This window comes from Devosia sp. 1635 (assembly GCF_013185955.1).
In the GTDB taxonomy this organism is placed as follows: Bacteria; Pseudomonadota; Alphaproteobacteria; order Rhizobiales; family Devosiaceae; genus Devosia.
On record NZ_JABAOM010000002.1, the window covers coordinates 1,026,074 to 1,082,879 of the forward strand.

At 63.0% G+C, this 56,806-nt stretch carries 54 protein-coding genes (2 of these 54 cut by a window edge); 22 read left to right on the forward strand and 32 right to left on the reverse strand.

The window, feature by feature from the left end:
- The 15 genes from HRU92_RS11725 to HRU92_RS11795 all read right to left on the reverse strand — a co-directional run.
- Positions 1-902, reverse strand: the 5' portion of a protein-coding gene (locus tag HRU92_RS11725; RefSeq protein WP_172124519.1) for a divergent polysaccharide deacetylase family protein. Its footprint begins 211 nt before the window's first position; 902 of the gene's 1,113 nt are visible here — the first part of the coding sequence; the start codon lies at positions 900-902; the stop codon falls past the left edge of the window.
- A 73-nt stretch (positions 903-975) separates the two neighbouring features.
- Positions 976-2,439 (reverse strand): S41 family peptidase, encoded by a 1,464-nt coding sequence (locus HRU92_RS11730; protein ID WP_172124521.1) that lies wholly within the window; start codon positions 2,437-2,439, stop codon positions 976-978.
- A 7-nt stretch (positions 2,440-2,446) separates the two neighbouring features.
- Positions 2,447-3,919: a peptidoglycan DD-metalloendopeptidase family protein gene (locus tag HRU92_RS20760; RefSeq protein WP_172124523.1), complete on the reverse strand. Its 1,473-nt coding sequence runs from the start codon at positions 3,917-3,919 to the stop codon at positions 2,447-2,449.
- A 100-nt stretch (positions 3,920-4,019) separates the two neighbouring features.
- Entirely contained in the window at positions 4,020-4,502 is a 483-nt protein-coding gene (rlmH, locus tag HRU92_RS11740) for a 23S rRNA (pseudouridine(1915)-N(3))-methyltransferase RlmH (protein WP_172124525.1), read from the reverse strand.
- A 246-nt stretch (positions 4,503-4,748) separates the two neighbouring features.
- Positions 4,749-5,141, reverse strand: coding sequence for a ribosome silencing factor (rsfS, locus tag HRU92_RS11745; RefSeq protein WP_172124527.1), 393 nt, complete (start codon positions 5,139-5,141; stop codon positions 4,749-4,751).
- A gap of 182 nt (positions 5,142-5,323) precedes the next feature.
- Positions 5,324-5,962, reverse strand: coding sequence for a nicotinate-nucleotide adenylyltransferase (locus tag HRU92_RS11750; RefSeq protein WP_349236721.1), 639 nt, complete (start codon positions 5,960-5,962; stop codon positions 5,324-5,326).
- 157 nt (positions 5,963-6,119) lie between these two features.
- Positions 6,120-7,400, reverse strand: a complete 1,281-nt coding sequence (locus HRU92_RS11755) for a glutamate-5-semialdehyde dehydrogenase (protein ID WP_172124531.1) — start codon at positions 7,398-7,400, stop codon at positions 6,120-6,122.
- Positions 7,387-8,529, reverse strand: a complete 1,143-nt coding sequence (proB, locus tag HRU92_RS11760; RefSeq protein WP_248307073.1) for a glutamate 5-kinase — start codon at positions 8,527-8,529, stop codon at positions 7,387-7,389. The genes HRU92_RS11755 and proB overlap by 14 nt, the downstream gene beginning before the upstream one ends.
- Before the next feature lie 102 nt (positions 8,530-8,631).
- Entirely contained in the window at positions 8,632-9,675 is a 1,044-nt protein-coding gene (gene obgE, locus HRU92_RS11765; protein ID WP_172124535.1) for a GTPase ObgE, read from the reverse strand.
- The gene (locus HRU92_RS11770) at positions 9,672-10,208 is read right to left on the reverse strand and encodes a GNAT family N-acetyltransferase (RefSeq protein WP_172124537.1); all 537 of its coding nucleotides are present in this window, start codon (positions 10,206-10,208) and stop codon (positions 9,672-9,674) included. The genes obgE and HRU92_RS11770 overlap by 4 nt, the downstream gene beginning before the upstream one ends.
- 28 nt (positions 10,209-10,236) lie before the next feature.
- Entirely contained in the window at positions 10,237-10,764 is a 528-nt protein-coding gene (locus HRU92_RS11775; protein WP_172124539.1) for a GNAT family N-acetyltransferase, read from the reverse strand.
- A gap of 116 nt (positions 10,765-10,880) precedes the next feature.
- Positions 10,881-11,147, reverse strand: a complete 267-nt coding sequence (gene rpmA / locus HRU92_RS11780) for a 50S ribosomal protein L27 (RefSeq protein ID WP_127754225.1) — start codon at positions 11,145-11,147, stop codon at positions 10,881-10,883.
- A 12-nt stretch (positions 11,148-11,159) separates the two neighbouring features.
- Positions 11,160-11,723, reverse strand: a complete 564-nt coding sequence (rplU, locus tag HRU92_RS11785) for a 50S ribosomal protein L21 (protein ID WP_127754226.1) — start codon at positions 11,721-11,723, stop codon at positions 11,160-11,162.
- 235 nt (positions 11,724-11,958) lie between these two features.
- Complete coding sequence (locus HRU92_RS11790; protein ID WP_172124541.1) at positions 11,959-12,747, reverse strand: MBL fold metallo-hydrolase; 789 nt, start codon at positions 12,745-12,747, stop codon at positions 11,959-11,961.
- A 117-nt stretch (positions 12,748-12,864) separates the two neighbouring features.
- Complete coding sequence (locus HRU92_RS11795) at positions 12,865-14,493, reverse strand: Na+/H+ antiporter (RefSeq protein ID WP_172124543.1); 1,629 nt, start codon at positions 14,491-14,493, stop codon at positions 12,865-12,867.
- A gap of 267 nt (positions 14,494-14,760) precedes the next feature.
- On the opposite strand from HRU92_RS11795, the gene HRU92_RS11800 reads away from it, so the two are divergent.
- The 3 genes from HRU92_RS11800 to HRU92_RS11810 all read left to right on the forward strand — a co-directional run bounded on the left by HRU92_RS11800 (position 14,761) and on the right by HRU92_RS11810 (position 18,365).
- Positions 14,761-15,705, forward strand: a complete 945-nt coding sequence (locus HRU92_RS11800) for a substrate-binding domain-containing protein (RefSeq protein WP_127754229.1) — start codon at positions 14,761-14,763, stop codon at positions 15,703-15,705.
- A gap of 72 nt (positions 15,706-15,777) precedes the next feature.
- Entirely contained in the window at positions 15,778-17,352 is a 1,575-nt protein-coding gene (locus tag HRU92_RS11805; protein ID WP_172124545.1) for a sugar ABC transporter ATP-binding protein, read from the forward strand.
- Positions 17,349-18,365, forward strand: coding sequence for an ABC transporter permease (locus tag HRU92_RS11810; RefSeq protein ID WP_172124547.1), 1,017 nt, complete (start codon positions 17,349-17,351; stop codon positions 18,363-18,365). The genes HRU92_RS11805 and HRU92_RS11810 overlap by 4 nt, the downstream gene beginning before the upstream one ends.
- A gap of 6 nt (positions 18,366-18,371) precedes the next feature.
- On the opposite strand, the gene dinB is transcribed toward HRU92_RS11810, so the two are convergent.
- From dinB to HRU92_RS11825, 3 genes are all read right to left on the reverse strand, one after another.
- Entirely contained in the window at positions 18,372-19,451 is a 1,080-nt protein-coding gene (gene dinB / locus HRU92_RS11815) for a DNA polymerase IV (RefSeq protein WP_349236868.1), read from the reverse strand.
- 71 nt (positions 19,452-19,522) lie between these two features.
- Positions 19,523-21,592: an ATP-dependent helicase gene (locus HRU92_RS11820; protein WP_349236723.1), complete on the reverse strand. Its 2,070-nt coding sequence runs from the start codon at positions 21,590-21,592 to the stop codon at positions 19,523-19,525.
- Positions 21,593-21,689: 97 nt separating this feature from the next.
- Complete coding sequence (locus HRU92_RS11825; protein WP_172124551.1) at positions 21,690-22,094, reverse strand: DUF3224 domain-containing protein; 405 nt, start codon at positions 22,092-22,094, stop codon at positions 21,690-21,692.
- A 229-nt stretch (positions 22,095-22,323) separates the two neighbouring features.
- On the opposite strand from HRU92_RS11825, the gene HRU92_RS11830 reads away from it, so the two are divergent.
- The gene (locus HRU92_RS11830; protein WP_173088191.1) at positions 22,324-24,621 is read left to right on the forward strand and encodes a Tex family protein; all 2,298 of its coding nucleotides are present in this window, start codon (positions 22,324-22,326) and stop codon (positions 24,619-24,621) included.
- 28 nt (positions 24,622-24,649) lie between these two features.
- On the opposite strand, the gene HRU92_RS11835 is transcribed toward HRU92_RS11830, so the two are convergent.
- The 6 genes from HRU92_RS11835 to HRU92_RS11860 all read right to left on the reverse strand — a co-directional run bounded on the left by HRU92_RS11835 (position 24,650) and on the right by HRU92_RS11860 (position 29,845).
- A complete protein-coding gene (locus HRU92_RS11835; protein ID WP_172124555.1) occupies positions 24,650-24,871 on the reverse strand; it encodes a hypothetical protein in 222 nt (73 codons plus the stop codon).
- Between the two features lie 59 nt (positions 24,872-24,930).
- The gene (locus HRU92_RS11840) at positions 24,931-25,824 is read right to left on the reverse strand and encodes an SDR family oxidoreductase (protein ID WP_172124557.1); all 894 of its coding nucleotides are present in this window, start codon (positions 25,822-25,824) and stop codon (positions 24,931-24,933) included.
- A 143-nt stretch (positions 25,825-25,967) separates the two neighbouring features.
- On the reverse strand, positions 25,968-26,909 hold the full coding sequence (locus tag HRU92_RS11845) for an ABC transporter substrate-binding protein (protein WP_172124559.1): 942 nt from the start codon (positions 26,907-26,909) through the stop codon (positions 25,968-25,970).
- A 73-nt stretch (positions 26,910-26,982) separates the two neighbouring features.
- Entirely contained in the window at positions 26,983-28,014 is a 1,032-nt protein-coding gene (locus tag HRU92_RS11850; RefSeq protein WP_172124561.1) for a zinc-binding alcohol dehydrogenase family protein, read from the reverse strand.
- On the reverse strand, positions 28,011-28,784 hold the full coding sequence (locus HRU92_RS11855; protein WP_210258569.1) for an ATP-binding cassette domain-containing protein: 774 nt from the start codon (positions 28,782-28,784) through the stop codon (positions 28,011-28,013). Before HRU92_RS11855 ends, HRU92_RS11850 begins: the two co-directional genes overlap by 4 nt.
- Before the next feature lie 41 nt (positions 28,785-28,825).
- Positions 28,826-29,845: an ABC transporter permease gene (locus HRU92_RS11860; RefSeq protein ID WP_172124563.1), complete on the reverse strand. Its 1,020-nt coding sequence runs from the start codon at positions 29,843-29,845 to the stop codon at positions 28,826-28,828.
- Positions 29,846-29,955: 110 nt separating this feature from the next.
- Between HRU92_RS11860 and HRU92_RS11865 the strand changes: the two genes are divergently transcribed.
- Complete coding sequence (locus HRU92_RS11865) at positions 29,956-30,858, forward strand: GntR family transcriptional regulator (RefSeq protein ID WP_173088193.1); 903 nt, start codon at positions 29,956-29,958, stop codon at positions 30,856-30,858.
- A gap of 17 nt (positions 30,859-30,875) precedes the next feature.
- On the opposite strand, the gene HRU92_RS11870 is transcribed toward HRU92_RS11865, so the two are convergent.
- Both HRU92_RS11870 and ugpC (HRU92_RS11875) read right to left on the reverse strand, forming a co-directional pair.
- Complete coding sequence (locus tag HRU92_RS11870) at positions 30,876-31,844, reverse strand: sugar-binding transcriptional regulator (RefSeq protein WP_172124567.1); 969 nt, start codon at positions 31,842-31,844, stop codon at positions 30,876-30,878.
- Positions 31,845-31,952: 108 nt separating this feature from the next.
- Complete coding sequence (ugpC, locus tag HRU92_RS11875) at positions 31,953-33,002, reverse strand: sn-glycerol-3-phosphate ABC transporter ATP-binding protein UgpC (protein ID WP_172124568.1); 1,050 nt, start codon at positions 33,000-33,002, stop codon at positions 31,953-31,955.
- Between the two features lie 234 nt (positions 33,003-33,236).
- Here ugpC (HRU92_RS11875) and HRU92_RS11880 point away from each other — a divergent pair, with 234 nt between their 5' ends.
- Genes HRU92_RS11880 through HRU92_RS11900 form a run of 5 tightly spaced genes read left to right on the forward strand, consistent with a single transcriptional unit; the run spans position 33,237 to position 37,929 of the window.
- On the forward strand, positions 33,237-34,490 hold the full coding sequence (locus HRU92_RS11880) for an extracellular solute-binding protein (protein WP_248307128.1): 1,254 nt from the start codon (positions 33,237-33,239) through the stop codon (positions 34,488-34,490).
- Positions 34,491-34,548: 58 nt separating this feature from the next.
- A complete protein-coding gene (locus HRU92_RS11885; protein ID WP_172125138.1) occupies positions 34,549-35,469 on the forward strand; it encodes an ABC transporter permease subunit in 921 nt (306 codons plus the stop codon).
- Positions 35,470-35,471: 2 nt separating this feature from the next.
- Positions 35,472-36,389 carry an ABC transporter permease subunit gene (locus HRU92_RS11890; RefSeq protein ID WP_172124573.1) on the forward strand — a complete coding sequence of 306 codons (918 nt, stop codon included), beginning with the start codon at positions 35,472-35,474 and terminating at the stop codon, positions 36,387-36,389.
- A gap of 24 nt (positions 36,390-36,413) precedes the next feature.
- Positions 36,414-37,157 (forward strand): glycerophosphodiester phosphodiesterase family protein, encoded by a 744-nt coding sequence (locus tag HRU92_RS11895; protein ID WP_172124575.1) that lies wholly within the window; start codon positions 36,414-36,416, stop codon positions 37,155-37,157.
- Positions 37,150-37,929 carry an HAD family hydrolase gene (locus HRU92_RS11900; protein ID WP_349236724.1) on the forward strand — a complete coding sequence of 260 codons (780 nt, stop codon included), beginning with the start codon at positions 37,150-37,152 and terminating at the stop codon, positions 37,927-37,929. Before HRU92_RS11895 ends, HRU92_RS11900 begins: the two co-directional genes overlap by 8 nt.
- A gap of 61 nt (positions 37,930-37,990) precedes the next feature.
- Here the strand turns inward: HRU92_RS11900 and HRU92_RS11905 are convergent, their stop codons facing one another.
- Positions 37,991-38,224 carry a hypothetical protein gene (locus tag HRU92_RS11905; RefSeq protein WP_172124577.1) on the reverse strand — a complete coding sequence of 78 codons (234 nt, stop codon included), beginning with the start codon at positions 38,222-38,224 and terminating at the stop codon, positions 37,991-37,993.
- A gap of 169 nt (positions 38,225-38,393) precedes the next feature.
- Here HRU92_RS11905 and HRU92_RS11910 point away from each other — a divergent pair, with 169 nt between their 5' ends.
- From HRU92_RS11910 to ugpC (HRU92_RS11940), 7 genes are all read left to right on the forward strand, one after another.
- Positions 38,394-39,200, forward strand: a complete 807-nt coding sequence (locus HRU92_RS11910) for an aspartate dehydrogenase domain-containing protein (RefSeq protein ID WP_172124579.1) — start codon at positions 38,394-38,396, stop codon at positions 39,198-39,200.
- 116 nt (positions 39,201-39,316) lie between these two features.
- Positions 39,317-40,534, forward strand: a complete 1,218-nt coding sequence (locus tag HRU92_RS11915; protein ID WP_172124581.1) for a pyridoxal phosphate-dependent aminotransferase — start codon at positions 39,317-39,319, stop codon at positions 40,532-40,534.
- A 176-nt stretch (positions 40,535-40,710) separates the two neighbouring features.
- Positions 40,711-41,973: an ABC transporter substrate-binding protein gene (locus HRU92_RS11920; RefSeq protein WP_172124583.1), complete on the forward strand. Its 1,263-nt coding sequence runs from the start codon at positions 40,711-40,713 to the stop codon at positions 41,971-41,973.
- 80 nt (positions 41,974-42,053) lie between these two features.
- Entirely contained in the window at positions 42,054-43,001 is a 948-nt protein-coding gene (locus tag HRU92_RS11925; RefSeq protein WP_172124585.1) for a sugar ABC transporter permease, read from the forward strand.
- Positions 43,001-43,840 carry a carbohydrate ABC transporter permease gene (locus HRU92_RS11930; RefSeq protein ID WP_172124587.1) on the forward strand — a complete coding sequence of 280 codons (840 nt, stop codon included), beginning with the start codon at positions 43,001-43,003 and terminating at the stop codon, positions 43,838-43,840. Before HRU92_RS11925 ends, HRU92_RS11930 begins: the two co-directional genes overlap by 1 nt.
- The gene (locus tag HRU92_RS11935; protein ID WP_172124589.1) at positions 43,837-44,892 is read left to right on the forward strand and encodes a Gfo/Idh/MocA family oxidoreductase; all 1,056 of its coding nucleotides are present in this window, start codon (positions 43,837-43,839) and stop codon (positions 44,890-44,892) included. The genes HRU92_RS11930 and HRU92_RS11935 overlap by 4 nt, the downstream gene beginning before the upstream one ends.
- An 8-nt stretch (positions 44,893-44,900) precedes the next feature.
- Positions 44,901-45,914 carry a sn-glycerol-3-phosphate ABC transporter ATP-binding protein UgpC gene (gene ugpC, locus HRU92_RS11940; protein WP_172124591.1) on the forward strand — a complete coding sequence of 338 codons (1,014 nt, stop codon included), beginning with the start codon at positions 44,901-44,903 and terminating at the stop codon, positions 45,912-45,914.
- Positions 45,915-45,917: 3 nt separating this feature from the next.
- Here ugpC (HRU92_RS11940) and HRU92_RS11945 read toward each other — a convergent pair whose 3' ends face one another.
- The 5 genes from HRU92_RS11945 to HRU92_RS11965 all read right to left on the reverse strand — a co-directional run bounded on the left by HRU92_RS11945 (position 45,918) and on the right by HRU92_RS11965 (position 51,309).
- Positions 45,918-47,426 (reverse strand): tripartite tricarboxylate transporter permease, encoded by a 1,509-nt coding sequence (locus tag HRU92_RS11945; RefSeq protein ID WP_172124593.1) that lies wholly within the window; start codon positions 47,424-47,426, stop codon positions 45,918-45,920.
- A gap of 9 nt (positions 47,427-47,435) precedes the next feature.
- On the reverse strand, positions 47,436-47,963 hold the full coding sequence (locus tag HRU92_RS11950; protein WP_172124595.1) for a tripartite tricarboxylate transporter TctB family protein: 528 nt from the start codon (positions 47,961-47,963) through the stop codon (positions 47,436-47,438).
- A 66-nt stretch (positions 47,964-48,029) separates the two neighbouring features.
- A complete protein-coding gene (locus tag HRU92_RS11955) occupies positions 48,030-49,067 on the reverse strand; it encodes a tripartite tricarboxylate transporter substrate binding protein (protein WP_248305136.1) in 1,038 nt (345 codons plus the stop codon).
- A gap of 155 nt (positions 49,068-49,222) precedes the next feature.
- Positions 49,223-50,437: a bifunctional phosphopantothenoylcysteine decarboxylase/phosphopantothenate--cysteine ligase CoaBC gene (gene coaBC / locus HRU92_RS11960; protein ID WP_172124597.1), complete on the reverse strand. Its 1,215-nt coding sequence runs from the start codon at positions 50,435-50,437 to the stop codon at positions 49,223-49,225.
- Positions 50,434-51,309, reverse strand: a complete 876-nt coding sequence (locus tag HRU92_RS11965; RefSeq protein ID WP_172124599.1) for a carbon-nitrogen hydrolase family protein — start codon at positions 51,307-51,309, stop codon at positions 50,434-50,436. Before HRU92_RS11965 ends, coaBC begins: the two co-directional genes overlap by 4 nt.
- 358 nt (positions 51,310-51,667) lie before the next feature.
- On the opposite strand from HRU92_RS11965, the gene HRU92_RS11970 reads away from it, so the two are divergent.
- From HRU92_RS11970 to ugpC (HRU92_RS11990), 5 genes are all read left to right on the forward strand, one after another.
- Positions 51,668-52,822: a Gfo/Idh/MocA family oxidoreductase gene (locus tag HRU92_RS11970; protein ID WP_173088197.1), complete on the forward strand. Its 1,155-nt coding sequence runs from the start codon at positions 51,668-51,670 to the stop codon at positions 52,820-52,822.
- A gap of 12 nt (positions 52,823-52,834) precedes the next feature.
- Positions 52,835-53,722: a sugar ABC transporter permease gene (locus tag HRU92_RS11975; protein WP_172124603.1), complete on the forward strand. Its 888-nt coding sequence runs from the start codon at positions 52,835-52,837 to the stop codon at positions 53,720-53,722.
- 92 nt (positions 53,723-53,814) lie between these two features.
- Entirely contained in the window at positions 53,815-54,657 is an 843-nt protein-coding gene (locus HRU92_RS11980) for a carbohydrate ABC transporter permease (protein WP_172125142.1), read from the forward strand.
- 163 nt (positions 54,658-54,820) lie between these two features.
- Complete coding sequence (locus HRU92_RS11985) at positions 54,821-55,975, forward strand: extracellular solute-binding protein (RefSeq protein ID WP_248307129.1); 1,155 nt, start codon at positions 54,821-54,823, stop codon at positions 55,973-55,975.
- Between the two features lie 64 nt (positions 55,976-56,039).
- Positions 56,040-56,806, forward strand: partial view of a sn-glycerol-3-phosphate ABC transporter ATP-binding protein UgpC gene (gene ugpC / locus HRU92_RS11990; RefSeq protein WP_172124607.1) — the 5' portion only. It continues 310 nt past the right edge of the window; only the first 767 of its 1,077 coding nucleotides appear in the window; the start codon lies at positions 56,040-56,042; its stop codon lies beyond the right edge, outside the window.

Sequence of the window (56,806 nt, forward strand, 5' to 3'; positions counted from 1 at the left end):
AAGGGTACCTTGTTGCTGCCCGCCAACTGGGGGGCGAGTGAGCGATTGGAGGAGCCGTCATCCAGATAGCCCAGGCCACGCGCGCCCAGTTCCTCGACAACGGGGGCGAAGTCGGCGCCCGAGGCGGTAAAGCGCGCGCCCATATTGTTGAGCACCCCGGCATAACAACCAAAGCGCGCCATCAGCCAGAACAGGCGATCAAGGTTGGACTGGGTGGTTTCGCCGGTGAGAAGGGTGTGGGGACCCGGATCGTTCTGGGGGAAGTCAAAGGGCTCGAGCGGGATTTCAAGGAGCACTTCATGGCCCGCAGCGCGGGCGGCGGCGACGGTGCTTTGCAGCGTCTTGCCATAAGGAGCAAAACCGAGGGTGACCTCGTCGGGCAATTGCTCGATGGCCTGGAGCGAGCCCTGCTCGTTGATGCCAAGGCCCGTGACCACGAGCGCAATCCTGGGCTTGCCGCCCACCAGCGCACGGTCGACGGGGCGGGCATAGGCCTGGAACGGGGTTTGGCCGGTCGCTGAAATGCGCGGGATCGGACCTTCGGCGGTTTCTTCGCTGAGATCGGGCAGCACGCCGGCTGCACCAGGCGCGGCGGCGGTGGCGGGTGTTGGACTGGCGGGGGGCGCAGCGCCGGCGGCGAATTGTTCGGGATCGGCGGTGATGGTCACTGGACCCTGGGAGACCGAACTCGCGATGTCGTTGCCGGCGCGGGTATTGGTGATCGCCACTTCGCGGCTGGGGCGACCGCCCTCAGGATCATCAACCAGCAAAAGCCGGGCGCCAATGCCTCCCGCCGCCAGCAGCAGCACGCCAAACAGCACCCGTGCCACGGGAAAACCGGGCCTTGCGGCTCCTGCGCGGCGCTTGCGGCCGGTCAGCGGCGTGCTGAGATCATTGGCCATTAGGAGGGTCCGGATGGAAAGGGAGGCGGCAAGCGACGGGGCCAGGTGCCCCGCCATTCACCCGAGTTGACGTTTATTCGGCACGCGGCGGATAGGCTTCGTTGGTTTCCTCGCCATTGATCAGGCGCAGCGCGAATTGCAGTTGCGCATCCTCGGCCTTGTCCTGGGGCACATAGACCGAGGAGCCGACCGTGGTTTCTTCCTGGCCTTCGACGGTGATGTGACCAGCAAGGCCGGCTTCACCAATGATCTCGTCGCGGCCCTGCAGTTCCTCGGGAACTACCTGGCGCACTTCGATATCGGGGGTGATGCCCAGCGCCTGGATGGAGCGGTTATTGGGCGTGTAGTAGCGAGCCGTGGTCAGCCGCATCGCGCCATCGGGCCCGAGCGAAATGATCGACTGCACCGAGCCCTTGCCGAAGGAGCGCGTCCCCACAAGGGTTGCACGCTTATGGTCCTGCAGCGCACCGGCCACGATCTCGGAAGCCGAGGCCGAACCGCCATTGATCAGCACCACAAGCGGTACATCGGCGATCTGGGCGTCCAGCGGATCAGGCTTGGCGTCGTAGCGCGCGCTTTCCTGTGGCAGGCGACCACGGGTCATCACCACGGCACCCTGCTTGAGGAAGGCGTCGGCGACATAAACCGACTGATCGACGAGGCCACCTGGGTTGTTGCGCAGGTCAAGGATGATGCCCTTGGGCGCCACGCCATCGCGTTCGGCATAGATATCCTTGACCGCATTTTCGATGCCGACAAAGGCCTGTTCGGAGAAGCGCGACAGGCGCACCACGCCAATATCGCCTTCCAGCGACCAGCGCACGGCGCGCATAGCGATCACGGCGCGGGTCAACTCGAACTCGAGCGGCTCGTCGATGCCTTCACGCACAACGGTGATCTTGGTTGCGGTGCCGATCGGGCCGCGCATCTTGCCCACGGCTTCGTCAAGGCTGAGGCCCTGAACATCGGTGCCATCGATACGGACAATAAGGTCATTGGCCATGATGCCGGCCTGGGCCGCGGGCGTATCATCGATGGGGGACACCACCTTGATCACGTCTTCTTCCATGGTGACTTCGATGCCCAGACCCCCGAACTCGCCCGAGGTATCCTCGCGCATCTCGTCATAATCGGCTGGCGGCAGATAGCCCGAATGGGGATCAAGCGATGTCAGCATGCCCTGAATGGCGGCGCGGATCAGCTCCTGCTCATCGGGGGCATCGACATATTCAGAGCGGATGCGATCAAAGATCTCCCCGAAGAGATTGAGATCGGCATAAACCTCGAGCGGATCGCGCGGCGCGGCCTTTTGCTCTTCCGGCGTGGGCTCGGGCTCTTCCCCGCTGGGGGCAGGCTCGGCGTCTGGCGCCTGCTCAGGCGACTGATCGGGAGCGGGAACAGCGGGAGCCTCTTCAGCCGGGGCCGCGGGCGTTTGCTCGGCCGGAGGCGGCACCGGTGTTTCCTGCGCCTGAAGCGTCGAAGCAGGCAGCAGCAGCGCCAGCGTCAGGGCAGCGGCGCGATAGGTCGAAAGGCGCATGGGGGTTTCATCCACTTTGTGTCGGGTTTGCCCACCAGCCGGTGGGATCGAGAGGTTCGCTGTTGTGTCGCAGTTCAATATAAAGCGTCGGCTGGGCGTTGCCAGCACTCGTGGTCACCGTTCGTCCAATTGTGCGTGATCCCATTGTGCCCACCGGCTCGCCCATCAGGACGAACTGGCCAATGGAAACGGTCACCGTTTCCAAACCTGCCAAGAGGATCGTATAGCCCTGCCCGCTATTGAGAATGACGATTTGGCCGTAATTGAGGTAGGGGCCGGTATAGAGCACCCAGCCATCGGCAGGCGCCACCACCTGCGCTTCGGCCCGCGTCATCAGCGAAACGCCCTGCGAGATGCCGCCAAACCCGTCGCCCGCCCCGTAATCGACGACCTTGACCCCGTTGGCGGGCAAGGTCAGGAACCCCTTGGCACTGGCAAAAGGCACCGCCGGCTCGGTGCGGGCCGTGTTGGCAAGCGCGGTCTGGACCGCTTCGGGAGTCAGCACCGCATCCTCTCCCTCGACCTGGGGTGGTGTCGGGCCTTCCTCGATGCGGGCCGAAAGCTGGTCGATCAGTTCGCGTAGCGTTGTCGCGCGGGCGGCCAGCGCCATGGCTTCCTGTTCGGTCGCCTCAAGATCGGCCGACACAGCAGCAATGCCCTGGCTGCGCGCGGCAATCAGCGTCGCGATGCGCAATTGCTCTTCTTCGAGCACGGAATAATTGGCGCGCAGCGCCGCTTCTTCGGCGAGCGCCGCTTCCTTGATCTTGGTGAGTTCCTGCAGATCAGCGGTGACCGCGTCGGCCTTGGCGCGCAACTGGGGCACGATCGCGGCGATGAGAATGGCCGATCGCGCGGAGCCCAGGGCATCGGCGGGATCGACGATCAGCGCGGGCGGCGGGTTGAGCGAGATGCGTTCGAGTGCCGCCAGCACATTGGCCATTTCGGCATCGGCACCATCGAGCCGGCCGCGCACTTCGAGCTCCTGCACAATCAGGCCCGACAAGCGCTCCTCGATATCGGCCACTTCGATTTCGGCCAGCTTGACGCGCTGGGCTGCGGCGATGAGCGCGGCATTTTGCTGGGTGCGATCCCCCTGCATGGCGGCGATTTCGGCGCGCAACTCGTCGGCGCGCTCCTTGCTCATGGTGATCGAGGCTTCGAGCTTGGCGAGTTCGGCCTGAGTGGTCACCGGATCAGGAGGCAGCTCGGCAGGCGGCGGCGGCACGGCGGCGGGATCAACACCCAGCTCCGGCGTGGTTGGCGCGGCACGAAGGGCCCCGTCGGGCGCAGCTGGGGGGACCGGCGGGGCTGCGCCGGGCGCAATATCGGTGGGGGCAGCCGGAGGGGCGTCGGTGGGCAGCGCCGGGGCAAGCTCGCCCTGGGGCGCCGGGCCCTGCGCCAGCAGCGACGGGGCCGGGGCCAGTGCTGCGGCAACAACTGCCAGCACCACACCCCATCTCGCGCCGGAGGAAACCGACATTGACTCTCCTAGCTCGCTTGCCCCTGGGGCGAATCACTTGGCTGCACCATAGCAAGCTCGACAAAAAACGCAGGTTAACACTGCTTAAGGAATGCGGGTCTCAGTCGCCGCGGTGATAGGGGTGGCCCGACAGGATGGTGGTGACCCGATAAAGCTGCTCGGCCAGCATGATGCGCACCAATTGATGCGGCCAGGTCAGCGGCGAAAAGCTCAGCACCAGATCGGCAGATTTGACGAAATCAGGATCCAGGCCATCGGCGCCACCCACCACAAAGCTGACGGCGGGGCGGCCCTCATCGCGCCAGCGCCCGACCAGGGCGGCAAAGGCTTCCGAGCCAATGGATTTGCCGCGCTCGTCCAGCGCAACCACGACGCCAGCGGGAATGGCGGCGCGGAGGGCGCGGGCTTCTTCGCCTTTGCGGGTGGCGGCGGCTGATGCGCGGGATTCTGTCAGCTCGGTCACGTCAAAGCCCGTCAGCGCCAGGGGCTTGCCGCTACCGACGGCGCGATCAAGATAACGGCTGACCATTTCGCGCTCAGGCCCCGCCTTCATCCGCCCCACGGCGGCGATGCTCACGCGCATGGGGCCATTCCGCCAGGCAAGGCGGGCAGATGCGAAGGAGCGAGCGGGGGAAGTGGCCGAGGCATAGAGAAGTCCATTGAGGCATTGGGGCGGTCAATGGACCAGTACCAAGGCGGGGTAATGGCAGCGTGATGGAAATTCGCTCGGCCAGCGCTGGCGGCTGCGCGGCAAAGCCACGCACCGCCCGGGCAAGCCGAACTGGGCTGGCCGAGCGATCTCGGCCAGCATGAGCGGGATTGGTCCGGCTTAGTGAGCGTCGGCCGCGAAATCGGCCTGCCACATCTTCTCGATGTTGTAGAACTCGCGCACTTCGGGGCGGAAGATATGAACGATCACATCCCCAGCATCCACCAGCACCCAATCGCAATGGGGCAGGCCTTCGATGCGCGGCTTGCCATAGCCAGCTTCGCGCAAGGCGGTAACCAGCTGATCGGCCACGGCGCCCACATGGCGTTGGGAGCGACCCGAGGTGACCACCATATGGTCGGCCAGGGATGACTTGCCGGTGATATCGACGGCGATGGTTTCCTCGGCCTTGGCATCGTCAAGGCATTCCAGCACGACATCGATCAACGCGCGCGTTGGCGCGGTTGGCGGCGTGGTCTGGGACGGGGAAAAGGTATTGGGCAGCGTGGCCATCAGCAATGGCCTCCCGCCCATGCTCGCAGGGCATGGGTCATGCGTTGGGTCAGCATCCTTGGTTGTTGATCGGAATGTGCACGCGTCTTTGCAAACGACAAGCAATCGTTCCTGTTCTTGGGTGATCTATATCACACCGGCCTAATATGCGCTTTTGCAGCCCTGGGTGCAAGGTGGGGTGTTTATTTTGGCGTTTCACACCCTCGCGCGCGCAATTGCGAGGAAGAAAGCGTGGATTGCTTGCCATGCAAATAAACCCAGGCCGGTGGCGGGCGCAGGGCCAAGGTGCCCGCCTGGCTTTCGGGAATGCGGAAGGGCTGCAGCGCAAGGGCAGCGCGCGAAGCTGGCGCCACCCGATCGGCGCCGGGGCGCACATAAACGGCAATGGGCATGGTGGCGGCAATTTCCGTCCAGCGCTCCCAGCGATGGAACTGGGCGAGATTGTCGGCACCCATGATCCAGACGAAGTGCCGATCCGGCAGGGTTCGGGACAAAAAGCGCACGGTCTGCCAGGAATAAGCAAAGCCGAGCGCCGCCTCAAAGCCGGTGACCCGGACGCGCGGATGAGCCAGCACCTGGCGGGCGGCTTCCACCCGGTCGCGGAGGGGCGCGAGTTCAGCATGGTTCTTGAGCGGATTGCCGGGGGTGACCAGCACCCAAAGCGCATCGAGCCGCAGCCGCACCAGCATCTGCTGCATCACGAGACGATGGCCGGCATGCACGGGATTGAAGCTGCCGCCGAACAAACCAATGCGCATGCCGCGCGCGGACGGCGGAATTTCGGTGACGCCGGCGATGCGGAGGGGCGGTCGGTGGGTCAATCGACACCGCACCATCGGCCTGGGGCTCCCTCCCCCTTGAGGGGAGGGTTGGGGAGGGGGCGGTGCAGTGGATCACTGATGGCCCCCCTCCCCCGGCCCCTCCCCTCAAGGGGAAGGGGAGCAACAAGCTCCGAGGATGGTGCCAAGATCAGAAAGTTCACGGCCGCAGCTGGCCGTTGCCGCGGACGCGGTATTGAAAGCTCGTGAGTTGCTCGACGCCGACGGGGCCGCGGGCATGCATCTTGCCGGTGGCGATGCCGATTTCGCCGCCAAAGCCGAACTCGCCGCCGTCGGCGAACTGGGTAGAGGCATTGTGCATGAGGATGGCGGAATCGATGCTGTTGAAGAACAGCTCCACCGCCTCTGGGTCTTCGGCAATGATCGCCTCGGTGTGGTGGCTGGAATAATGCTCGATATGGGCGATGGCCGCCTCGATGCTGTCCACCACTTTAACCGAGATGATGGCGTCCTCGTATTCGGTGCGCCAATCGCTCTCGGTAGCAGGCTTGGCCTCGGGTATCAGGGCGCAAACCGTTGCGTCGCCCCGGATTTCGCAGCCGGCGCCCTGCAGCGCAGCGATGATCGGGCGCAGATGGGTGTCAACCACGTCGCGATGAACGAGCAGCGTTTCGGCGGCGCCGCAAATGCCGGTGCGGCGCATCTTGGCGTTGAGGGTAATTGCAACGGCCTTGTCGAGATCGGCTGAGCGGTCGATATAGACGTGCACCAGCCCTTCGAGATGGGAAAATACCGGCACCCGGGCTTCCGCCTGCACGCGGGCAACGAGGGTCTTGCCGCCGCGGGGCACGATCACATCGATATTGCCCTCAAGGCCCGCGAGCATCTCGCCCACCGCAGCGCGGTCGGTGGTGGGGACGAGCTGGATCGCCTCGACCGGCAGGCCGGCCAGGTGCAGCCCGTCGAGGAGGCAATCCACGATCGCCTGGGAGGAGTAAAAGCTGTCCGAGCCACCGCGCAGGATGACGGCATTGCCGGCCTTGAGGCAGAGCGCGCCCGCATCGGCGGTGACATTGGGACGCGATTCAAAGATGACGCCAATCACGCCCAAAGGGGTGCGGACGCGCTGGATATGCAGGCCATTGGGCCGGTCCCATTCGGCAATGACGCTGCCCACGGGATCGGGTAGCTCGGCAATGGTGCGAACGGCCTCGATCATGGCGTCGATACGCGCATCGGTCAGCAGCAGACGATCGAGAAAGGCCTTGGAAATGCCCTTGGCCTGGGCGGCTTCCATGTCGCGGGCATTGGCCTTGAGGATCTTGGCGCGATGGGCGTTGATGGCGCCGGCAGCGGTGTGGAGCGCGGTGCGCTTTCGCGCAGGCGTGGCGCTGGCCAGCACCCGGGCGGCGGCGCGGGCATTGCGGCCGAGCTCGGCCATGACGGCGGCGGTGTCGCCCTTAACTTCAGCCAGGCTCATTGACGGCTTCCTCCTTGGCGCCCACCAGCACGAGATTGTCGCGATGCACCAGTTCGGCGCGGTGGCCGATGCCGAGCAGTTCCACCACGGTGTCGCTGCGTTTGCCCATCACCAGCCGGGCTTCGTCGCTGTCGAGCCCCGCAAGGCCGCGCGCGATCTCAACGCCAGCGGGATCGGTGACGGCAATGGCATCGCCGCGCTCAAAGCTGCCGCTGATCTTAGTCACGCCAATAGGAAGCAGCGAGCGGCCGGTGCGCAGCGCGCGCACGGCACCGGCATCCACCTGGAGCGTGCCCGCGACATGCAAGGTGCCCATGATCCAGCGCTTGCGCGCCTGGCCCCGGCTCTGCACAGGGGCGAAAAGCGTGTGGCGCGCGCCTTGCGAAAGGGCGCGCAGCGGATGGGGCTCGGTGCCCTTGGCGATGATCATAGCGGTGCCCGCCTGGGTCGCGATCCTGCCGGCTTCCACCTTGGTGGTCATACCGCCGCGCGAAAGGTGGCTGGCGGCGCCCCCAGCCATGGCTTCGATGGCCGGTGTGATGCTGGGAACGATCGGCAGATGGGTAGCACTCGGATCCTTGGCCGGCGGGGCGGTGTATAGCCCGTCGACATCCGATAGGAGCGCCAGGCACTCGGCTTCGATCATGGTGGCAACGCGCGCCGACAGGCGATCATTGTCGCCATAGCGGATTTCGGCGGTGGCCACGCTGTCGTTTTCGTTGATGATCGGCACGGCGCCCAGGGTCAGGAGAGTGGTGATCGTGGTGCGGGCATTGAGGTAGTAGCGCCGCTCTTCGGTGATATTGGGGGTGATCAGGATCTGCCCCGTGACGATGCCATGGCGCCCAAGCGCTTCGGCCCAGGCCTGTGACAGGGCGATCTGGCCGGCGCTGGCGGCGGCCTGGGATTGCTCGAGGGTTAGAACCGGCGCTTCGAGGCCCAGCAGGCCCCGCCCCAAGGCAATAGCGCCCGAGGACACGATGACGATCTCGGTGCCGGCAGATTTAAGCTCGGCGAGATCATCGGCGAGACTCGCGAGCCACTCCGAGCGTAGTTGGCCTGTTTTGTCGACCAAGAGGGCCGAGCCGATCTTGACGGTGAGGCGCCTGAAGGGGGCAAGGGGGTTCATCGTGCGACGCCCTCGTGGCTCGAGGCTCGCCATGGGGCTCGCACCTCACCATGAGGGCTACCGGAGCAACTCGCAAACACCAGCGCCCTCCTCACCGTCATTTTAGGGGGCCCAATGGGGTTCTGCCTTGCGCCGGGCGGCTTCCGCCTTGGCAGCTTTTTCTTCGTCTAGCACCCCGATGACGCGATAAAGCACGGTGTCGACGCCCTGCCCCGTCACGCCCGAGACCTGGAGCACCTCGGCTTGGCTCAGCTTTTTCAACAGCTTGACCTTTTCCTTGAGGTCTTCGGGCTCGATCGCATCGACCTTGTTGAGCACGACGATTTCGGGCTTGTCCCCCAGCAGTTCGTCATAAGCGGCCAGTTCGGTGCGAATGGTCGTATAGGCGGTCTTGATGTCGTCCTGGGTGCCATCGATCAGGTGGATCAGAACGCCACAGCGCTCGATATGGCCAAGGAAGCGGTCACCGATCCCCGCCCCTTCACTGGCCCCTTCGATGAGGCCAGGAATATCGGCCAGAACGAAATCGCGCTCACCGATCGAGACCACGCCCAGATTGGGGTGGAGTGTGGTGAAGGGATAATCGGCGATCTTGGGCTTGGCGGCGGAGACGGCGGCGAGGAAGGTCGACTTGCCGGCATTGGGCAAGCCCACGAGACCCGCATCGGCAATGAGCTTCAAGCGCAGCCAGATCCACTTTTCCGTGCCTTCCTGGCCCGGATTGGCGCGGCGGGGCGCCTGGTTGGACGAGGTCTTGAAATGGGCATTACCAAAGCCACCATTACCGCCCGACAGCAGCACGACGCGCTGGCCGACCTCGGTCATGTCAGCTATGAGGGTTTCGTTGTCGTCTTCAAAGATCTGCGTACCGACGGGAACGCGCAGGATCGTATCCTCGCCATCGGCGCCGGTGCGCTGCTTGCCCATGCCATGGGTGCCGGTCTTGGCCTTGAAGTGCTGCTGGTAGCGATAATCGATCAGGGTGTTGAGCCCGTCGACGCATTCGATGATCACATCGCCGCCGCGCCCGCCATTGCCGCCATTGGGGCCGCCGAATTCAACGAACTTTTCGCGCAGAAACGATACGGCCCCCGCGCCACCATCGCCCGAGCGAACATAAACCTTGGCTTGATCAAGAAACTTCATGGCTTGTGCGCCTTCCAGACGCCCTGCGTCAATTGAGTGTCGATATGCTCCACCTCGGCCTTGCGTGCAAGACATAGGAGGCGGGAACGGCCAATCTCGGTAAAGCCGAGCTTGCGCTGGATCGCCAGCGAGGCCGCGTTGAAATGAAACACGCCCGAATACACAACCGGCGCGTTGGTCGCAGGAAAGAACCAGTCAAGGCTCGCCCGCACTGCCTCGGTCATGATGCCCTGCCCCCAAAAGGGGCGTCCGAGCCAGTACCCTATAATGGGGCCTTTGGGGCCAAGATGAAAGCCCACATGCCCCGCCAAACCAAATTCGGGCAGGTCGATGGAGAAATTGGTGTCCTCCAGCGGCATCACCGGACGGCGCGTGCGCAGCCACGCCTTGGCATCGCCGACGCGATACGGGTATGGCACCCGCGCGAGATTACCTGACACCGCGAAATCGTTGAGATAGCGCGCAATCAACTCGGCATCTTCAGGCACGGGCTGGCGCAGCGTAAAGCGCGCGGTTTGCAGGGTAAGGGTCATTGGGCCATGCCCGAAAAATGATCGTGCATCATTGCGGCAAGTCCTGGCCGAGGAGCACGACGGGTTGACCCACGAGCGTGCCCGTTTCTTCGAACGCCTGCCCCAGTTTAACAAAGCCGACCTTGCGCAACACCGCGAGTGAGGCGCTGTTGCTGACGAGAGCCCGGGAGCGCAGCGCGGTAAAGCCGGCCTGCTGGGCGGTCTGCACCACTGCCCGCGCCGCTTCCGTGCCATAGCCTTGTCCCCAGAAGGGCTCGCCCAGCCAATACCCCAGTGCGGGGGGTTGTCCGTCCAGCAGATGCAGCCCGATCGTGCCGATGAACCGACCCTCGAGCTCGATCGCCCAAGCCCATTCTTCAGCACTACGGGCAAGCTCCTCGACAAAAAAGACCGCGTCGCTTTCCCCGTACGGATTGGGAAGGCGGGTCGACACAGCAAGAAGGCGAGGGTTGTTGGCCAGTTCTGCAATGGCGGGCACATGCGCGAGCGCAGGCGTGGTCAGCACCAGCCGGGTGGTGGCGAGGGTCGCCGGAAGACGCTGACGTGGGCTGTCCATGTTGGGCTCCGAAAAAGCAAAAAGGGGAACCGGCGGACCGGTTCCCCTGTGCTTAGCTGTTGCGGCAGCGCCGAGGGGACCTGTCCCCCGGCAGCTTGCGTGCAAACGGCCGGTTCTTACTCGGCGGCCAGCGCCGGCTCGACCGACACGAACACCTGCGACTTGGCGCGGGTGCGGAAGGCCACCTTGCCGTCAACCAGAGCATAGATCGTGTGATCCTTGCCCAAGCCAACACCAGTGCCGGGGTGCCACTTGGTGCCGCGCTGACGAATGATGATGTTGCCGGCGATCACTTCTTCGCCGCCAAACTTCTTGACGCCAAGACGGCGTCCGGCGGTATCACGACCATTGCGGGATGAACCGCCTGCTTTCTTGTGTGCCATGGTGCTTGGTCCTTATTCCTGATCGGCCTTGGGAGCGGCCTTTTTGGCCGCAGTCTTGCGGGCCGGCTTTGCGGTTTCGCCAGCGGCGTCGTCGGCAGCAGGGGCTGCGGCGGCCTTGCGCGAGCTCTTCTTGGCGGGCGCGGCGGCCTCGGCCTCAAAGGTCTCGACAGCCGGGATGCCAGCCTGGTTCTGCTCGCCAGCCGGTGCGGCTTCGCTCACGCTGGGTGTTGCCGTTTCGGTACGGGCCGGAGCTGTCAGGTTCGGCTGGGCGCCACCGGTCAGGATCTCGGTGATGCGCACGGTCGAGAGCAGCTGGCGGTGGCCGTTGCGGCGACGGTAATTGTGGCGACGGTTCTTCTTGAAGATGATGACCGTCTTCTGCTTGCGCGTTTCCAGCAGTTCGGCAGCAACAATTGCGCCTTCCACCAGCGGAGCGCCAACTTCGCCATCAACCATCAGCACCTGGTCAAAGGTCACGATGGTGCCGGCTTCGGCATCGAGCTTTTCAATCTTCAATACGTCATTGGCGGCAACTTTGTACTGCTTGCCACCGGTTTTGATCACTGCGAACGTCATTCATCAACCGGGTGCGTCAAACATCCCGGTCCCTGTTGTCGCGCTTTGCGGCGCCGCGACTATTCCCCTGGGCGTTACACCCGGTGTCGCGGTCTTCATGCATGCCGGCGATCAAACCGGCGGGGAGCCTTAAGCAGCGTTTTCAAACCAAAGCAGCGCACCGGTTTGAGCCGGCGCGCATCGGGTTGTGCTTATCATTGCAAATAACGGCAGAGTCAAGGCTTGCGGGGCGGCCTCACGCCGCCTCTTCCCCTTCGGGATACCAATTGGCCCGGCGCACTTCGACGCCTTCCCCCACCGCCGCTTCAAAGGCATCCAGATCGCTGCCGCGGTGGTGATAGGGATACACAATGCCCGGCTTGAAGGTGTTAACGGCCTCGGCGGCCTGCTCGGGCGTCATGGTATAGGGCAGGTTCATCGGCAGGAAGGCGACGGCGACGTTTTCGAGCGCCAGCATTTCGGGCGTGGGCTCGGTGTCGCCGGCGACATACACGATGTCGTCTCCAAACTTGATAAGGTAGCCGTTGCCGACGCCTTGCGGGTGGTACTGCAGCCGGTCGGGCGAGGTGTTGTAGGCCGGGATGGCCGCCACGGGCAGACCGTTGAGCGAGCCCTCGTCGCCATTGGCCAGCGCTGTGGCATTAGCCTTGAGCGCCTCGGGCAACTTGTCGAACACTTCCTGGGTGGTCAGGATCGGAATGCCGCCGCCTGCAATGGCTTCAAGGGTGGGCACGTCGAAATGGTCACCATGGCCATGGGTGATCAACACCGCGGTTGGTGGGGGCAGATCGGCGTAAAGCTCGGCACCGCCCACGGGATCCACATAAATCACCTGGTCGTCATAGCCGAGCACGAGGCTCGCATGGCTGACGGGATGGATGATCACATCGCCGCCCGAGGTCGCCAGGCGATCGCCATCAAGCGTGCCTGCTTCCTGAGCGAAAGCCGGAGCCAGCGCCCCTGCCGCCCATGCCACCAGCGGCAACGCCGCCATTCCCGCCATTACTTCCCGCCGCTTCGCCATTCACCGTCTCCCTTGGGTTCGTTGTCGAGCCTCAACGTGAGGGGTAGCCGATTTGTTCGTTTCCGCACGACAATTTGAGCTAGATGCCGGGAACCCGCCGGAGCTCATGGATGGAGCCTAGCGGGAGTAACGCATCTCGGCCAAGTCGAGGTCACGAATGAGTTGCCGCGCGATTTCGCTTTTGAGCTTGCCGGTGCGCAGGCGCTGGCGGATTTCGGCGCGCTCGGCCCGCAAGGCGACAAGAACCAGCTCTTTTTCCACCCGCTCATATTCGCTCCGCGAAATATCGAGCGCTTCCAGCTGCGAGTGGCCATCGAGCCGGCGCTGGTAGAGCTCGGCGAGCCGGTTGCCGACCGCCGCATAAACCGGGGCGTCGCTGCGCTCCTCGGGCACCTGGTCCAGCGCCTTGCTTAGGGCCGCCAGGGCGGCATCGGCCGCGGCACTGCGCGCATCGTCTTCCTGGGCCCGCGCACCCGATTCGGCCGGGACATCCAGATCGCGCAACAGGATGGGCAAGCCGAGGCTGGCCACGATCAGGGAGGTGATGATGACGCCCATGGCGAGCAAGATCGCCAGATCGCGGGCGGGAAAGGCCGCCCCATCCAGCGTCGTGAGCGGCAGGGTCAGAATACCCGCCAGGGTAATGGCGCCGCGCACGCCGGCGAAGGACATGGCGGCGACCACACGCCAGTTGGGCGATTTGCGCGGCCCGGGCCCGCGAAAAAGTGTCAGCCGGAACGATACCCAGACCCAGGCGAAGCGCAAGGCGGCGAGGCCGGCATTGATCGCCACGATGTAAATGGCGAGCCACCAGACTTCCGCATGGCCAGTCAGAGCCACGGTTTCATGCGCGGCGCGGGCGATGCCGGGCAGTTGCTCGCCCAGCAGCACGAAAATCACGCCATTGGCGGCGAACTGGATCATGTCCCACACGGCATTTCGTCGAATGCGGGTGGTCGCGCGGGTGCGCCCCGACGCCTCGAGCAGGCTCATGGTCAGCCCCGCCGCTACCGCCGCAAGGATGCCCGAGCACTGCATATGTTCGGCGGCGAGATAGGCGGCAAAGGGGATGAGGAGGCTCACCAAGACCTTCGAGCCGGTGTCCTCACCCCAGCGCCCCGAGACCCGATCCTGGAGCCGGGTGATGAGCCAGGTCACGCCCACGCCGATGGCGATGCCCCCGAGCGCCAGCCACAGGAAGGTCAGCCCGGCATCATAAGGCGAGAAGGTGCCAGTGAGGGCCGCGGCAATGGCAAAGCGCAGGCAAACCAGGCCCGATGCATCATTGAGGAGGGATTCGCCATCCAGGATGTGCATCAGGCGCTTGGGGATCGGCACGCGCTGGGCAATGGCGGACACGGCGATAGGGTCGGTGGGCGACAGCACGGCGGCCAGAGCAAAGGCCACCGCCAGCGGCATGGCGGGGATCAGCCAATGGATGAAAAAGCCCATGCCCACCACAGTAAAAACCACCAGCCCGAGGGCCAGTTCCAGCACGGTGGAGGCGTCCTTGAGCAGATCTTCCTTGGGAATGCGCCAACCATCGAGAAACAGCAATGGCGGCAGGAAGAGGAGGAAGAACACGTCCGGATTGATCGTGATCCCCTGCCGCGTGCCGATGCTGAGCACCGCGCCAAAGGCAATCTGCACCAGGGGCACGGGAATGGGCCAGGGCAGCGCACGCGAGATGGCCCCGCTCAGCACCACGGCTAGCAATAGAACAAGGACTAGGGTGACGTCTTGCACAGCCTTGGCCTTTCCCTGACAGGGGCGAACGTCGCCGCCCCGACCCGCGTTGCACCAAAGGAAAGACAAACGCACTGCCGGGCGGGCGCCCAGCCCATTTCGGCGGCAGTCCTTAGTGCCCCGTGAGTTGAATGGCTTGGTGTTTAGCGGATGGGGTGTGGCGAACTCCATCGGTTTGCTGCTTGCGGGGAGCAGAAGCACCACCTAGGCTCCCCTTGCCGGACGAACACACAAGATGTCGCCGGCGACCCGTAACGGGAGGAACCCATGGATAGACGCAGTTTTCTGATGTCTTCGGTGGCGCTCGGCGCGCTGGCCGTTGCCAGTCCTGTCTTGGCGCAGGACCAATTGACCATTCTTGGATCGGTGCCCAACCTGGGCTTTCCGTTCTTTGTGCATATGCTCAACCAGATCAAGGCCGAGGCCGGCAACCAGGGTGTCGCGGTGATCGAGAGCGACGGGCAAAATTCTGCGCCCAAGCAGACCGCCGACATTGAATCGGCCATCGTGCAGCAGGTGGATGCAATTGTCATTTCGCCGCTGGACGTCAATGCGCTGGCGCCCGCCATCGAGCAGGCCATTGCCGCCAATGTGCCGGTGGTGACCATCGACCGGCGAGTCGACGGGGTGGAAGGCATTCTGGCCCATGTCGGGGCGGACAATGTCAAGGGCGGCGAAGCGGAAGCCCAGGCGGTGGTGGACGCCTTCCCCGATGGCGCCACGATCTTCCACCTGCAGGGCCAGCCGGGCGCCGGTCCCGCCATCGACCGCAACAAGGGCGTGCACAACGTGCTTGATGGCATGGCCGACAAGTACAAGATCGTCTTCGAGCAAACCGCCAATTTTGCCCGCGACCAGGGCCTGGCCGTGACGGAAGCCGGGCTCGCGGCCAATGGCAAGCCCGATGCGATCATCTGCGCCAATGACGACATGGCGCTGGGGGCGCTCGAAGCCTGCGCCGCTCGCGGCTTCACCGACGTCAAGATCTATGGCTTTGACGCGCTACCCGAAGCGCTGGCTTCGGTGCGCGACGGGGGCATGGCCGGCACGGTCGAGCAGTTCCCCGGCGAGCAATCACGCGAGGCGGTCAAGATCGCGGTGGCCTATGCCAAGGACGGAACCGAGCCGGCCGAAACGCTGGTGCTGCTGACCCCCGTGGTCATCACCCAGGCCAATCTGGACCAGGCCGAGCGTATCGGCGAAGCCGGCTAAGCCGGATCCCGCCGGCCGGGGGCGAGGAGGCGCCCGGCCGGTTGCTTGCGCCAGACCCAGGAGGACAGGCCGATGGCAGCTCTTGCCACGTCACAGCCGTCGACGCCGCCCCTGCTCGAAGTGATGGGGGTATCAAAACATTTTGCCGGTGTCACAGCGCTCAGTGATGTGTCGCTAGATGTGCGCCCGGGTGAAATCCTGGGACTTTTGGGGGAAAACGGGGCGGGCAAGTCCACCCTGCTCAAGATCCTCTCGGGCGCGCAGCCGCCCTCGAGCGGGCGCATCGTTTTTGCCGGGCAGGATTATCGGCCCGCAACGCCCCAGGCGGCCAAGCGCGCCGGGATTGTGACGATCTACCAGGAACTGAGCCTCATCCCGACGCTGTCGGTGGCCGAGAACATCTTTATCGGTCGCGCGCCGGTCGGACCGCTGCGCATCATCGACTGGGGCCGCATGCGCCAGGAAACCCGCAGCATCATCGCGCGGGTGGGGCTCAGCATCGACCCCGATACGCCGGTTTCGGCGCTGTCGGTAGCCGAGCAGCAATTGGTCGAGATCGCCCGGGCGCTGTCGCTCGAAAGCCGACTGATCATCATGGATGAGCCGACCTCGGCCCTGACCGAGACCGAGGTCAGCCAGCTGCTCGCCATCATGGCCCGCCTGCGCGAGGAAGGCGTCGCCATCATGTTCGTCACCCACCGGCTCGAGGAAGCCTCGGCCATTTGCGATCGCATGACCGTGCTGCGCGATGGGCGACTGGCGGGCCACTTGCTGCGGGAAGGCGGTCCGATCCCCCTGCCCCGGATCATCGAGAAAATGGTGGGGCGCGCGGCCTCCGAGCTTTATACGCGGCCGGCGCAGCGGCATGCCGCGGGCCAGGTGCGCCTCAGCGTGCGCGGCTTGCAGACCATCCGCGATCCCGAAGCGCCCCATGCCATCGTGCTGGCAGGCATCGATCTTGATCTCAAGGCCGGCGAGATCCTGGGGGTGGCGGGGCTGGTGGGCTCGGGCCGGACCGAGTTGGCGCGGGCCATTTTCGGCGCCGACCGCATTGCAGCAGGCACAATGACGCTGGACGGGCAAACCATTGCCCCCGCCTCACCGGCCCACGCCATCGCGCTAGGGATCGGGCTCGTGCCCGAAGACCGCAAGCACCAGGCCATCTTTCCCATTCTCTCGATCCTGCAGAATTTTTCCATCGCCACGCTCGAGGCTTATTCCAATCGCCTGGGGATCATGACCGAGCGGCGCGAACGTCAGGCCTTGGGCGAGTTCAAGAAAATGCTCTCGATCCGCATGGCCTCTCCCGACCAGCCCATTGCCGGACTTTCGGGCGGCAACCAGCAAAAGGTGATCCTGGCGCGCTGGCTGGCGCGAGACCCCAAGGTGCTGATCGTCGATGAGCCCACAAGGGGGGTGGATGTGGGCGCCAAGGCCGAGGTGCACCAGATCCTCGTGCAACTCGCGGCGCGCGGGATCGCGGTGATGGTAATTTCATCCGAGCTCCCCGAGATCCTCGCGGTCAGCGACCGCATCGTCACCATGCGGCAGGGGCGCGTGAGCGGCACGATGCTCGCCAGCGAGGCGAGCGAAGAAAAGCTGATGGCGCTGATGGCGCTCGACCAGCCAGGGGGAGAACACCAATGAGCAGCACGACCGAACCGGTTCGGCGCAGCGGCCCTAATGGCTTTGCCATTGCCAAGCGCTTTGGTCCCCTGATCTTTCTCGTGGCGCTGATCGTGGTGTTCACCGCCATGAAGCCCAGCTTCATCGACCCCATCAATGTCTTCAACATCATGCGGCAAATCTCGATCACCGGGCTGATCGCGCTGGGCATGACCTTCGTCATCCTGACCGCGGGGATCGATCTCAGTGTCGGCTCGCTGCTGGCGTTCTGCGGCATGATCGCCGCCGTGGTGGCCAAAGGGGGCACGGCCAATTCGATGTCGCTGTCCGCTTCCGGATCTTCGGGGTTCGGCTGGTTTGCGGCGCTGCTTGCCGCGCTTGTGGTTGGCGCCCTGTGCGGCGCGGTGCAAGGGCTGACCATCACCCGGCTCAAAGTGCCGCCCTTCGTCGTGACGCTGGGGGGCCTCACGATCTTTCGCGGGCTGACGCTCACCGTGTCCAATGGCGGGCCCATATCGGGGTTTGATCCGGCCATGCGCTGGTTCGGCACCGGCCTTGTGGGCCCCGTCCCCGTGCCGGTGATCATCTTTGCGGTGGCCGCGGTGCTGTGCCATCTGGTGCTGCGCTATACCCGCTATGGCCGCTCGGTATACGCGGTAGGCGGTAATGCGGAGGCAGCGCGGCTGTCGGGGTTGCGGGTCGATCGCATCCTTGTTTCGGTTTACGTGATCGTGGGGTTCTTCTCGGGCCTTGCCGCCTTTGTGCTGGCAGCGCGGCTCAATTCCGCCGAAGCGGTGGCGGGGGCCGGCTACGAGCTGACGGTGATCTCGGCCGTGGTGATTGGGGGCACGTCGCTCTTTGGCGGCATCGGCAGCGTGGGGGGCACGGTGATCGGGGCGGCGCTGATCGGGGTGCTGCAGAACGGGCTGCAGTTCAACAATGTCTCGTCCTATACCCAGAGCATCGTGATCGGTTTGATCCTGATCCTCGCCGTGGCTTTTGATCGCTGGCTCAAATCGCGGGCGCGGCTCTAGGCAGGCTCAGTCCTGGATGGGCAGGACCATCTGCTTGGGTGTGGCGGTGCTGCTGGAAGGCGTGAAGGCGGAGATGGTGACGCCCAGAAGGCGCACGGGTTTTCTGGGCGGAAAGGTCTGCGCCAGCAATTCGTCCACCGCCTGGGCCAGTTCGGCAGCGCTGCTGACCGGCTCCGGCCGGCTTCTGGCACGGGTAATTTGCTCAAAATCAGCGAACTTGACCTTCAAGGTGACGGTGCGGCCATAAAGCCCGCGCTTTTCGCCGCCCGCCCAGACCTTGTTGATCAGCGGCCGCGTCAGGGTGCGTGCTTCATCAAGGGTGGTGATGTCCTGCCCGAACGTGTCCTCAGCGCCAATGGACTTGCGCTCGCGATTGGGTTTGACCTCGCGGTGGTCGATTCCCTGGGCGAGGTCGAACCAATATTGGGCCGAGCGCCCGAAATGGGCGACCATCTCGTCCATGGTGAGCGCTGCAAGATCGGCCCCGGTCATGATGCCGAGCCGGTGCATGCGCGCCGCGGTCGCGGGCCCGACGCCATGGAATTTTTCGATCGGCAGGGCGGCCACGAACTGGGCACCGCGCTCGGGGGGGATAACGAAATAATTGTTGGGCTTGCGGTAACCCGAAGCAATCTTGGCGAGGAACTTGTTGTAGCTGATCCCCGCCGAGGCATTGAGGCCGGTGACTTCCTTGATCCGGCTGCGGATCGTATTGGCGACATCCCGCGCGAGGGTAATGCCCTGCTTGTTGTGGGTGACATCGAGATAGGCCTCGTCCAGCGACAGCGGCTCGATCAGATCGGTATGCGCGCGAAAGATCTCGTGGATCTGGGCGGAGACCGCGCGATAAACGTCAAAGCGCGGGGGCACGAAGATGAGCTCGGGGCATTTGCGCATCGCCGTGACGGAAGCCAGCGCCGAATAAACCCCGAAGGCCCGCGCTTCATAGCTGGCGGCCGCCACCACACCCCGCGCGGCGCCATGACCCACCGCGACCGGCTTGCCGCGCAGCTCGGGATTATCGCGCTGCTCGACGGAGGCGTAGAAGGCGTCCATATCGATATGAATGATCTTGCGGATGCTCACGAGGACGGCCTTGTTTCACCTGCCGAGCATAGGGGCGGAGCGGTCAGCCGGTGTCAGCAGACTGACCATGGCTATTTTGCCCACATGTTGCGCATGCGCGCGCCAAGATCGGCCTGCACCGGCGTGGGGGTAAACCCATCAGGCTGATAGGGCTTTACCGGGGGCCATAAAATATCTTCGAAACTGCCTAGCGTCGCGCGGGGAATGAAGCGGGTGCGTTGGGCGTACAGATGCCGGTCGCCATGGCGCGACTGCTGGGTGACGTAAAACCGTTGTGGCACCAGCAGATGCAGCTCGTCGCGGGCCCGGGTCATTGCCACGTAAAGCAGGCGCCGCTCTTCTTCCAGTTCATGGGTGCTGCCGGTGCCCAGATCGGAGGGAATGCAGCCATCCACCACATTGAGCACATGCACCGCCTTCCATTCCTGCCCCTTGGCCGAATGAATGGTGGACAAGATGAGGTAGTCTTCATCGAGCAGCGGCACCCCCGCCTGATCGCTCGTCGCCTCGGGCGGATCCAGCGTCAGATCGGTCAGGAACCGCTCGCGGCTGGGATAGCCTGCCCCGATCTGCTCGAGTTGAACGATATCGGCCTGCCGGATGCTGGCATCCTCATAGGTGTGCTCCATGAGGGGCTCGTACCAGAGCCGGGCATAGCCCAGCTCGGCCGGCCAGCCGGCATCACGCCGGGAGAGGCGAGTGACGAGTTCCACGAGCTCCTTCCAGCCCTGACCCGAGCGCGGAGGTTGGGGGATTTCTCCCAGAGCCCAAACGGGATCGGGCCCGGTCGCCAGCGCATCGAGCACCTTGCCGGCGGCCGCAGGGCCAATGCCCGGCAGCAGCTGGAGCACGCGGAACCCGGCCACCCGGTCACGCGGATTTTCCACCCAGCGCAGCAGCGCCAGCAGGTCCTTGATATGGGCGGCGTCGAGAAATTTGAGGCCACCGAATTTGACAAAGGGGATGTTGCGGCGCGTGAGCTCGATCTCGAGCGGGCCGGAATGGCTCGAGGTGCGAAACAGCACCGCCTGCTGCTTGAGCAACACGCCGCCTTCGCGCGCTTCGAGCACCTTTTCCACGACGTAGCGCGCCTGGTCAGCCTCGTCGCGCACGGTGACGAGCAGCGGCTTGGCCTCGGACTGCCGCTCGGTCCAGAGATTTTTGGTGAAGCGCTCGCTGGCCTGCTCGATCACCGCATTGGCTGCGGCAAGGATCGGCTGGGTGGAGCGGTAGTTGCGATCAAGGGTGACGATGTCGGCCGCGGGCGAAAAGGCCGTTGGGAAATCGAGGATGTTGCGGACGGTCGCGGCGCGGAAGGAATAGATCGACTGGGCATCGTCGCCGACGACGGTCAGCCCCTGCCCCTGCGGCTTGAGGGCGAGGAGGATCGAGGCCTGTAGCTGGTTGGTGTCCTGATATTCATCCACCAGCACATGATCGAACCGGCTGGCGAGATTGGCTGCGATGGCCGGCTCCTCCATCATCCCGGCCCAATACAGCAGCAGGTCATCGTAATCGAGCACGTTCTGCCCCTGCTTGGCCGAGACATAGGCGGCAAACAGGGCACGCAGCTCGCTTTCCCACATGGCGCACCAGGGGAAAACGGTTTTGAGCACCTCGGCCAGATCACCCTGCGCGTTGACCACACGCGAATAGATAGCGAGGCACGTGCCCTTGGTGGGGAACCGGCTCTTGGCGCCGCTCAAGCCCAGATCGTGGCGCGCGAGGTTCATGAGATCGGCGGAGTCATCGCGATCATGGATGGTGAAGGCAGGGTCAAGCCCGATCTGGACGGCGTGTTCGCGCAGGAGACGCGCGCCGATGCCATGAAAGGTGCCGGCCCAGGCGAGAGCATCCCCGGCCCCACCCGTATTGGTACCGAGGACGCGCGCCAAGATCCGTTCGACTCGGCGGGTCATCTCGCCGGCGCCACGCCGTGAAAAGGTGAGGAGGAGGATACGCCGGGGATCGGCACCATTGACGACAAGATGGGCGACCCGATGGGCCAGCGTATTGGTTTTGCCTGAGCCAGCGCCGGCAATCACCAGCAGCGGCGAGGAGCGATCAGCCCCAACCCCATGCTCCACCGCCCGGCGTTGCTCGGGGTTCAGGGTCTCCAGATATGAGGTATCGAACGCCACGAATCGCAAGGCTCCAGCTAGGCGGGCACCGAACCGTATTCCTGTTTTGTTCGCAAGAGCCGTGGCCAAGATGTCGCGGAAGCGCGGGCGTGTTGCGCTAGCCGAAGGTGTAATCGAACCAGATGTGATGCAGCTCCGCATCAATGCTGATGCCGCCCGTTCCGGTGATGCCCGCCAGCTCCCCGGTGCCACTGCCCTCGACAATGGCGAAGAATTCGTTGGCTCGATCGCTCCCCTGGGTGGCCGCCGAATGAAGGAAGTTGAAGCTGCCCCGCTTGTCCCCAAGCGCACCTTCAAAACTCTCCATGGCAAGGTACGACCCCACGCCCGAGACGCGATCAAAGGCGAAGGTGAAGATCGTGGTCGAGCGGCCGCTGACCTCGCCGGTATAGAGCTTCTCCATCGTGCTCACCCCCACGGGCAAGCCGGTGACCACCGCGTCTGGCACGGCTAGGTCTGCCTGCTGGAACCCCGAGACGGTGAATGTTCCACTGACCTTCATTCCTAACCTCCCCTCCGGTTCTGCTGCTATCATGCACGAGAACATTCAAAGAACAACACCGCTGCGAGCACATGATTCATCTGCCAGGGCGCGGGTTCCGACACCGGCATATTGCGGACATGGTTTATCCCCATGGGAACGCACAACCGGGGAAAAACCCGCCCGATCGGGTGTGACCTGCCGCGCGAGGCGACTATGGTCGCGCCAGCCGAACCCAAGAAGAAGAGCCATGTCCGAACTCGACACCCGCATTGCCGCCCAGATCGCCACCGAGGTGGGGGCCCGCCCGGCCCAGGTTGGTGCGGCGGTGGAACTGCTCGATGGTGGCGCCACGGTGCCCTTTATCGCGCGCTACCGCAAGGAAGTGACGGGCGGGCTCGATGACACGCAGTTGCGGCTCCTCGCCGAGCGGCTGACCTATCTGCGCGAACTCGAAGCGCGGCGGGCGGCGATCCTTAAATCGATCAACGAGCAGGGCAAGCTCACCCCCCAGCTCACCGCCTCCATCACGGGCGCGGCGACCAAGGCGGAACTGGAAGACTTCTACCTGCCCTTCAAGCCCAAGCGGCGCACCAAGGCGGAGATTGCGCGCGAGCGCGGGCTGGGGCCACTGGCAGAGGCCATTCTCGCCAATCGCAATGCCGACCCAGCAGCGCTGGCACAAGCTTACCTCAACGAACACGTACCCGGCACCAAGGAAGCGCTGGAGGGCGCGCGCGATATCGTGGTCGAGGGACTGACCGAGAACGCCGGCCTGCTCGGGCAATTGCGCAGCTATATGCGCGACAAGGCGATGCTGAGCGCCAAGGTGCTCAAGGGCAAGGAAGACGCCGGGGCCAAGTTCTCCGACTATTTTGCCCATTCGGAACGCTGGAACAAGGTCGCCGGCCACCGCGCGCTGGCGATGATGCGCGGACGCGACGAGGAATTTCTGAGCCTCGACATCGAGGTGGACGCCGACCTGCCCGACCCCGTCAAGCCGGCCGAGCGGCTGGTGGCGGGCGCGCTCAAGGCGCAGGGCAATGGCGCGGGCGACAACTGGCTGCGCGAGGTTGCGGGCTGGGCCTGGCGGACGCGGCTGCGTGCGTCCTTGTCGGTGGACCTGATGGTGGAACTACGCGAACGCGCCGAAGCCGAGGCCATTTCCGTGTTTGCCCGCAACCTCAAGGACCTGCTGCTCGCGGCACCCGCTGGCGCTCGGGCCACGATGGGGCTCGATCCCGGCATCCGCACCGGGGTCAAGGTCGCGGTGATCGACCCCACCGGCAAGGTGCTCGATACGGCGACGATCTACCCGTTCCAGCCCCGCAACGACGTGGTGGGGGCGCAAGCGGCTATCCAGGCGCTGATCCAGAAGCATCGGGTCGAACTTATTGCTATCGGCAATGGCACCGGCAGCCGGGAAACCGAAAAACTCGTCGCCGACCTCATCGAACGCCTGCCGGCGCCCAAACCGACCAAGGTGATTGTTTCGGAAGCGGGGGCTTCGGTTTATTCGGCGTCGCAGCTTGCAGCGACCGAGTTCCCCAATCTCGATGTGTCACTGCGCGGGGCGGTGTCCATCGCGCGGCGCCTGCAGGATCCGCTGGCCGAGCTGGTCAAGATCGAGCCCCAGGCGATCGGGGTCGGGCAATACCAGCACGATGTCGACCAGAACCGGCTCGGGCGCTCGCTCGACGCGGTGGTGGAAGACGCGGTGAACGCGGTAGGCGTTGATCTCAACACCGCTTCAGCGCCCCTCCTTGCGCGGATTTCGGGCCTTGGCGCCTCGGTTGCCGAAGCCATTGTCAGCTATCGCGATGCCAATGGGCCGTTCCAATCGCGCAAGGCGCTGCTCAAGGTGCCACGGCTGGGCCAGCGCACTTTCGAGCAAAGCGCGGGGTTCTTGCGCATCACCGATGGCACCGAGCCGCTCGATGCGTCCTCGGTTCACCCCGAGGCCTATGGCGTGGCGCGCCGGATCGTTGCGGCCTGCGGGCGGGATTTGCGCACGCTGATGGGCGACAAGGCGGCGCTGGCCGGGCTCGATCCCAGGAGCTTTGTCGATGAGCGTTTCGGCCTGCCTACCGTACGCGATATTTTGGCCGAGCTGGAAAAGCCCGGCCGCGACCCGCGCCCAGCCTTCAAGACCGCGACCTTTGCCGAAGGCGTGGATGACATCAAGCATCTCAAGCCCGGCATGATGCTGGAGGGCACGGTGACCAATGTCGCCGCCTTTGGTGCCTTTGTGGATATTGGCGTGCATCAGGATGGGCTGGTGCATGTCTCGCAACTGGCTGACAAATTCGTCAAGGACCCCCATGAGGTGGTCAAGGCGGGCGATGTGGTAAAGGTTCGCGTGGTCGAGGTGGACCTGCCGCGCAAACGCATCGGGCTAACCATGCGCAGGGATGGCGAGGCCGCCGCGCCGCGCGAACGTGGTCGTGAGCAGCCAATACGCCCCAGCCAACGCCCGCCGCAGGAAGCCAAGCGCAGCACCGGCTCGCTGGGCGACATGCTGAGCGCTGCGATGCGCAACAAGAAGTAGCGCCGCCGACTGTGAGCCGGCGGCTAAATCAGAACAGCCGCCGGCGGGCGCGGCTACCAGCCGAAACAATGGGCACTACCGCAAGCAGGATCATGCCGACCATGCCCCCGATCGCCAGGAACCCGGCGGGGGTAATCTCGGCATCGACCTCAAGGCTTGCACGGCCCCAGGCCCAGCGGACGCGGGCTCGGGCCGGCGCATTGGGTGTTGCCCGAACCGGCACGAGCTTGCCGGTGGCCTCCTCGTCCATGATGAACTCCGTTGCTGTGGAAAGGAGCCGGGCACAGGGGCCCGGCCCATGAAGGCGCGTCAGGCGATGCCGGCGCCGCCGGTGACGCCAAACACTTCGCCGGTGATGTAGCTGGCTTCCTGGGACGCGAGCAGCACATAGATGGGCGCCAGCTCGACCGGCTGCCCCGGGCGGCCAAAGGCGCTGTCCGAGCCCATCTGCATGACCTTTTCCTCGGGCTGGCCGCCGCTCGACTGCAGGGGCGTCCAGAACGGGCCGGGGGCCACGGAATTGACGCGCACGCCGTTCTCGATCAGCTGCTTGGAGAGGGCCTTGGTATAGGCGACGATGCCGGCCTTGGTGGTGGCGTAATCAAGCAGGATGGCCGAGGGCTCATAGGCTTGGATGGAGGCCGTGGTGATCACGGCAGCGCCCGGCTTGAGATGCGGCACGGCTGCCTGGGCGATCCAGTGCATGGCGTAGAGATTGGTCTTCATCGTCTTGTCGAAATCGGCCGAGGTGACCTTGTCAATCGACTCGCGGTTCTGCTGCCGGCCGGCATTGATGACGAGGATATCGAGTCCGCCCAGCCCCTCGACGGCCTGGCTCACCAGCTGCTGGCACCAGTTTTCATCGGTGATGTCGCCGGGAAGCGCGATGGCCTTGCGCCCTTCGGCTTCGATCAGCTTGATCACCTCCTGCGCGTCGCTTGACTCGGCCTCAAGAAAGGAGATGGCGACATCCGCGCCTTCGCGGGCATACGCGATGGCCGCGGCCCGGCCAATGCCGGAATCGCCGCCAGTGATCAGCGCCTTGCGGCCCTTGAGCTTGCCCGAGCCCTGATAGGAGCTTTCGCCATGATCGGGCACCGGATCCATTTTGGCGGCCAGACCAGGGATGGGTTGCGGCTGGCGTGGGAACGGGGGCTGGGGATATTGGCTGCGCGGGTCCTGCATGGTGAGGCGATCGGTCATGGCTCTCTCTCGAAGTGGGATGCCATGACCAACGACGGGTGCGGGCGTGAGTTCCGCGGCAGAAGCGCGCTACAGCTTGCGATGGCGCAACATTGTCGGGTGAAAAACCCGGACGGACGCGGTGCCTGCCCGGGTAGAGTTGCTTAGTACAGCACGTTCTGCGCTTCGGGCTGGTCGATATTGTCCTTGGTGACAAGGACGACGCCGGTATCGATCTGCTCCTCGAGGGTTTTGCCGCCCAGAAGGTCGAGCGCGGCCTGCACGCCCAGTTCGCCCATCTGGTAGGAGCCCTGGACGAGAATGCCCGAGAGCGTGCCGTCCTTGACGAAGGCCTGCAGGTCCTCGTTGCCATCAAAACCGATGGCAGTCAGCTGGCCGGCCTTGCCGGCCTGCACGATGGCGCGGCCCATGCCGATGGCGGTGGGCTCATTGGCGCCAAAGATCGCCACCAAGTCGGGATTGGCAGCCAGCACGTCGGTGGTCTGGTTGAGGGCGGTGGCCATCTGGGACTGGGAGTAATAGGGGCCGACGATTTCGAGCTCGCTATTGCCCTTCAGATATTCGGTGAAGCAGCCGACGCGGCCGATCTCCGAGCCAACACCGGCGACATAAGACATGACGGCAACCTTGCCGGTGGTGCCGGCGCCATCGATCACGGCCTGAGCAGCCATTTCGCCCGCCTTGCAGTTATCGGTGGAAAGGAACGTCTGGTAGAGGCCTGCGCCGCTTTCACCCAAGGCGGAGTCGATGATGGCGACGGGAATGCCCGCTTCGTTGGCGCGGCGCACGACCGGCACCAGTGCTTCGGGGTCGGAAGGGGCTAGGACGATGCCCGCGACCCCGCGATTGACCGCGTTTTCCACCAGGTTAACCTGGTCGGCCACGGCGGCTTCCGAAGCGGGGCCGTCAAAGCTCAGCGTGTGCTCGGAATTGCCTTCGAGTGCGGCGGCAGCGCCCTTGTTGACGTTCTGCCAGAAGTTCGAGTTGGTGGTCTTGACGATCACGGCGATTTCGCCGGCCGAAGCGGCGGCGATGGTGAGGCAAAGCGCGGATGCGACGGTGCCAAGCAGGACAGATTTCTTCATGTTACTCCTCCGATAATGAAGCTTGGTGGTTAGGCGTTCTGACGAGCCGTAAGCCGGCGCGTTTTGCTGAACATCATGGCCGAACCACAGCCTTGATCAGGCTTTCCCGATCCTCCGCCAGTTCGGCAAAGCGGCGCGGCAGATCGGCCAGGTCGATCTCCTCGGACAGCAGCGCCGCCGTAGCGATCTGCCCCGCCCGGATCGCGGCCATCACGCGCTCGAAATCGGCGCGCAGTGCGTTGCGGCTGCCGATGATGCGCGCTTCGCGCTTGTGAAACTCGGCATCGCTGAAGGTGATATCGCCCTTGACGACGCTGACCAGCACATAGGTGGAGCCATGCGCCAGCAGGGAGAAGCCGGCTTCGATCGCCTTGCCAGAACCGGTGGCGTCAAAAACGACGTCAAAACCATCAGCCAGATCGCCGACGAGAATGGCGCCGGGATCACTATACAAGTGCCCAAAGCCGAACCGCTTGCCGGCGAGCTCTAGGCGGCGCGGGCTGAGATCCAGCAGGTGTACATCAGCGCCAGCCAGACGGGCAAACAGCGCTACACCCAGACCGATGGGGCCGGCGCCCGTGACCAGCACTCGGTCGTTTTGGCGCAATTCCGAGCGGGCCACCGCATGGGCGCCAATGGCGAGGAACTCGACCATGGCTGCCTGCAACTCGGAAAGACCCGTGGCCGGATAAAGATTGCCAAGGGGCACGGCAATACGGCTACACAGGCCGCCGTCGCGATGCACGCCAAGCACTTCGATGCGGGTGCAGCAATTGGGCTTGCCCCGGCTGCAGGCGCGGCAGGTGCCGCAGGACACATAGGGATTGATGACGACAAGTTCGCCCGCGGCCATGTCACCGGCCGCCTCGACCAGCCGACCCGACAGCTCGTGCCCGATCACCCGTGGATATTGCAGATAAGGGTGCTTGCCTTCAAAGATATGGTAATCGGTGCCGCACAGCCCGACTGCGGCAATATCCACCAGCGCCCAGCCTTCCGGCGCCTCGGCGGGACGGGGGGCCTGGCGCAGCTCGAACAACCCCGGCTCCACACAGGTGCCGACGGTCATGGTGCCCAACGCGTTGACCTGAACGGCCTCGTTCATTGCAGAACTCCTTGTTGGCGCGACTGCCAGTTGTCGGGCAGCGCGCCCTTGATGATGAGGCTGAGCACGTCGTCCTTGCTGACCTCGCCGATCGCATGCGAGCCCACTTTTTCGCCGCGGTTCATCACGACGACGCGGTCGCAAAGGTCGAACACGTCGTGCATGTCGTGGCTGATGAGGAAGATGCCCAGGCCCTCGTCGCGCAGCTGCTTGATGAGTTCGCCCACCATGGCGGTTTCGGCCGGCCCGAGCGCCGCGGTAGGCTCGTCCATGATGAGGATCTTGGCGTCGAAATAGATCGCGCGGGCGATGGCAATGACCTGGCGCTGGCCGCCCGAAAGGCGCGCCACAGCATCGGTCAGGTTGCGGAAATTGGGGTTGAGCCGCGCCAAGACACGCTTGGATTCCTCAAGCATGCGCTTGTCATCGAGATTGCCCCAACGCGTGCGCAACTCCCGCCCGAGAAAGAGGTTGGCCGGCGCATCGAGATGCTCGGCCAGGGCCAGGGTCTGGTAAATGGTTTCAATGCCCTGGTCGCGGGCATCGGTGGGGGAGTTAAGGGAGGCGACTTCCCCCCGGATGCGGATTTCGCCCGCGCTCGGAGTCATGGCGCCCGAGAGGATGCGCATCAGGCAGGACTTGCCCGCGCCGTTGTGGCCGAGCAGGCCCACCACTTCGCCGGCATGCAGATCAAGGCTGACGCCGTTGACCGCGCAAACGCCGCCAAAGTGCTTCTCAATGTCGATCATTTCAACCAATCGCGTGGTCATGGTCTGCCCCCGGTGTGAAGCTGGTGTTTGCTGGGAGATGATCATCGGTGGCGCAACTGATCGATAAAGACAGCCAGGATCACCACGATGCCGATGACGATCTGCTGGATGAAGGATGAGACACCGGCCATGTTGAGGCCATTGCGCAGCACGCCGATGATGAAGGCGCCGATCATGGTGCCCGAAATCGTGCCGACCCCACCCATGAGAGACGCGCCGCCGATCACCGCCGAAGCGATGGCGTCGAGCTCGTACATCACCCCTTCATTGGGCTGGGCGGTCACGAGGCGCGACATCAGCACATTGCCCGCAACGCCGGCGAGGCCGCCCGACAGCATATAGGCGGCAATCTTGGTGCGATCGACATTGACGCCGGCCAGCCGCGCCGCTTCCTCGTTGGAGCCGGTGGCATAAAGATGCCGGCCCAGCGGACGGCGGCGCAGCACATAGGCGGCGATGAGGGCGATGATGACGAGAAGAATGACTGGGTAGGGGATACCCGGAAAGACGACGCGCGACAGGCCATTGGGCAGCTTTTCAACCATGCGCCAAAGAGCGCCATTGCCCAGCCAGCCAAAGGCCTCGCCCAGCTGCGAAATCGGCGCGGCGCCGGTCAGCTGCAGCGCAGTGCCGCGCGCGATCAACATCATGCCGAGTGTGGCGACAAAGGGCGTGATCTTGAGCTTGGTGATGACCAGACCATTGGCGAGGCCGCAAAGGGCCCCTACCCCGACGCCGGCCAGCATGCCGAGCGGCACGGGAACGCCGGCCTTGACCAGCATGCCGGTAGCCGTGCCCGAAAGGGCGAGCACTGCGCCCACGGACAGATCGATGCCGCCGGTGATGATCACCATGGTCATGCCAATGCCAAGAAGCGCGATGACCGAGGTCTGCAGCAAAACGGTCAGGCCGTTATTCACCGACAGAAAGGCTGCATTGCCGAAGGCGAAGACCGCGATCAGGATCGCCAGCGTGAACAAGGCGGAGAGCTTGTGCAGCGTTTCCCCGTTGATCCGGCCCGTGGGCCAGGATGTGCCGGTGGTGCTTTGGACGGCCGCCATGACTCTCCCAACTTTTCTGTTTTAAATTATTGAAACCAGCCTTTCGCCATTGCCTCTGCCCTGTCAATTGTTTTTAATGATTGTCGACAAATGTACCGGGAGCGCCTTGAGTGGCCAGAACTGACGAGCGCTTTCGCGAAGCTTTCAACAGCTTGCTGGATCGTTGCGAGGCGCTTGTACCAGGCGACCAATTGCCAGCCGAACTGGCGCTGGCGGCCGATCTCGAGGTGAGCCGGACCGTAGTGCGGGCAGCGCTTGAGCGCATGAAAGCCGAAGGCTTGATCGAGTGGAATGGCCGGCAAAAGACCTTGGTGCGTTTGCCCAAGCCGATCGACAGGCTGGCGGTGCAGGCCGACCAGATTTCCCTCGATGAACTTGAGCGGCAGTTCCTCGACTGGATCTTGCGGTTCGACGTGGCGCCCGGCACCGCGCTCAACGTCACCTATCTCGCCAAGACCTTCCGCGTGACCGCCTATGGCCTGCAGGAGTTTCTGGCTTCACTCAGCCGTTTCGGGCTGGTGCGGCGTCGCCCGAGGGGCGGCTGGGAGCTGGTGGGGTTCACCCGCGATTATGCCGTTGAACTGTCGGACTTCCGCATGGTGCTTGAGCTCAATGCGGTTTCCCATGTGATTTCCCTGCCGCCGAGCGATCCGATCTGGGAGCGACTTGCCGTGCTCAAGGCGGATCACCGGCAACTCGCCGCTGAGATTGATACGCGCTACCACGATTTTTCGCTGCTCGATGAGCGCTTCCACACCACGATCGGCAAAACGGTGCGGAACCGGTTTGCCAGCGAGTTCCAAAAGGTCATCACCCTCGTTTTTCACTACCATTACCAGTGGGACAAAAAGGACGAGCGCGAGCGCAACACGGCTGCGGTGGGGGAGCATTTGCGGCTGATTGAGGCCTTGCAGGCGCGCGATGAGCAGGCAGCCCTCACCGCTGCCCGGGAGCACCTGCAAACTTCCAAGCAAACCCTGCTCAACTCGCTACGCATTCACGCCCTGCCCTGATGGCGGCAGTGCCGGGCCTACCTCTCCCGCGTCAGTGCAAGCGCCTTGCGAGCGGTGTCTTCGTCGCAGACCAGGGCGCTACCCATGCGGGAGCGCAGGGCCCCGGCAATAGCGGCGGCCTTGGACAAGCCGCCGGCGGCAAAGATGACACGAGGCACCTTGGCGAGGATGGCGAGGGGAAGAGCAACGGCCCGGCTGTTGATCTCGTGGTCGATCAGGGCGCCGTCCCGGTTGATGAACTGGCCCAGGATATCGCCGACCGCGCCGGCATCAAGGAGCGACTGCAGCTCCACGTCCTGGGGCAGGCCATAGCGCATCAGCAGTGAGCGATCCGACAGGTCCCCGATACTGACGAGGATGATGTCGTTCCGAGCGATGCGGTCAAAGGCGCTTTGAAACTCGCGTTGGTTGAGGATGGCGTCGCGCGACTGGGCACTGTCGGCATAAACCGGCGCGGCGAGATAAGCGCATTCGGCATTGAGCTGGCGGGCCAGATCGCTGGCGATGTCGAAGGTGTTGATGGCCAGCCCGCGGGTGAGGCCGCCGATCACCGAGCTGACGCAAAGCTGGGGATATTTGGCGGCGGGCACGAAGCGCACCATCTCGCGCAAGGTCGCGCCCCAGGCGGTGCCGACACCCGAGACCTCGTTGCTGCTCAAGAGCTGCATCAAGTATTGTGCGGTTGCTTCGCCGATCAGCACCGGGACCATGTCGAGGTCCTTGGGGGTGGGCAGGATGATGGCCCGCTCCAGCCCGAACTCCGTCATCAGTTCCTGCTCGAGCTCGATGCAACTGGTCAGGCTGGTGTTGAGCGTGATGGTCACGAGCCCGGTGCGCCGCGCATCATTGATCAGCTTGTTGATGCGCGGGCGATTGGTCGAGAGCAGATCGGCTATCTCGGCCTGCGTGCGCCCTTCCTTGAAATAAAGCCAGGCGACGCGCACCAGGGTTTGGTCAAAAGGATGCTCGCCTGGCGTCAATTGCATGAAGATCTCTACCCGTCTGGCCGTAACACGGTCAGGCCCTTACCACAATTGCACAGTGGCCCGGCTCAGTTTCACTGTGCAAGCGCCTGCGGTCACTGCCATGGCCAACTATTGCGTGGCAATACGCTGGGTGGTTTCGGCGTTGAACTGGTGCAAGGCCGCGTGCTCTGCCCAAAGGGTGATGGTCTTGCCATCTTCGATGCCGCTGGCATCGTCGAGGCTGGCGACCAGCGGATCGGCATAGCCGTCCAGTCGTAGATGCACATGGAACTCGTTGCCCAGCGGCTCCACCAGTTCCACGACGCCCGTGAAGCTGATGGCGGGAGCGGCAGGCTGGACCAACGAAAGCGAGTCCGGACGAACGCCCACGATGTCGGCCGCAGGATCATAGATGGGATGACCGACCGCCGCCGATCCCAGCACCTTGATCGGCAAAAGGTTCATCGGCGGGGAGCCGATAAAGCTCGCGACAAACAGGGTCGCGGGGGTCTGGTAGACCTCCATGGGCGTGCCGATCTGCTCGATCCGGCCGGCATTCATCACCACCAACCGGTCGGCCAGGGTCATGGCTTCCATCTGGTCATGGGTGACGTAGATGGAGGTCGTACGCAGCCGGCGCTGCAGCTTGCGAATCTCGACCCGCATCTGCACGCGCAGCTTGGCGTCGAGGTTGGACAGCGGCTCGTCAAAGAGGAACGCGGCAGGGTTGCGGACAATGGCGCGCCCCATGGCCACGCGCTGGCGCTGCCCGCCCGAAAGCTGTCCAGGACGGCGATCGAGCAAGGGGCCGATCTCGAGAATGCGCGCGGCTTCTTCGACCCGGCTGGCAATATCGAATTTGGAATAATGGCGATTGCGCAGGCCATAGGAGAGGTTCTCGCGCACCGACATATGCGGATAAAGCGCGTAGTTCTGGAACACCATGGCAATGTCCCGATCGGCCGGTTCGACCGTGCTCACATCCTTGTCGCTGATGCGCAGAACGCCCGAGCTGATCGATTCGAGCCCGGCCACCATGCGCAGCAGCGTGGATTTTCCACAACCCGAGGGCCCCACCAGGACGATCATCTCGCCATCTTCGATACTGAGGCTAACCCCTTTCACCGCCTCTACATTTCCGTAGCGCTTGCGCAGGTTGTCGAGTTCGATGCTGGCTATATCCGGGCTCCTCCGTTCACTGTCTTACATTTGTAACATGACGTTGACACTATTCAAGGGTCCCGCTAGCGTTGCTCATGCTCCGTTAGAGAGCGGACTGGCCGCCCAGTCTGGGCGAACCCCAATGAGGAGGGCTTAATGAAGATTTCCAAGTCCAGATTGCCTGGCTTTATCAACGCTGCTGCGGGCCTCGTGACCGCTTCGGTGTCGGTTCTGGCGCTGACCGCTCCCGCCATGGCTCAGGATCGCATCACCATAGAGTGGTGGCATGCACTGGGTGGGCGCCTGACGCCCATCGTCGACGAGCTCGTCACCAAGTTCAACGATTCCCAGGACGAGTTTCAGCTGGTTGCCACCAACAAGGGCAACTACGAAGAAGCCATGGCTGCCATGATCGCGGCTTATCGCGTCAAGCAGCACCCCGTGCTGTCGCAGACCTCAGAGCGCACCTTCCTGACCATGATCCATTCCGGCGCCACCAAGCCGGTGCCTGAGCTGATGGAAGAGCAGGGCTATGACATCGACTGGAGCAATTTCGTTGCCCCTGTCGCCGAATACTATTTCCAGGATGGCAAGCCGGCAGCGATGCCGTTCAACTCCTCCACCCCAGTGTTCTGGTACAATGCGGACCACTTCAAGGCCGCCGGCTTTGATGCACCGGGCGAAACCTGGCAGGAAGTCGAGCAGCAGCTTTATGCGATCAAGGAGCAGGGCATCAATGATTGCTCCATGGCCTTGGCGCGCGACTTTGTCTGGAGCCTGATCGAGAACTATTCGGCCATGCACGACCAGCAATATGGCACGCTTGCCAATGGCTTTGATGGGCTGGCAACCGAGTTCACCTTCAACAAGAGCCCACTGGTCGTCGGCCAGCTCGAGCGCCTGGACAAGTGGATGGATGACGGCGTCCTCCAGATCGCCGGCCAAGGCCTCAACCCCGAGGAGCTGTTTATTTCGGGCAAGTGCTCCACCATCACTGCCTCCACCGCCGCGCATGCCGGCGTGGAAGCGGGCGCGCAGTTCAACTGGGGTGCCACTTATCTCCCCCACGAAGAAGGTGTTGAGCCCAAGAACAGCACCATCGGTGGCGGCGCACTCTGGGTTTTGGCCAACAAGAGCGAAGAAGAATACAAGGGCGCCGCAGCGTTCCTGAACTTCGTGGCCTCTCCGGAAATCCAGACCTGGTGGGCTGGTGCGACCGGCTATGTGCCCGTGACCAACCAGGCCTATGACAAGTTCAAGGCGGACGGCTACTACGACGAGCATCCGACGCGCGAAATTGCCATTCTCCAGCTCAACCGCGGCACCCCGACCGAAAACTCGCGCGGCTTCCGCTTTGGCAACCACAACCAGATCTTCGAGATCATGAACCAGGAAATCCAGGGCGTCTGGACGGGTCAGCAGACTCCCCAGGAAGCATTGGACAAGTCCGTTGCTCGCGGCAACGAGGTCCTGCGTCAGTTCGAGCAGCTCAATGCCAACAAGTGAAGACGTCATTCTAGCAGGGAGCGCCTCCGGGCGCTCCCCCAGCTTTGACCTGCGCGGCATGGTGGCAGGGCTCCTGCGTCCGTCCGATGCCGGGCTCAAAGCCAACCATTTCAAGCGCCCTGGCCTGGCTGCCGCGCTGCTGGCGCCGCAGCTGCTGATCCTGCTGTTTTTCTTCTTTATCCCGTCCTACAAGGCGCTTTCGCTGGCCTTTGTGCAGGTGGATCCGTTTGGCGGCAACACCATGTGGGTGGGCCTTTCCAACTTCACCCAGCTGTTTTCCAGCGCCGAATATCGCGCCAGCGCCTCCTTCACCGTGTTTTTCACCGTGGTGACGAGCGTCGCGACGCTCCTGTTTGCGGGCATCTTTGCTTTCGCCACCGATTTCGTGGTGCGCGGCAAGGGCATCTACAAGAGCATCATCCTGCTCCCCTATGCCATTGCCCCCGTGATCTCGGGCGTCCTTTGGGCCTTCCTGTTCAATCCGGCAGTTGGCCCCATCGCGCAGTTCCTCCACTCCCTCGGCATCCCGTGGGACCCCAATCGCCGTCCGGCCGATGCCCAGACGCTGCTGATCATCGCGGCCGTGTGGAAGCACATCTGCTACAATTATATTTTCCTGGCCGCCGCCTTGCTGGCCGTCCCTACCTCCCTGCTTGAAGCGGCCACGCTCGATGGCGCCAAGCCCTTGCGCCGGTTCTTCACCGTGTCGCTGCCGCTGGTGACGCCAACCATCTTCTTCCTGATCGTCATGAACTTCGTTTACGCGATGTTCGAGACCTTCGGCATTGTCGATGCGGTTACCAGAGGCGGTCCGGCAGCAGCCACCAATATCCTGGTCTACAAGGTCTACCAGGAAGGCTTTGTGCAGCTGAACCTGGGTTCATCGGCCGCCCAGTCGGTGGTGCTGATGATCGTGGCGATTGCCTTCACCGTCCTGCAGTTCCGCGCCCTTGAGCGCAAAGTCAATTATGGGGTCTGAGCATGATCCAGAACCGGACCCTCACCATTGTCTGCCATGGCATCCTGATCTTTGGTGCCCTGCTGGTCTGCTTGCCGCTTTACTTCGCCTTTGTGGCCAGTTCGCACACGCTCCAGGAAGTGCAGCAATCCCCCTTCCCGGTACTGCCGGGGCTGCACTTCTTTGACAATGTCGCGCAGGCCTGGAACGAGGGCAATTTCGGCCGGCTGTTCCTCAACTCGATCATCGTCACCTGCGGCATCGTGATCGGCAAGCTCGCCATCTCGCTGTTGGCGGCCTTTGCCATCGTTTACTTCCGCTTCCCGTTCCGGATGACGGCGTTCTGGCTGATCTTTGTGTCCCTGATGCTGCCCGTGGAAGTGCGCATCATCCCCACCTATGAGGCCGTTGCCGACGTGGCAGGGCCCCTGCGCTGGGTGGTCGATATTTCGGGCCTGTCCGAGTTGATCGCCTCCCTGACCGGTTATCGGGTCGAGACCGCGCTCAACTGGAGCCTCGTCAACACCTATCAGGGCCTGATCCTACCCCTGATTGCCTCGGCTTCGGCGGTGTTCCTGTTCCGCCAGTTCTTTCTCACCGTGCCCGAGGAGCTCTGCGAAGCGGCGCGCCTCGACAAGGCGGGACCCATGCGGTTCTTCTGGGATATCCTGCTGCCGCTCTCCAAGGCCAATATCGGGGCGCTGGCGATCATCCTCTTCATCTTCGGGTGGAACCAGTATCTCTGGCCCCTCCTCTTTACGACCGACAAGAGCATGGCCACTGCCGTGCTGGGCCTCAAGCAATTGGTGCCCGTTGCCGATGCGGAACCGGCCTGGAATTTGGCCATGGCCGCCGCGTTCTTCGTCATGCTGCCCCCAGCCGTCATCATCCTGGCGATGCAGGGCCTGTTCACCAAAGGACTTGTCGATTCCGGCAAGTAAGCTTCAACCAAGAGGGTATCTGAAGTGGTTCAAATCGTCGGTCACCGCGGCGGTCGCAACGTGTGGCCAGAAAACAGCCTGGGCGGCTTCGAGAAGGTGCGCGCGCTCGGCGTCGATGCCGTGGAGTTCGATATCCACCTGACCAAGGCGGGCGAGCTCCTGTGCATCCATGACGCCACGCTCGAGCGCACGACGCTGGGCACCGGTCTTGTGGCCGATCTGCCGGTGGATGGACGCAAGAACGTCATCTTGCGCGACAGCGACAACGAGCACATCCCGACTTTCCGCGACGTGCTCGAACAGTTCGCCGATAGCACGCTCGAACTCCATATCGAGCTCAAATCGGATCACGACCACAAGCCCTATCCGGGCATTGTGCCCGCCGTGCTCGCCGAGATGGAGCGCTTCAACTTCGGGGATCGGGCGGTGCTCACGAGCTTTGATCCCGATGTGCTGCGCGACATCCGTGCAGCGGTGCCCAATGGGCGGCGCCTTGCTTCGATTGACCGGCACTCGGCCGAGCGCCTGGGCGGGCTGCCGGCCGCGCTCACCATGCTCGGCGAACTCGTCGAGATCGTCGCGGTGGAACGCAGCGTCCTGCTCGAAAATCTTGATCTGGTGAAGTCCATCGTGCCGATGAACCGGTGGGCGGTATGGATGTGCAACGATGCGGAAAGTATCGAATACTGGCTGCAGCAGCCCGTGTTTTCCATCACCTCCGATGTTCCCGATCTCGCCGTTTCCGTAAAGGAAAAGCTTCGTGGCTGATTCAATACTCGATACGGATAGGGCCGCGGCCGACCCCATCATCTTGCACAACACCGACCTCGTGATCTTCGATTGCGATGGAGTGTTGATCGACAGCGAGATCATTGCCAGCCGCACCATGGCCGAAGCCCTTACCGATGCGGGCTTTCCCATGACGCAAACCGAAGCGCATGTGACTTTTACCGGCAATTCCGAGCGGGACACCAAGGCTTATCTGACTGAAAAGCTCGGCGTCACGGATCTCGACGCGCTGTTCACCGCCTGGGGCAAGCGCCTTTACAAGGGCTTTGAAGCCGTCGAAGAGATCGAGGGCATTGCCGATGTGGTGACACGCCTCAACCGCCCGATCTGCGTGGCCTCCAACAGCTCGCTCTACCGGCTGACTCGCAGCCTTGGGCGCGTCGGGCTCTGGAAGGCCTTTCATGGTCATGTGTTCAGCGCCGACCACGTTGCCCACCCCAAGCCAGCACCGGACCTGATGCTGCACTGCGCCGCTGAAATGGGGGCCGATCCGCGCCGCTGCGTGATGATCGATGACAGCCCCCATGGCGTGGAGGGCGCCCTTGCCGCTGGCATGATCGCCATCGGCTTTGTGGATTTGCGCGATCCCCGCGGCAAGCGGGCTGAAGTGCTACGCGAAGCGGGCGCGCATCTGGTCGCGAATGGCAGCGGCGAATTGCAGGCCTGCCTCGAGCAAGCCGATTTGATGCTGGGAAACAGTTCTGCTCGCCCTCAAGACGCTACCCTGGGCTCTGGCTCAGAGGCCCGCTAAACACGTCCCATGCCCGGCCCCCCTCGCGTGGCCGGGCATCCCCGCTCGATATGCCCGAGCCCTACCAGTTGCTTTCCAGCGCTTCGCGAGCCTGATCGTCACTCCAGCTGGCGGGCACCCAGACCCCAATCTGCTTGCCTTCGCGCTCGATCTGGGCGTGCCGCATCGGCGTCGCGCCCGTAGCGCCCGGGCTTTCGTCATGGTCGTATTCGGCCAGTTCGTGGCTGAACTCCCTGCCGTGCCAGTCGCCGTGATGCAGCCATCGGCCAGTGAATTTTTCCTGCGTAATGCTCATGGTAAACCTCGTGGTTACCGTAATAACGCCAATCGGCTGATCCGGCTCCGCGCAAAATCGTCGCCGGCACAGACAAATCTGTGCCATTCCAGCCCTTGCCTTAGTGAAAGCCGATATACCGACAAGAAGAAGCTACACGCTCGATTGCCAAGCACGCGCCCGCAATAGTATGCCGGCTGGAACAAGCCAGAACCGAGGTGAGCAAATCTACCAGCCCAAGAAAATCGGCCTGATTGGTGCGGGAGCAATCGGGCAGTCGCTGTTGCGTGCCATCGCCGCCATGCCCGATGTTGAACTGGCATTTGTCTTGGTGCGAGATGCGGGCAAACTGCAGGGCCTCGATGTGGACCCCAGCGTGGTTGTGACCGATCCCTCCGCGGCAATTGAGCGGGATGCCGACCTGGTGCTCGAGGCGGCAACGCCAGCCCTGGTTGCTGCGCTGGCGCCAGGCTGGCTCGAGCGAGCCGATTTTTGCGCCTTCAGCTGCTCGGCGCTGGCCGATGCCGAGACCGACCGGGCTGTCCGCGCTGCGGCGGCACAATCGGGGCGCCGGTTCTTTGTGCCCCATGGCGCGGTTCTGGGGCTCGACGGCATTGCCGATGGGCGCGACCTCATTGAACGCGTTACCATCACAACGACCAAGAGCGGCAAGAGCCTTGGGCTCGATCCGGAAACGGAGGGCCTGGTGTTCGAGGGATCTGTGCGCGAAGCCTGCGGGCTGTTTCCGCGCAACGTCAATGTTCACGCCGCCATTGCCCTGGCGGGGATCGGTTTTGACCAGACGACCAGCCGGATTATTGCGGAACCAGGCCTCGCCACCAATCAGCATCGCATCGAAGTCACCGGCGAGGGCTTCGACTGGGATCTTGGCGTATCCTCGCGCTCCTTGGGTGGGGTGACGGGATCCTACACGCCGCTCTCCGCTGTTGGCTCGCTTCGGCGTATCCTCGGGGGCACAGGCGTGGCCTTGGTCTAGTGGCTGGCGAGCAAGGACTAACTCGGATTTAACTGCCTCCCGAGCCCCTGGAGCTCAGTCTTCCCCTTCCAGGATGCCCCATCAAATGCCGTTCGGTTGAGAATAAAGGACGTTGAATGTCGATCCACAGCAAGTTCAGCAAACTAGGCACCCAGAATGCCCCCGGCCAGGAAACCCGGCAGGCAATTGCCGGCACCGAGAGCTTTCTGAGCGGCGAGAAGCTCGCGGGCACGCCCGTCGATTTTTCGCATGGCGATGTGGACGCCCATGAGCCCACGCCCGGTGCTCTCGATCTCTTCAACGCCGGCGTCGCCAAGGGCGGAGCGCAGGCCTATACGGAATATCGCGGCTCTGGCGAGATCCGCGACGCAGTGGCTGCCCGCCTCGCCGCCTTTACCGGCGCGCCGGTCGATACCCGCGATGGCCTGATCATCACCCCCGGCACCCAGGGCGCGCTCTTCCTTGCGGTCGCGGCCACCATGGTGCGCGGCGACAAGGTCGCGATCGTGCAGCCCGATTACTTCGCCAATCGCAAGCTCGTTGAGTTCTTCGAGGGCGAAATGGTGCCCGTGCAGCTTGGCTATCGGCAAGCGCCAGCCGGACAGGCCGGACTGGATCTCGACCAGCTGGAAGCCGCCTTCCAGGCCGGCGCCAAGCTGTTTCTCTTTTCCAACCCCAACAACCCCACCGGTGTCGTTTATTCGAGCGACGAGATCGCCAGCATCGCCGCCCTCGCCACACGCTATGGCGCCAGCGTGATCGTGGATCAGCTTTATTCGCGGCTGCTTTATAAGGGCGTCGCCTATACCCATCTGCGCGCAGGCGCGGTCGACGCCGAGAACGTCGTCACCATCATGGGGCCATCCAAGACCGAATCCCTCAGCGGCTATCGCCTGGGCGTCGCCTTTGGCTCAAGCGAAATCATCGAGCGCATGGAAAAGCTGCAGGCGATCGTGTCCCTGCGCGCCGCCGGCTACAACCAGGCCGTGCTGCGCAGCTGGTTTGATGAGCCCGCCGGCTGGATGGACGACCGCATCGCCCAGCACCAGGCCATCCGCGACGATCTGGTGGAGCAGTTCCGCTCCATCGAAGGCTGCTTTGTCCGCACGCCCGAAGCGGGCAGTTACCTCTTCCCGCAATTGCCCGAACTGAGCATCGAGCCGGCGCAGTTCGTGACCGCGCTGCGCGTGCTGGCCGGTGTGACCGTGACACCCGGCACCGAGTTCAGCCCCCATTCGGGTGCCAGCATCCGGCTGAACTTCTCCCAGGATCATGCCGCGTCGGTCGCTGCCGTCCAGCGGCTTGCCACGCTGGTGGAGCGCCATCGGGGTTAGAGCGTAAACTCGCGTCAAGCTGGGCAAATAGTGGCGGGCTCGAGAGATTGGATTGACCGCGCCGATTGGGCCTGATGAAGTAAAACTTACAGGCAGCGGGGCAGCTTAGCTGCGCTCTGCCGCCCACACCGCAATAATAAGCTGCCCAATATGGGCGCGACCGGGAGACCACCAAGATGAAGCGAATTGTAACGGGACTGCTGCTGGCATCCACTTTCCTGGGCTCGTCGGGGCTGGCTTTCGCCCAGCAAACCACGCTGACCATCGAAAGCTGGCGCAACGACGATCTGCCCATCTGGAACGAGAAGATCATCCCAGCCTTTGAGTCCGCTCATCCCGAGATCAATGTCGAGTTCGCGCCGCTGGGCCCGACCGAATACAATTCGGCTGTTGGCGCCAAGCTCGAAGCAGGCACTGCCGGCGATCTCATCACCTGCCGCCCCTTCGATCTGGCGCTCGCCCAGTTCACCCAGGGCTATCTGGCCCCGCTTAATGACCTGCCCGGCATCGAGAATTTCTCCGATGTCGCCAAGTCTGCCTGGACTACCGATGATGGCGCCACGACCTTTTGCGTGCCCATGGCTTCGGTGATCCATGGCTTTATCTACAACAAGGACATCTTTGCCGAGCTGGGCCTTGAAGTGCCAGCGACGGAAGACGAGTTCTTTGCCGTGCTCGACGCCATCAAGGAAGATGGCACCTATACTCCCCTGGCCATGGGCACCAAGGACCAGTGGGAAGCGGCCACCATGGGCTACTACAACATCGCCCCCAATGCCTACAAAGGCGAGGAAGGCCGCCTGGCGCTCATCGCGGGCGAGCAGAAGCTGACCGATCCGCAATGGGTCGAGCCCTACACGACCCTCGCCCGCTGGAGCGACTATCTGGGGGACGGCTTTGAAGCCCAGACCTATCCCGATAGCCAGAACCTGTTCACCCTCGGCCGCGCCGCGATCTTCCCCGCAGGCTCCTGGGAGATCTCGGTCTTCGAGCCGCAGGTCGATTTCGAGATGGGCGCCTTCAAGCCGCCGGTCAAGAATGCCGGCGACACCTGCTACATCTCGGATCACAACGATATTGGTTTGGGGCTTAATGCAGCTTCCCCCAATGCGGAAGCTGCGCGCACCTTCCTGTCCTGGGTTGCTTCCACCGAGTTCGCCGAGATCTATGCCAATGCTTCGCCCGGCTTTTTCAGCCTGAACTCGGCGGCCGTGCCGCTCGAGAACGAACTGGCCCAGGAATTCGTCTCCTGGCGCGAGGATTGCGAGACCACCATTCGCCACCCAGCCGCCATTTTGGGCCGCGGCGAGCCCAATCTCGACATCGAGACCTGGCGTGAATCGGCCAATGTGATTAACGGCACCACCACTCCGGAAGATGCTGCCAAGATCACCCAGGATGGCCTCGCCTCCTGGTATGAGCCGCAGCAGTCCAACTAAGCGCCTATGACCATGGGGCTGCGGAGGCTTGATCCTTTGCAGCCCTTTTTGCTCGCCGCCCCCGGCCGCACTGGAACAGCATGACCGTCGACGCCCCCTCCCCGCCCATTGCCGCCGCGTCCAAGCCACGGCGCTGGCACATCCTGGTGTTTCTGGCGCCGGCCCTGCTGGTCTACACGGTGGTGATGATTTACCCGCTGCTCGAAACGCTCCGGCTCTCGCTCTTTGTGGCGGGTCCAGAGGGGCAGCGTTTCGTTGGACTCGACAATTTTGCCCGCCTGCTGGGTGATCCGCGGCTGGCCGCGAGTTTCTGGAACGCGCTTTCCAACAACTTCATCTTTTTTGCCATCCATATGCTGGTCCAGAACCCCATCGGCATCCTGCTGGCGGCGCTGCTGTCCATGCCCGGCCTGAGGCTGCGCGGCTTTTACCGCACCGCCATTTTCGTGCCGACCATCCTGTCCTTCGTGATCATCGGCTTTATCTGGAAGCTGATCCTGTCCCCGCTCTGGGGCGTTTCGCCCTATCTGCTCGATCTGGTCGGGCTCAAGCATCTGTTCGCCCCCTGGCTCGGGCAGGCACAATCGGCTCTCATCACCGTGTCGCTGATCTCGGTCTGGCAATATGTCGGCATTCCCATGATGCTGATCTATGCCGCGCTGCTGTCCATCCCCGATGACGTCATCGAAGCTGCCGAGATCGATGGCGTCACCGGCTTTTCGCAGTTCTTCAAGATCCAGCTGCCGCTGATCCTGCCGACCATCGGCATCATCTCGATCCTGACCTTTGTCGGCAATTTCAATGCGTTCGACCTGATCTATGCCGTCCAGGGCGCCATTGCCGGGCCGGATGGATCGACTGACATCCTGGGCACGCTGCTCTATCGCACCTTCTTTGGCTTCCAGACCCAGCTGGGCGACCGGCATCTTGGCGCCACCATCGCAACGCTGATGTTCTTCATCATCCTGGCCGGCGTTGCCGTTTATCTCTTCGGCATCCAGCGCCGCATGCGCCGGTACCAGTTCTGATGGCCCAGACCCGCACGTCCCTCCGCAGCCAGATCGCGGCCCATGCCGTCCTCATTACCTATACGGTGATCGCGCTGTTCCCCGTGTTCCTGATCATCGTCAACTCGTTCAAGTCCAAGCGCGCGATCTTCAACTCGCCCCTCGAAGTGCCGACGCCCGAAACCTTCACCCTGATCGGCTACGAGACCGCGCTTGGACAGGGCAATTTCCTGCTCTACTTCTCCAACAGCTTGCTGGTGACGGTCGCGTCGCTGTTTTTCGTGCTGCTGTTCGGCGCCATGGCCGCCTTTGCGCTCTCCGAATACCGCTTCCGCGGCAACACGCTGATGGGGCTATACCTCGCGCTCGGCATCATGATCCCGATCCGGCTGGGCACCGTCGCCATCCTGCAGTTGATGGTGGCGGGTGGGCTGGTCAACACGCACTGGGCGTTGATCCTCGTTTATACCGCCCAAGGGCTACCGCTCGCGATCTTCATCCTCTCCGAATTCATGCGGCAGGTGTCCGACGACCTCAAGAATGCCGGCCGCATCGACGGGCTTTCGGAATACAAGATCTTCTTTCGCCTGGTGCTGCCACTGGTGCGCCCGGCCATGGCGACCGTCGCCGTCTTCACCATGATCCCGATCTGGAACGATCTGTGGTTCCCCCTGATCCTGGCGCCTGGCGAGGCGACCAAGACCATCACCTTGGGCTCGCAGATCTTTATCGGGCAATATGTCACCAACTGGAATGCAGTGCTGGCGGCGCTGTCGCTGGCGATCCTGCCGGTTCTGGTTCTTTATCTCATCTTCTCGCGCCAGCTGATCCGCGGGATTACCTCGGGTGCTGTGAAATGACCGATCAACCTGTTCGCGTGCTTGTTGCCGGCTTAGGAACCATGGGGCGCAGCCATGCGCTGGCTTATCACAATGAACCCGGTTTCGAGATCGTGGGCGTGGTGACCCGCAGCGGCAAAGTGCCCGAAGAGCTCAAGGCCTATCCGCATTTCGCCGATTTCTATGAGGCGCTAGCGGCGACCAAGCCAGATCTCGCTTCCATCAACACCTATACCGACACCCACGCCCCCTATGCCATCGCGGCGATGGAAGCAGGCGCCCATGTGTTTCTGGAAAAGCCGATCGCCGCCACGGTGGAAGACGCCCGACGCGTGGTGGAAACGGCGAGGAAGCACCAGCGCAAGCTCGTTATCGGCTATATCCTGCGCCACCACCCGTCCTGGATCGACTTCATTGCCAAGGCGCGTGAACTGGGCCCGCCCTATGTGTTCCGGCTCAACCTCAACCAGCAATCGGCCGGCTCGTTCTGGAAGGTCCACAAGACCTTGATGGAGTCCACTTCGCCCATCGTCGACTGCGGCGTGCATTATGTCGATGTCATGTGCCAGATCACCGATGCCAAGCCGGTGCAGGTGCGCGGATTGGGCGTGCGGCTGACCGACGAGATCGCGCCCGAGCAATTCAACTACGGGCATCTGCAGGTCGCGTTCGATGACGGCTCGGTGGGCTGGTACGAAGCGGGCTGGGGTCCGATGATCAGCGAAACCGCGTTTTTCGTCAAAGACGTAATTTCGGCTAAGGGGGCGGTGTCGATCGTCATGGACGAAGGTGCACGTTCCTCGGACCATTCGACCCACACCAAGACGGCTCGCATCCGCACCCACCATGCCGAACTGCAGGCCGATGGCAGCTTTGCGCGCGCCGATGAATGGCTGTCCACCGAAGATGAGCCCGGCCATGATGAGCTCTGTGCACGCGAGCAGCGCTTCATGCTGCGGGCCATCCGCGAGGACATGAATCTCTCCAAGCATAACGAAGACGCGGTGCGCTCGCTCGAGATCGTCCTCGCCGCCGACCAGAGCGCCCGCGAAATGCGCGCCATCGACCTTTAGGACCAGACATGGCTGACATTGCTACCCGCCTGCGCCTCAATGCCGTAACCAAGAGCTTTGGCTCGACCGAGGTTATCCGCGGCGTCGACCTCGAAGTGGGCGATGGGGAATTCGTGGTTTTTGTCGGCCCTTCCGGCTGTGGCAAGTCCACCCTTCTGCGCATGATCGCCGGGCTCGAGGACGCCAGCTCGGGCGCGATCGAGATCGACGGCAAAGTGGTCAACAACCTGCCGCCGGCCAAGCGCGGCATCGCCATGGTGTTCCAGACCTATGCCCTCTATCCGCACCTGACGGTGCGCAACAACATGGCGCTGGCGATGAAGCAGGCGGGCGAGCCGGCCGCCGACATCGAAGCACGGGTGGCGGAAGCCAGCCGCATGCTGTCGCTCGAGCCCTATCTCGAGCGGCGGCCCGCCGAGCTTTCGGGTGGCCAGCGCCAGCGTGTCGCCATCGGCCGCGCGCTGACGCGCAAGCCCAAGCTCTTTTTATTCGACGAGCCCCTCTCCAATCTTGATGCCGCGCTGCGGGTCAATACGCGGCTTGAGATCGCCCGGCTGCATCGGCAGCTCCAGGCGACCATGATCTATGTCACCCATGACCAGGTCGAGGCCATGACGCTGGCGGACCGGATCGTCGTGCTCAACGCCGGCAGGATCGAGCAGGTCGGCTCGCCCATGGAGCTTTACAACAAGCCCGCCAGTACCTTTGTCGCTGGCTTTATCGGTTCGCCGCAGATGAACTTCATTCCGGCTGAAAAGCTGGGTGTCGCCGGCGCTGCCACCATCGGTATCCGGCCCGAGCACCTGACGGTCAGCACCACCGAGGGGCAGCTTGCAACCCGCGTGATGCACGTGGAGCATCTGGGCGCCGACACCAATCTTTACCTCGAAAGCGAGGCGGCGGGACTGATCACCGTCCGCTTGTTTGGCGAACAAGCCTTTACGCCCGAGACGACGGTATTTGTTACCCCCAACCCGCTTTACCTGCACCGCTTCGATGCACAAGGCCGGTCCGTAGCCTGACCATCAGGGCATTTGCCGTTTCAACACCGCTCGCGCCCGCCTCGACACAGCCGGCACCGACATGATGATCGTGATCACGATCACGAGGCAAAGGACGACACTGATGGGGCGGGTGAAAAATGGCGAGGGATCGCCATTGGTCAATTGCAGGCCGCGGCGCAAATTGAGGTCGAGCAAGTCACCCAAGATGATGCCGAGCACCAGCGGTGCCATGGGGTACTTCATCTCTCGCAAAACGAACCCGACAATGCCAAAGCACAGCATCACATAGACATCGAACATGCGTTGGGTGATGGCGAACGAGCCAACCACGCAGAGAACATAGATCACCGCCATCAGCCGTTCCCGCGGCACCATCAGGACCTTGATGAAGAGCTTGGTGAGCGATAGCCCGAAGATGAAATTGGCCAAGGTGGCCAACAGCAGCATGGCGACCACTTGGTAAAGGAAAGCCGGGTTCTCCACCATCAGCATCGGGCCGGGTCTGATGTCGTGGATATACATGGCCGCGATCAGCACCGCTGCCGCGGCCGAGCCGGGCAATGCCAGGGTCAGGGTCGGGATCATGGCAGCCGAAACCACGGCATTGTCCCCGGTTTCGGCGGCGATCAGGCCCTCCTGGCTACCTTTGCCGAATTCCTCGGGATGCTTGGAGGCGCGCTTGGCGGCGGCATAGGAGGTCCAGGAGCCAACGTCTTCACCAACGCCCGGGATGATGCCGACAAAGGTGCCGATCAAGCCCGAGCGAATGATCGTGCGCCAATAGCGAAACACCTCCCCGAGGGTAGGAACGACCCGGTCATTGACCGCGGCAATTTGGGCCACCGCGCGCCGCTTCATCGCGGAAAGAATTTCAGCAAAGCCGAAGGCGCCGACCATGGCGGGGATAAGGTCAATGCCGCCGCCAAGCGCCTGGATACCGAAGGTAAAGCGCTGATGGGCATGCAGGGTTTCCATGCCGATCATGGCAATGAGCAAGCCCAATATGCCGGCGATATAGCCCTTGAGCGGCGTGTCGCTACCCGACATTTGGCCCGAAATCACCACCCCGAACAGCGCCAGCCAGAAATACTCGTAGGAGCCAAACTTCAGCGCGGCCTCTGACAGGAGCGGGGCGATGATGGCGAGGAAGAAGATGCCGACCAGGGTGCCCAGCGTCGAGGAGGTTGTCGCAAGCCCCATCGCCAGCCCCGCCTTCCCTTGCAGAGCCAATGGGTGACCATCCAGCGCTGCGGCAGCATTGGCGGGCGTCCCCGGAATATTGAGCAGGATGGCGGTGCGGCTGCCGCCATAGATGGCACCCAGATAAACGCACATCAGCGTCAGGATCGCCTGATCGGGTGCCATTTTGTAGGTGAGCGTGACAAGGAGGGCAACGCCCATGGTCGCGGTCAGACCCGGCAGGATGCCAATCACGAGGCCGAGGAGCGTAGCCCACACGACATTGAACAAGGACTGGGGATTGAGGAAGTGACCAATCCCCTGCCCCAGCAGCAGCAATCCATCGAACATGAACAGATCCTAGGGCAAGCGCACCAGAAAAACGCGGGCAAAGACGAGGTAGATTCCGGTGCCGCCCGCAACCGCGATGCCGAGCGCCCAGACCGCACTTTGCAGCAGGGGCATTGGCGCATCGGTCAGAACGACCTCGAACAGCACGATAAAGCTGAAGATGAAGAGCATGGACGCCGCCCAGAACGGCAACCAACCCACGAGGATAAGGGTGTAAAACAGGGCGAGGGCCATCACCGCGAGTACGCGCCGCGCTTCGGGGGTCACCAGTAGTGCCGCAAGTCCCTGCCATGCACCAGGCGCCTTGATGCGCCAGGAGCGCACCGCGAGCAGAGCGCTGCACAGTGTCAGCAAGACGCCCAAGACAAGGGGAACCAGCCCCGGGATCGTCGCAGGATTGATCCGGCGCGCTTCGAGCCGCGGCATGGTCCAAGATAGGTAGATCACGGCCAACCCCAGTGCGAGCAGCACCAGGGCCGTCAGGAGATCGGCGCGAGAGCGAATTGCTTCGTCCCCGGGGGTGTTCGTAGTGTCCATCGCGGTACTCTTGAGACGGCCTGACGAAGAGGGAGGAGGTGGCGGGCTCCCACCCGCCACGATGCTCTAGGGCGTGCCAACTTCGGCGCGGGTTGCGCAATCAATGCCGATGGTCGAAGGATCGTTGACGGCCTCCCCCCGGTCCACTGAAGAACAAGCCTCAAGAATAACAACAGGCATGGCCAGTTCACGCGCCTTGGGGCCGTAAGAAGGGGCGAACACGGCGCCGAAGGTTTCGGCATAGGACTTCAGTTCGGGCGAAGTCATTACCTTATCCTCCCAAATCCGGTCCAGCGTCGCCAGCACTTCGGGTGGCGAATCGGCAGGAAGGAAAATGCCGAAGTAATCGGGTGCCAGTTCCATTTCCGGCAGCCAGTTGGTGATCGGCGGAATGGGCTCAACACCCTCCAGCACCAGCGGCTGGTCGGACAACACGGCCAGAGCCTTGAGACGACCGCCTCGGATCAACTCGGTCTGCTCCACGGCCAATTGCGTGGTCACCATGGCTTCGCCCGATGCTGTCGCAATGGCGGCGGGGCCACCGCCATCATAGGTGATCATGTTGTATTCAAAATCGGCAGCGTCGCTGAGCGCGGCAACAGCAGTACCCCCCGACGAGGTTATGCCTGCAGTGGCAACCGTAATCTCCTGGCCCCGGGTCTTAAGCGCTTCGAGCAACTGGCCGAAATCGGTGAATTCGCTATCAGCGGGAACGCTGACCACCGGCACATTGGCGACGGAAAGGTAGATATGCCAGTCGTCGATGTCGGTATCTTCGAGCAGTCCCGAAACCGAGTAGGTCGCGTTGTTGGCAATCGCGTTTGCCGTCCAGGTATAGCCATCATGGGGGGCGTTCAGCACCTCTTGGGTACCAATCGCACCAGAAGCGCCCGGCTGATTGACGACCACAACTTCAACGCCCAGGGCCTCAGCCAAGATGGGAGCTGTGACCCGGGTAACCTGATCAGTGGAGCCGCCAGCCCCCCAAGGCACGATCAGATTGATTGGACGATCGGGCTTCCACTCCTGCGCGGCCGTCAAGGACGTGCCCAGCATCAGCGCTGACGCGCCGCTCGCCAAGACAAACAGCATTCGTCTGTTCATCGAATTTCCTCCCAAGGTGCACGTGATCCGGATATTTCCGTGATCACCCCGCCAGATTGCTGTTCCTCCGCAGCCTCTGTCAACCACTAAGTAACCGCCTGGTTACAGAGTGAAGGCTTCTAGACCGACGTCTGCCCATCCCGGCAAGCGGACCGTCAAGCGCGACCAAAGAATTGGGCGACACGCTCGATTATACGATCGGCCAGATCCTGTTTGGTTCCGGCGCCAAGATCGGTGACCCCGTCGGCGGCAACAAGATGAATGTGATTTAGCTCGCCGCCAAACACACCAGCGGCGGATGACACGTCATTGGCGAGGATCCAGTCGGCGCCCTTGGAGCGCAGTTTGGCCTGGGCATTGCTGATAAGGTCATCGGTTTCAGCGGCGAACCCAACGACTAATTGTGGCCTCTGATGATGGTGGCCGATGGTCGCGAGGATGTCAGGGTTGCGCACGAGCTGAATAGAGAGTTGTTCGTCGTCGCCGCCCTGCTTCTTGAGCTTGCTGGAAGCAATTGTTGCCGCCCGCCAGTCGGCCACCGCGGCGACAAAGACTGCGCCGTCTACCGGCAGAGCGCCGGTGGCGGCCTCCAGCATTTCCGCTGCCGTCTTGACGTTGATAACCGTTACACCTTTGGGGTCCTGCATGGTGGTTGGGCCGGAAACCAGCATGACGCCAGCGCCTTCGCGCGCCAGGGCGGCCGCGATGGCATGGCCCTGCTTACCCGAGGACCGGTTGGAGATGAAGCGCACAGGATCGATCGGTTCTTCGGTCGGGCCCGAGGTCACGAGAAAGGAAAGTCCGGCGAGCCTTTGCTGTTTTGGCGTGAGGGCTTGTCGGGCAGCCTCGAGTATTTTGATTGGTTCTGCCATTCGGCCAAGCCCGGCTTCCCCAGACTCCGCCATTTCCCCGCTCTCCGGCCCAACAAACAACACGCCGTCGGCCTTGAGTGTCGCGACATTGCGCCGGGTGGCGGGGTTGTCCCACATCTTTGGGTTCATGGCTGGGGCAACGAGGACCGGACTGTCGCGCGCCAACAAAATTGCCGTTGCAAGGTCGTTGGCGAGGCCAAGCGCCATCCGGGCCATGAAATCGGCGGTGGCGGGCGCGACAACAATGAGATCGGCCTCGCGTGCAATTCGGATATGGCCGACATCGGCTCCGGCGACCGGCTCGAAGAGGTCGGAAGCAACCGGCTGGCCGCTTACCGCCGCAAGGGTAGTTGGGGCGATGAAATTGTGCGCGCCCTCCGTCATCACACAGCGCACCTTGGCGCCCCGTTCTCTCAGTCGGCGCACAAGATCGGGTGCCTTATAGGCGGCAATGCCGCCCGAAACGATAACCAGGATCTGCTTGTCGCTAATGCTCATGGTTGCTCCTGTCGCAGCCCGGCGATCTCAAAGCCCCGGGACCTTTGGTCGGCTCGCAACAAGCGGCCAGCTTCGAGATCGATGTCGAAAACGCGCACCTGGCTGCGGCCAAGCAAGCTCAGGAGGTCTGCGGTGGTTTGGGGGGCGGGATGGGCGAGGCCGGCCACGCCCGAACTTGGGTGCTCGCCCCCACCGCCGCGCACCGGATAGGCCCAGTCGCTGACGGCGATATATGCGGCCTGTTCGAAGGCGCGCGCAATCATGGCATGTCTCCAGCGCGCCCGGGCCATGTGGGGAGTGCTTTTTCGGCTAACCGAGAGGGCTGGAACAAAGATGATTTCCGGCGGGGTCTCAAGATGGCGGTAAGTCTCGACATGAAAGAAATCGGCACAAACCAGGACGAAACACTGCACCCCACCAATGTTGAAGCTGGCTCCCGCGCGTTCCCCCGCTTGGGAGATGTTCCGCTCCCGGCCGTAGGGATTAGCCTTCTGGTACCGTGCAATAACGGCGCCACCGGGGTCGACAACAATGCCTTGGTTTACGGGGAGCGCGCTGAGGTTGTCGAATTGGCTGCCACCAACAACATGGCAGCCGAACTCTCGCGCCAGCTCGGCAACGGCCGTGTGGTAGTCCGCCGGTGAGTAGCCCTCCCCAACCAGCTCGGGCAAGAGAATGACGTCATCCTGATCACCCTTGAAGGCGCGTCTTTTAATGCTCCTTGCGATCCTGCCGATATCGTCTCCATCAAGCATTCGGACCTTGGGCTGTGTCAACACGACCTTCAACGGCGCGCTCCAATACGGTTCGAAAGGCACATGGCCGGTGCAAGCAAGAAAATCAACCGCTGCCCAGCGATCGACAAAGGCCAAGATAACAGCGGCGACAGACGCGGCTGCACCATCCGCTGCCTTGATAGGGATTTTCAGGGTCAGCGTTGAACGTGCCCTTTCCCCACAGCTTGCACAAGTGCCTCCAGCAGGCAGGCTGTGCCTTGCTGCACCAAGATGGAGCGCTCACATCGCCGGAGCGTGAACCGGGTTTTTGCCTGAACATACGGCAACTTGCTGCCGCTTTGAGCAGAATAATCGCTGTGCTGTTTGCTGTTGTGCGAGCCACACAATGAATGTTGACACGCGCTTTGAAAGCCGCCTAGCTTGAAAATACTTTACAAGAAAGTACTGGCCCCACCCGGGGCCCGCACAACCAGAACGCGGGGGTAGCGAATTCATGCGGGTCGGCATAATCGGTCTCGGATTTCGTTTGGGCTATCTAGCGCGGGTGTTTTCCGCAGCCCGGGACGACTTCGAGATTGTGGGCTATGTGGATCCCGCTCCCGCCGGCCTGTCCTATGCGCAGGAACACGGTGTTTCCGTCGGTTATGCCTTCCAAAGCCTTGAGGCGCTGATCGAAGGGGGGCAACTCGATCTGCTGATGGTCGGCTCACCCAATCACCTGCATCTCGAGCACATCCGCAGCGGGCTTGAGCGCGGCATGAAGATCTTTGCCGAAAAGCCCGTCGTCACCTCCGTCGATGACACCATGGCACTGGCCGAACTGCTCGGGCAATACGGCTCAGATCGGGTTATGGTCGGCCTCGTGCTGCGCTATGCGCCGCTATACCAGGATTTGCGCCGGGCGCAGGCGGAAGGCCAGTTGGGCGATATCGCGGCCATCGAGGCTTCCGAGACCATTCCGCCCTATCACGGCGCCTTTTTCATGCGCGATTGGCGCCGTTATGAGCGCTATGCCGGCAGCTTCATGCTCGAAAAATGCTGCCACGACCTTGATCTTTATAATGGGGTAATGGGGTGCCGGCCGCTGCGTGTGGCGAGCTTCGGCGGTCGCCGCAGCTTCACGCCAGCCAATTCACCACAGGGTGGCGGCGCCAACGATCTCGAAGTTTATCATCGCAAGCCCTCGGGCTGGGAAGGCTCCGACAAGGTCTTTGATAGCGATGGCGACATCATCGATTTCCAAACTGCGATCGTGCAGTACGAAACTGGCGCTGCGCTCACCTTCCACACCAATCTCAACGTGCCCGACGATTACCGGCGCTTTGCGGTGATTGGCGCCAGGGGCATGGCCGAAGGGGACTTCGTGCGCAATTACTTCAAGGTCACCGATAGTCGCACCTCCGAGCGGCTCGAAGACAAGACCTACAAGGCAAGCGACCTCTCGGTACATTACGGCGCCGATGAGCAGATGGCCGAGGACATTTTGCGGCACCTAACCGAGGGGGTGCCCCTGCCGGTGTCGGTCACCGATGCGCTTGAGGCAGGCTTGCTGGCGCTGGCCATGGACCAAGCAATGAAAACGCGATCGGTGGTCGACATGACCCCGATCTGGCAGCGCTTCGACACTGCACTCGGCCGAAGCCAGTAAGGGGGACCGCCGATGACCAGCACCAGAAGCGCAACAGTTTTCGCTCTCGCCCTGCTGGCTCCGGCCCTGATCTACATCCTGACCATTGTCGCCTATCCGCTGGTCGACACCGTCATTCTCTCCTTCACCAATGCCGCCCTGCGCCCTGGCTATGATTTTGTGGGCTGGGCCAATTACGAGCGCATCTTTGGCGCCGGCAATTTCACCGAAATCATCATCCGCACCATCATCTGGACCTTCTTTTCGGTCTCCATAAAGATGATCATCGGCATGTGCGGGGCCGTGCTGCTCAATGCGGCTGTCCCGGGCCAGACGCTGTTTCGCATCCTCACCATGCCCCCCTGGATCGTGCCCATCGCGATCGGCATCTTCATGTGGGGCTGGATGTATAATGGCCAATTTGGGATGATCTCGGGCCTGCTGCAGAATTTCGGTCTGATCAACGGTCCCGTGGCCTGGCTCGCCTATGGCCACACCGCCTTTTGGGCCACCATCGTCACCGATGTGTGGATCGGCGTGCCCATGGTCACGATCTATTTCCTCGCGGCCATGCAGTCGATCCCCAAGGATCTCTACGAGGCCGCCTGGACCGATGGTGCCGGGCGCTTTTATCGCTGGCGCCGCATCACCCTGCCGCTGATGGTGCCGGCCATCGTCACCATGAGCCTGCTCTCGCTTATCGCCACCTTCAATTCCTTCGACATCATCTGGATCCTGACCCAGGGCGGCCCCTCGGGCTCAACCACGACGATGATCATCGACACCTACAAGACCGCGATGGGCAGCCGCAAGTATGGCGAGGGCGCTGCGCGGGCCGTGGTGATCTGCATCTTCGTGTCGATATTCTGCCTCGTTTATTTCCGCGCCGTGCGCCGCCTCGGGCAAGGAGAAGCCAAGTGACCGATGTGCCCCATTCCCAGGAAGTTGCGGCCCTCAATGATGCGGCGCTGGTGCGCCGGGGGCGCAAGGCCAGGGCACGCTCCACAAGGGCGATGATCGACCGCTACCAGTGGTACGAAGTGGTCGCGATCTATTCGGGGATCGCGCTATTCCTGTTCTTCGTGCTCGCACCCTTTATCGAGGGCTTCATGGTCTCGCTGAAGCCGCTCGCCCAACTGTTCTCGACGCCCTACAGCTTCATTCCGAGAAACGGCTCCTTCAACGCCTATTTCGATATGTGGTCCAGCGTCCCCATGCTTGGCCTGCACATCTTCAACTCGTTTTTCATCTCCAGCGTGGTGACGCTGATCGTCCTCGTCGTGGTGGTGCCGGCGGCCTATGCCTTCGCGCGCTTCAGGTTTGCCGGCGCCGGCATGTTGCTGGGTATGTTCCTGGCCGTGAACATGTTCTCCGGCGCGGTGCTCTTGATCCCGCTGTTTCGCCTGATGCGGGCCATGGGCCTGCTCAACAGCTATTTCGCCATGATCGTGCCGGGCGCGGCGTTCCTGATCCCCTCGTCTATCTGGCTGTTGCGCACCTATATGCTGCGCATTCCGCGCGAACTGGACGAGGCCGCCTGGGTCGATGGCGCCTCACGCCTTTATACCCTGCGCCGGGTGATCCTGCCGCTGGCCATGCCCGGCATCGTGGTCGTCGCCATCATGACCTTTATCGGGGCGTATGCGCAGCAATTCATCTTTGCGCTGACCTTTAATTCCAAGACCGAGTTCATGCCGCTGCCGATCGGGCTTTATGCCTTTTTCGGCAAGCAGGAGGTGCTCTGGAACGAGCTGATGGCGGCCTCCTTCGTGGGCATCCTGCCCGTCATGATCGTGATCGTTTTTCTGCAACGCTATCTCGTGGCCGGCCTCACCGCCGGGGCGATCAAGCAATAAAGCAACCAAGGGTTTCGGACGCCGGGACCCTGCTCCCGGCCAAGGAAAGAAGCGGCTCTGGAAGGGACCGCGCATCACAAAGGGAGACTAACGCATGAAAATACCCAAGCGCTTCGTCCTGGCCTCGCTTGCCGCCCTGTCCGGCACCACCGGACTGGCGGGAATGGCCGCCGCCGAGGAGATCAACATCATCTTGTGCGGTGATGTGGTGACCCCGGTCTACACCAAGCTCTTCGAAGAATGGAACGCCGCCAATCCCGATTACCCCGTCGCGCCAGAACTCGTCGGCTGGGGTCAGTGCCAGGACAAGGTGACCACCCTCGCCGTCGCCGGCACCCCCGTCGACATCGCCTATGTCGGCTCGCGCACCCTCAAGCAATTCGCCCAGAACGACTTGATCGTTCCCGTCCCGATGTCGGACGAGGAGAAGGCCGCCTACTACAATTTCGTGCCCGAGACCGTGACCTTCGAGGGCGCGCAGTGGGGCATCCCGGTGGCGTTCTCCACCAAGGCGTTTTTCTGGAACAAGGATTTGTTCGAACAGGCTGGGCTCGATCCCGAAACTCCGCCCAAGACCTGGGAAGAGCAGCAGGCTTTTGCCAAGCAGATCACCGAGAACACTGACGCCGCGGGCTTTGGCATGATCGCCAAGACCTTTGATGGCACCGTGCACTGGTTCTTGCACTGGATCTACACCAACAACGGGCAGGTCATCGATGCCGATGGAAATATCGTCCTCAACAGCCCGCAGAACCTCGCGGCCCTGACGGCCTTCAAGGACATCGTTCCCTTTTCCGAAGAAGGCCCCACGGCCTATGAGCAGAACGAAGTGCGGGCCATCTGGCTCGATGGTGGCCTTGCCATGATGCACTGCTCGGTCAGCTGCGCCAATCGCGGCACGGAAGCCGGCATCAACTGGGGCGTTGCTCCCCTACCGGTTGGTCCTGACGCACAGGGTCCGGGCACGCTGCTGATCACCGACTCGCTGGCCGTGTTCAAGGGCACCGGCCAGGAAGACAAGGTCATCGAATTTGGCAAGTTCCTGACGTCGCCGGCAAATCAGCTGGCTTACGAGCTGTCCGAAGGCGGTCTTACTCCGCTGCGGCCTTCTCCTGAAGTGGACGCCATGATCGCCGAAAAGCCGCACTGGAGGCCCTTCGTTGATGGCATCCAGTTTGGCGGTCCCGAACCGCTCCTCACTGACTATGTCGGCTTCCAGAACGTGATGATCGAGATGGTCCAGTCCGTGGTGACCGGCCAGGCCGAGCCGCAGGCTGCGCTGGAAAACGCCGCCGCCGAAATCGAGCAGTACAAGTAAGAAACTACAGCGATCTCGCCGCCGCCCACGGGCGGCGGTTTTCCCCATCGGAGACAGCAGATCCATGTCGCAGCTCAGCCTCAAAAGCGTTGAAAAGAGCTTCAATGAAGCCCGCGTCATCAAGGGAATCGATCTGAACGTGGCCGATGGCGAGTTCGTGGTGTTTGTGGGGCCTTCGGGCTGCGGCAAGTCCACCCTCTTGCGCATGATCGCGGGGCTCGAGGATGTGAGCGCCGGCGAGATCGTCATCTCGGGCAAGACCGTCAATGAGTTGCCGCCGGTGCAACGCGGCATTGCCATGGTGTTCCAATCCTATGCGCTTTATCCGCATATGACCGTGTTCGAGAACATCGCTTTTCCCCTGCGGGTCGAAAGGCTGCCCCAGGCCGAGGTGGACAAGCGCGTCCATGCCGCGGCCAAGGTACTGCAGCTGGAGCCGCGCCTGCAGCATCGGCCGGGCCAGCTTTCGGGCGGGCAGCGGCAACGCGTGGCCATCGGGCGGGCGATCGTGCGCCAGCCCAAGATCTTTCTCTTTGACGAGCCGCTATCCAATCTGGATGCGGCGCTGCGCTCGGAGATGCGCATTGAGTTGATGGAGCTCCATAAGCGGCTGGGCTCGACCATGATCTATGTGACCCACGACCAGGTGGAAGCCATGACCATGGCCGACAAGATCGTGGTGCTCGACGCCGGCCAGATCTCGCAGGTCGGCTCCCCGCTCGATCTGTACCACAAGCCCGATAATCTGTTCGTGGCGGGGTTTATCGGTTCGCCCAAGATGAACTTCATCAACGGCACGGTCGCCGCCATCGATGGCGCGATGGTGAGCCT

Bases quoted from the DNA above. Each gene is read 5' to 3' on its own strand.
- coaBC (WP_172124597.1), bottom strand. From the start codon at position 50,437: ATGAGCATTAGCGACAAGCAGATCCTGGTTATCGTTTCGGGCGGCATT.
- HRU92_RS11850 (WP_172124561.1), bottom strand. From the start codon at position 28,014: ATGAACGAGGCCGTTCAGGTCAACGCGTTGGGCACCATGACCGTCGGC.
- rplU (WP_127754226.1), bottom strand. From the start codon at position 11,723: ATGACGTTCGCAGTGATCAAAACCGGTGGCAAGCAGTACAAAGTTGCC.
- proB (WP_248307073.1), bottom strand. From the start codon at position 8,529: ATGAACCCCCTTGCCCCCTTCAGGCGCCTCACCGTCAAGATCGGCTCG.
- obgE (WP_172124535.1), bottom strand. From the start codon at position 9,675: ATGAAGTTTCTTGATCAAGCCAAGGTTTATGTTCGCTCGGGCGATGGT.
- HRU92_RS11770 (WP_172124537.1), bottom strand. From the start codon at position 10,208: ATGACCCTTACCCTGCAAACCGCGCGCTTTACGCTGCGCCAGCCCGTG.
- HRU92_RS11730 (WP_172124521.1), bottom strand. From the start codon at position 2,439: ATGCGCCTTTCGACCTATCGCGCCGCTGCCCTGACGCTGGCGCTGCTG.
- HRU92_RS11890 (WP_172124573.1), top strand. From the start codon at position 35,472: ATGATCCAGAACCGGACCCTCACCATTGTCTGCCATGGCATCCTGATC.
- HRU92_RS11925 (WP_172124585.1), top strand. From the start codon at position 42,054: ATGACCGTCGACGCCCCCTCCCCGCCCATTGCCGCCGCGTCCAAGCCA.
- rpmA (WP_127754225.1), bottom strand. From the start codon at position 11,147: ATGGCACACAAGAAAGCAGGCGGTTCATCCCGCAATGGTCGTGATACC.
- HRU92_RS11805 (WP_172124545.1), top strand. From the start codon at position 15,778: ATGGCAGCTCTTGCCACGTCACAGCCGTCGACGCCGCCCCTGCTCGAA.
- HRU92_RS11985 (WP_248307129.1), top strand. From the start codon at position 54,821: ATGGCCGCCGCCGAGGAGATCAACATCATCTTGTGCGGTGATGTGGTG.
- HRU92_RS11980 (WP_172125142.1), top strand. From the start codon at position 53,815: ATGATCGACCGCTACCAGTGGTACGAAGTGGTCGCGATCTATTCGGGG.
- HRU92_RS11755 (WP_172124531.1), bottom strand. From the start codon at position 7,400: ATGAGCCTGGCTGAAGTTAAGGGCGACACCGCCGCCGTCATGGCCGAG.
- HRU92_RS11800 (WP_127754229.1), top strand. From the start codon at position 14,761: ATGGATAGACGCAGTTTTCTGATGTCTTCGGTGGCGCTCGGCGCGCTG.
- ugpC (WP_172124591.1), top strand. From the start codon at position 44,901: ATGGCTGACATTGCTACCCGCCTGCGCCTCAATGCCGTAACCAAGAGC.
- HRU92_RS11835 (WP_172124555.1), bottom strand. From the start codon at position 24,871: ATGGACGAGGAGGCCACCGGCAAGCTCGTGCCGGTTCGGGCAACACCC.
- rsfS (WP_172124527.1), bottom strand. From the start codon at position 5,141: ATGGCCACGCTGCCCAATACCTTTTCCCCGTCCCAGACCACGCCGCCA.
- HRU92_RS11810 (WP_172124547.1), top strand. From the start codon at position 17,349: ATGAGCAGCACGACCGAACCGGTTCGGCGCAGCGGCCCTAATGGCTTT.
- HRU92_RS20760 (WP_172124523.1), bottom strand. From the start codon at position 3,919: ATGTCGGTTTCCTCCGGCGCGAGATGGGGTGTGGTGCTGGCAGTTGTT.
- HRU92_RS11955 (WP_248305136.1), bottom strand. From the start codon at position 49,067: ATGAACAGACGAATGCTGTTTGTCTTGGCGAGCGGCGCGTCAGCGCTG.
- HRU92_RS11970 (WP_173088197.1), top strand. From the start codon at position 51,668: ATGCGGGTCGGCATAATCGGTCTCGGATTTCGTTTGGGCTATCTAGCG.
- HRU92_RS11905 (WP_172124577.1), bottom strand. From the start codon at position 38,224: ATGAGCATTACGCAGGAAAAATTCACTGGCCGATGGCTGCATCACGGC.
- HRU92_RS11855 (WP_210258569.1), bottom strand. From the start codon at position 28,784: ATGACCACGCGATTGGTTGAAATGATCGACATTGAGAAGCACTTTGGC.
- HRU92_RS11880 (WP_248307128.1), top strand. From the start codon at position 33,237: ATGGCTCAGGATCGCATCACCATAGAGTGGTGGCATGCACTGGGTGGG.
- HRU92_RS11975 (WP_172124603.1), top strand. From the start codon at position 52,835: ATGACCAGCACCAGAAGCGCAACAGTTTTCGCTCTCGCCCTGCTGGCT.
- HRU92_RS11910 (WP_172124579.1), top strand. From the start codon at position 38,394: ATGCCGGCTGGAACAAGCCAGAACCGAGGTGAGCAAATCTACCAGCCC.
- HRU92_RS11840 (WP_172124557.1), bottom strand. From the start codon at position 25,824: ATGACCGATCGCCTCACCATGCAGGACCCGCGCAGCCAATATCCCCAG.
- HRU92_RS11920 (WP_172124583.1), top strand. From the start codon at position 40,711: ATGAAGCGAATTGTAACGGGACTGCTGCTGGCATCCACTTTCCTGGGC.
- HRU92_RS11845 (WP_172124559.1), bottom strand. From the start codon at position 26,909: ATGAAGAAATCTGTCCTGCTTGGCACCGTCGCATCCGCGCTTTGCCTC.
- HRU92_RS11915 (WP_172124581.1), top strand. From the start codon at position 39,317: ATGTCGATCCACAGCAAGTTCAGCAAACTAGGCACCCAGAATGCCCCC.
- HRU92_RS11775 (WP_172124539.1), bottom strand. From the start codon at position 10,764: ATGGACAGCCCACGTCAGCGTCTTCCGGCGACCCTCGCCACCACCCGG.
- HRU92_RS11790 (WP_172124541.1), bottom strand. From the start codon at position 12,747: ATGGCGAAGCGGCGGGAAGTAATGGCGGGAATGGCGGCGTTGCCGCTG.
- HRU92_RS11945 (WP_172124593.1), bottom strand. From the start codon at position 47,426: ATGTTCGATGGATTGCTGCTGCTGGGGCAGGGGATTGGTCACTTCCTC.
- HRU92_RS11870 (WP_172124567.1), bottom strand. From the start codon at position 31,844: ATGCAATTGACGCCAGGCGAGCATCCTTTTGACCAAACCCTGGTGCGC.
- HRU92_RS11860 (WP_172124563.1), bottom strand. From the start codon at position 29,845: ATGGCGGCCGTCCAAAGCACCACCGGCACATCCTGGCCCACGGGCCGG.
- HRU92_RS11935 (WP_172124589.1), top strand. From the start codon at position 43,837: ATGACCGATCAACCTGTTCGCGTGCTTGTTGCCGGCTTAGGAACCATG.
- HRU92_RS11950 (WP_172124595.1), bottom strand. From the start codon at position 47,963: ATGGACACTACGAACACCCCCGGGGACGAAGCAATTCGCTCTCGCGCC.
- rlmH (WP_172124525.1), bottom strand. From the start codon at position 4,502: ATGCGCGTGAGCATCGCCGCCGTGGGGCGGATGAAGGCGGGGCCTGAG.
- HRU92_RS11885 (WP_172125138.1), top strand. From the start codon at position 34,549: ATGGTGGCAGGGCTCCTGCGTCCGTCCGATGCCGGGCTCAAAGCCAAC.
- HRU92_RS11830 (WP_173088191.1), top strand. From the start codon at position 22,324: ATGTCCGAACTCGACACCCGCATTGCCGCCCAGATCGCCACCGAGGTG.
- HRU92_RS11825 (WP_172124551.1), bottom strand. From the start codon at position 22,094: ATGAAGGTCAGTGGAACATTCACCGTCTCGGGGTTCCAGCAGGCAGAC.
- HRU92_RS11930 (WP_172124587.1), top strand. From the start codon at position 43,001: ATGGCCCAGACCCGCACGTCCCTCCGCAGCCAGATCGCGGCCCATGCC.